This is a genomic window from Sedimentitalea sediminis, assembly GCF_042687825.1.
In the GTDB taxonomy this organism is placed as follows: domain Bacteria; phylum Pseudomonadota; class Alphaproteobacteria; order Rhodobacterales; family Rhodobacteraceae; genus Sedimentitalea.
Genome location: NZ_JBHUQE010000017.1, coordinates 1 through 56,270, shown reverse-complemented (window position 1 = coordinate 56,270; position 56,270 = coordinate 1). Strand labels below are relative to the sequence as shown.

53 protein-coding genes and 1 tRNA gene (1 of these 54 running past the window's edge) are annotated in these 56,270 nt (G+C 64.9%); 26 read left to right on the top strand and 28 right to left on the bottom strand.

The window, feature by feature from the left end; all coding sequences use genetic code 11:
* A protein-coding gene (locus ACFMPD_RS13620) for a DUF4142 domain-containing protein (RefSeq protein WP_380995335.1) crosses the window boundary here: on the bottom strand, window positions 1-269 show its 5' portion. It extends 256 nt beyond the left edge of the window; only the first 269 of its 525 coding nucleotides appear in the window; its start codon is at window positions 267-269; its stop codon lies off the left edge, out of view.
* A 206-nt stretch (window positions 270-475) separates the two neighbouring features.
* Between ACFMPD_RS13620 and ACFMPD_RS13615 the strand changes: the two genes are divergently transcribed.
* A complete protein-coding gene (locus tag ACFMPD_RS13615; protein WP_380995386.1) occupies window positions 476-1,393 on the top strand; it encodes an IS1595 family transposase in 918 nt (305 codons plus the stop codon).
* A gap of 59 nt (window positions 1,394-1,452) precedes the next feature.
* Here ACFMPD_RS13615 and ACFMPD_RS13610 read toward each other — a convergent pair.
* Window positions 1,453-1,554: transfer RNA gene (locus ACFMPD_RS13610), tRNA-Pro, on the bottom strand.
* 46 nt (window positions 1,555-1,600) lie between these two features.
* A complete protein-coding gene (locus tag ACFMPD_RS13605; RefSeq protein WP_380995333.1) occupies window positions 1,601-2,116 on the bottom strand; it encodes a hypothetical protein in 516 nt (171 codons plus the stop codon).
* Between the two features lie 90 nt (window positions 2,117-2,206).
* On the opposite strand from ACFMPD_RS13605, the gene ACFMPD_RS13600 reads away from it, so the two are divergent.
* Window positions 2,207-2,380, top strand: coding sequence for a hypothetical protein (locus ACFMPD_RS13600; protein ID WP_380995331.1), 174 nt, complete (start codon window positions 2,207-2,209; stop codon window positions 2,378-2,380).
* Here the strand turns inward: ACFMPD_RS13600 and ACFMPD_RS13595 are convergent.
* The gene (locus ACFMPD_RS13595) at window positions 2,352-3,059 is read right to left on the bottom strand and encodes a hypothetical protein (protein WP_380995328.1); all 708 of its coding nucleotides are present in this window, start codon (window positions 3,057-3,059) and stop codon (window positions 2,352-2,354) included. The genes ACFMPD_RS13600 and ACFMPD_RS13595 overlap by 29 nt on opposite strands.
* On the opposite strand from ACFMPD_RS13595, the gene ACFMPD_RS13590 reads away from it, so the two are divergent.
* The 5 genes from ACFMPD_RS13590 to ACFMPD_RS13570 all read left to right on the top strand — a co-directional run bounded on the left by ACFMPD_RS13590 (window position 3,058) and on the right by ACFMPD_RS13570 (window position 8,021).
* Complete coding sequence (locus ACFMPD_RS13590; protein ID WP_380995326.1) at window positions 3,058-3,294, top strand: hypothetical protein; 237 nt, start codon at window positions 3,058-3,060, stop codon at window positions 3,292-3,294. The two genes, ACFMPD_RS13595 and ACFMPD_RS13590, sit on opposite strands and share 2 nt — an antisense overlap.
* Before the next feature lie 16 nt (window positions 3,295-3,310).
* Window positions 3,311-4,264: an AraC family transcriptional regulator gene (locus tag ACFMPD_RS13585; protein WP_380995323.1), complete on the top strand. Its 954-nt coding sequence runs from the start codon at window positions 3,311-3,313 to the stop codon at window positions 4,262-4,264.
* A gap of 551 nt (window positions 4,265-4,815) precedes the next feature.
* Window positions 4,816-5,694 carry a LysR family transcriptional regulator gene (locus tag ACFMPD_RS13580; RefSeq protein WP_380995321.1) on the top strand — a complete coding sequence of 293 codons (879 nt, stop codon included), beginning with the start codon at window positions 4,816-4,818 and terminating at the stop codon, window positions 5,692-5,694.
* Entirely contained in the window at window positions 5,691-6,572 is an 882-nt protein-coding gene (locus ACFMPD_RS13575) for a DMT family transporter (protein WP_380995318.1), read from the top strand. Before ACFMPD_RS13580 ends, ACFMPD_RS13575 begins: the two co-directional genes overlap by 4 nt.
* 186 nt (window positions 6,573-6,758) lie before the next feature.
* The gene (locus ACFMPD_RS13570) at window positions 6,759-8,021 is read left to right on the top strand and encodes an adenylate/guanylate cyclase domain-containing protein (protein ID WP_380995316.1); all 1,263 of its coding nucleotides are present in this window, start codon (window positions 6,759-6,761) and stop codon (window positions 8,019-8,021) included.
* A gap of 123 nt (window positions 8,022-8,144) precedes the next feature.
* Here the strand turns inward: ACFMPD_RS13570 and ACFMPD_RS13565 are convergent, their stop codons facing one another.
* Window positions 8,145-8,486: an ArsR/SmtB family transcription factor gene (locus ACFMPD_RS13565; RefSeq protein ID WP_380995314.1), complete on the bottom strand. Its 342-nt coding sequence runs from the start codon at window positions 8,484-8,486 to the stop codon at window positions 8,145-8,147.
* 216 nt (window positions 8,487-8,702) lie between these two features.
* On the opposite strand from ACFMPD_RS13565, the gene ACFMPD_RS13560 reads away from it, so the two are divergent.
* From ACFMPD_RS13560 to ACFMPD_RS13540, 5 genes are all read left to right on the top strand, one after another.
* Window positions 8,703-9,047: an AtpZ/AtpI family protein gene (locus ACFMPD_RS13560; protein WP_380995311.1), complete on the top strand. Its 345-nt coding sequence runs from the start codon at window positions 8,703-8,705 to the stop codon at window positions 9,045-9,047.
* 66 nt (window positions 9,048-9,113) lie between these two features.
* Window positions 9,114-9,821 (top strand): F0F1 ATP synthase subunit A, encoded by a 708-nt coding sequence (locus ACFMPD_RS13555; protein ID WP_380995308.1) that lies wholly within the window; start codon window positions 9,114-9,116, stop codon window positions 9,819-9,821.
* A gap of 65 nt (window positions 9,822-9,886) precedes the next feature.
* The gene (locus tag ACFMPD_RS13550) at window positions 9,887-10,123 is read left to right on the top strand and encodes a F0F1 ATP synthase subunit C (RefSeq protein ID WP_380995305.1); all 237 of its coding nucleotides are present in this window, start codon (window positions 9,887-9,889) and stop codon (window positions 10,121-10,123) included.
* Between the two features lie 82 nt (window positions 10,124-10,205).
* Complete coding sequence (locus ACFMPD_RS13545; protein WP_380995302.1) at window positions 10,206-10,751, top strand: F0F1 ATP synthase subunit B'; 546 nt, start codon at window positions 10,206-10,208, stop codon at window positions 10,749-10,751.
* A gap of 5 nt (window positions 10,752-10,756) precedes the next feature.
* Entirely contained in the window at window positions 10,757-11,332 is a 576-nt protein-coding gene (locus ACFMPD_RS13540; protein ID WP_380995299.1) for a F0F1 ATP synthase subunit B, read from the top strand.
* Between the two features lie 148 nt (window positions 11,333-11,480).
* On the opposite strand, the gene ACFMPD_RS13535 is transcribed toward ACFMPD_RS13540, so the two are convergent.
* Together ACFMPD_RS13535 and ACFMPD_RS13530 are read right to left on the bottom strand one after the other, a co-directional pair.
* Window positions 11,481-11,609 carry a hypothetical protein gene (locus tag ACFMPD_RS13535; protein WP_380995296.1) on the bottom strand — a complete coding sequence of 43 codons (129 nt, stop codon included), beginning with the start codon at window positions 11,607-11,609 and terminating at the stop codon, window positions 11,481-11,483.
* A 470-nt stretch (window positions 11,610-12,079) separates the two neighbouring features.
* Window positions 12,080-12,847 (bottom strand): FCD domain-containing protein, encoded by a 768-nt coding sequence (locus ACFMPD_RS13530; RefSeq protein WP_380995383.1) that lies wholly within the window; start codon window positions 12,845-12,847, stop codon window positions 12,080-12,082.
* A 128-nt stretch (window positions 12,848-12,975) separates the two neighbouring features.
* Here ACFMPD_RS13530 and ACFMPD_RS13525 point away from each other — a divergent pair, with 128 nt between their 5' ends.
* The 3 genes from ACFMPD_RS13525 to ACFMPD_RS13515 all read left to right on the top strand — a co-directional run bounded on the left by ACFMPD_RS13525 (window position 12,976) and on the right by ACFMPD_RS13515 (window position 17,511).
* On the top strand, window positions 12,976-13,383 hold the full coding sequence (locus ACFMPD_RS13525; protein ID WP_380995293.1) for a hypothetical protein: 408 nt from the start codon (window positions 12,976-12,978) through the stop codon (window positions 13,381-13,383).
* A 175-nt stretch (window positions 13,384-13,558) separates the two neighbouring features.
* Window positions 13,559-17,014, top strand: a complete 3,456-nt coding sequence (gene smc / locus ACFMPD_RS13520; RefSeq protein WP_380995291.1) for a chromosome segregation protein SMC — start codon at window positions 13,559-13,561, stop codon at window positions 17,012-17,014.
* 122 nt (window positions 17,015-17,136) lie between these two features.
* On the top strand, window positions 17,137-17,511 hold the full coding sequence (locus ACFMPD_RS13515; protein WP_380995288.1) for a hypothetical protein: 375 nt from the start codon (window positions 17,137-17,139) through the stop codon (window positions 17,509-17,511).
* A 46-nt stretch (window positions 17,512-17,557) separates the two neighbouring features.
* Here the strand turns inward: ACFMPD_RS13515 and cbiB are convergent, their stop codons facing one another.
* Window positions 17,558-18,484: an adenosylcobinamide-phosphate synthase CbiB gene (cbiB, locus tag ACFMPD_RS13510; RefSeq protein WP_380995285.1), complete on the bottom strand. Its 927-nt coding sequence runs from the start codon at window positions 18,482-18,484 to the stop codon at window positions 17,558-17,560.
* Entirely contained in the window at window positions 18,481-19,443 is a 963-nt protein-coding gene (gene cobD / locus ACFMPD_RS13505) for a threonine-phosphate decarboxylase CobD (RefSeq protein ID WP_380995282.1), read from the bottom strand. Before cobD ends, cbiB begins: the two co-directional genes overlap by 4 nt.
* Window positions 19,444-19,628: 185 nt before the next feature.
* Between cobD and ACFMPD_RS13500 the strand changes: the two genes are divergently transcribed.
* Window positions 19,629-19,991 (top strand): response regulator transcription factor, encoded by a 363-nt coding sequence (locus ACFMPD_RS13500; RefSeq protein WP_380995279.1) that lies wholly within the window; start codon window positions 19,629-19,631, stop codon window positions 19,989-19,991.
* On the opposite strand, the gene ACFMPD_RS13495 is transcribed toward ACFMPD_RS13500, so the two are convergent.
* On the bottom strand, window positions 19,973-20,962 hold the full coding sequence (locus tag ACFMPD_RS13495; protein WP_380995276.1) for a glutathione S-transferase family protein: 990 nt from the start codon (window positions 20,960-20,962) through the stop codon (window positions 19,973-19,975). The genes ACFMPD_RS13500 and ACFMPD_RS13495 overlap by 19 nt on opposite strands.
* 223 nt (window positions 20,963-21,185) lie before the next feature.
* Here ACFMPD_RS13495 and ACFMPD_RS13490 point away from each other — a divergent pair, with 223 nt between their 5' ends.
* Window positions 21,186-21,536 (top strand): hypothetical protein, encoded by a 351-nt coding sequence (locus ACFMPD_RS13490; protein ID WP_380995273.1) that lies wholly within the window; start codon window positions 21,186-21,188, stop codon window positions 21,534-21,536.
* Between the two features lie 29 nt (window positions 21,537-21,565).
* Here ACFMPD_RS13490 and ACFMPD_RS13485 read toward each other — a convergent pair whose 3' ends face one another.
* On the bottom strand, window positions 21,566-22,738 hold the full coding sequence (locus tag ACFMPD_RS13485) for a MalY/PatB family protein (RefSeq protein WP_380995270.1): 1,173 nt from the start codon (window positions 22,736-22,738) through the stop codon (window positions 21,566-21,568).
* A gap of 95 nt (window positions 22,739-22,833) precedes the next feature.
* Here ACFMPD_RS13485 and def point away from each other — a divergent pair, with 95 nt between their 5' ends.
* Window positions 22,834-23,352 carry a peptide deformylase gene (def, locus tag ACFMPD_RS13480; protein WP_380995268.1) on the top strand — a complete coding sequence of 173 codons (519 nt, stop codon included), beginning with the start codon at window positions 22,834-22,836 and terminating at the stop codon, window positions 23,350-23,352.
* A 12-nt stretch (window positions 23,353-23,364) separates the two neighbouring features.
* On the opposite strand, the gene ACFMPD_RS13475 is transcribed toward def, so the two are convergent.
* From ACFMPD_RS13475 to ACFMPD_RS13450, 6 genes are all read right to left on the bottom strand, one after another.
* Window positions 23,365-24,816: an aldehyde dehydrogenase family protein gene (locus tag ACFMPD_RS13475; protein WP_380995265.1), complete on the bottom strand. Its 1,452-nt coding sequence runs from the start codon at window positions 24,814-24,816 to the stop codon at window positions 23,365-23,367.
* A complete protein-coding gene (locus ACFMPD_RS13470) occupies window positions 24,809-26,422 on the bottom strand; it encodes an ABC transporter ATP-binding protein (protein ID WP_380995262.1) in 1,614 nt (537 codons plus the stop codon). The genes ACFMPD_RS13475 and ACFMPD_RS13470 overlap by 8 nt, the downstream gene beginning before the upstream one ends.
* A complete protein-coding gene (locus ACFMPD_RS13465) occupies window positions 26,419-27,234 on the bottom strand; it encodes an ABC transporter permease (protein ID WP_380995260.1) in 816 nt (271 codons plus the stop codon). The genes ACFMPD_RS13470 and ACFMPD_RS13465 overlap by 4 nt, the downstream gene beginning before the upstream one ends.
* A complete protein-coding gene (locus ACFMPD_RS13460) occupies window positions 27,231-28,178 on the bottom strand; it encodes an ABC transporter permease (RefSeq protein WP_380995381.1) in 948 nt (315 codons plus the stop codon). Before ACFMPD_RS13460 ends, ACFMPD_RS13465 begins: the two co-directional genes overlap by 4 nt.
* 88 nt (window positions 28,179-28,266) lie before the next feature.
* Entirely contained in the window at window positions 28,267-29,697 is a 1,431-nt protein-coding gene (locus ACFMPD_RS13455) for a tannase/feruloyl esterase family alpha/beta hydrolase (protein WP_380995257.1), read from the bottom strand.
* A gap of 117 nt (window positions 29,698-29,814) precedes the next feature.
* Window positions 29,815-31,296, bottom strand: coding sequence for an ABC transporter substrate-binding protein (locus ACFMPD_RS13450; RefSeq protein WP_380995254.1), 1,482 nt, complete (start codon window positions 31,294-31,296; stop codon window positions 29,815-29,817).
* A gap of 177 nt (window positions 31,297-31,473) precedes the next feature.
* On the opposite strand from ACFMPD_RS13450, the gene glpK reads away from it, so the two are divergent.
* Entirely contained in the window at window positions 31,474-32,955 is a 1,482-nt protein-coding gene (glpK, locus tag ACFMPD_RS13445) for a glycerol kinase GlpK (RefSeq protein WP_380995252.1), read from the top strand.
* An 18-nt stretch (window positions 32,956-32,973) separates the two neighbouring features.
* Here the strand turns inward: glpK and ACFMPD_RS13440 are convergent, their stop codons facing one another.
* From ACFMPD_RS13440 to ACFMPD_RS13395, 10 genes are all read right to left on the bottom strand, one after another.
* Window positions 32,974-34,230, bottom strand: coding sequence for a flavin-dependent oxidoreductase (locus tag ACFMPD_RS13440; protein WP_380995249.1), 1,257 nt, complete (start codon window positions 34,228-34,230; stop codon window positions 32,974-32,976).
* 69 nt (window positions 34,231-34,299) lie between these two features.
* Window positions 34,300-34,833 (bottom strand): isopentenyl-diphosphate Delta-isomerase, encoded by a 534-nt coding sequence (gene idi, locus ACFMPD_RS13435; RefSeq protein ID WP_380995247.1) that lies wholly within the window; start codon window positions 34,831-34,833, stop codon window positions 34,300-34,302.
* Between the two features lie 53 nt (window positions 34,834-34,886).
* A complete protein-coding gene (locus tag ACFMPD_RS13430; protein WP_380995244.1) occupies window positions 34,887-35,900 on the bottom strand; it encodes a P1 family peptidase in 1,014 nt (337 codons plus the stop codon).
* Between the two features lie 97 nt (window positions 35,901-35,997).
* Window positions 35,998-36,744 (bottom strand): SDR family oxidoreductase, encoded by a 747-nt coding sequence (locus tag ACFMPD_RS13425; protein WP_380995242.1) that lies wholly within the window; start codon window positions 36,742-36,744, stop codon window positions 35,998-36,000.
* Window positions 36,745-36,823: 79 nt separating this feature from the next.
* Window positions 36,824-37,243, bottom strand: coding sequence for an alternative ribosome rescue aminoacyl-tRNA hydrolase ArfB (gene arfB / locus ACFMPD_RS13420; RefSeq protein ID WP_380995378.1), 420 nt, complete (start codon window positions 37,241-37,243; stop codon window positions 36,824-36,826).
* 274 nt (window positions 37,244-37,517) lie between these two features.
* Window positions 37,518-38,147 (bottom strand): queuosine precursor transporter, encoded by a 630-nt coding sequence (locus ACFMPD_RS13415; RefSeq protein WP_380995240.1) that lies wholly within the window; start codon window positions 38,145-38,147, stop codon window positions 37,518-37,520.
* Between the two features lie 64 nt (window positions 38,148-38,211).
* Complete coding sequence (locus ACFMPD_RS13410) at window positions 38,212-39,132, bottom strand: esterase-like activity of phytase family protein (protein WP_380995237.1); 921 nt, start codon at window positions 39,130-39,132, stop codon at window positions 38,212-38,214.
* Window positions 39,105-39,992 (bottom strand): penicillin-insensitive murein endopeptidase, encoded by an 888-nt coding sequence (gene mepA, locus ACFMPD_RS13405; protein WP_380995234.1) that lies wholly within the window; start codon window positions 39,990-39,992, stop codon window positions 39,105-39,107. Before mepA ends, ACFMPD_RS13410 begins: the two co-directional genes overlap by 28 nt.
* A complete protein-coding gene (locus ACFMPD_RS13400; RefSeq protein WP_380995231.1) occupies window positions 39,989-41,356 on the bottom strand; it encodes an MFS transporter in 1,368 nt (455 codons plus the stop codon). Before ACFMPD_RS13400 ends, mepA begins: the two co-directional genes overlap by 4 nt.
* Window positions 41,357-41,402: 46 nt before the next feature.
* On the bottom strand, window positions 41,403-41,951 hold the full coding sequence (locus ACFMPD_RS13395; protein ID WP_380995228.1) for an acyl-CoA thioesterase: 549 nt from the start codon (window positions 41,949-41,951) through the stop codon (window positions 41,403-41,405).
* Window positions 41,952-42,077: 126 nt separating this feature from the next.
* Here ACFMPD_RS13395 and ACFMPD_RS13390 point away from each other — a divergent pair, with 126 nt between their 5' ends.
* From ACFMPD_RS13390 to yaaA, 3 genes are all read left to right on the top strand, one after another.
* Window positions 42,078-42,365: a YggT family protein gene (locus tag ACFMPD_RS13390; RefSeq protein WP_380995375.1), complete on the top strand. Its 288-nt coding sequence runs from the start codon at window positions 42,078-42,080 to the stop codon at window positions 42,363-42,365.
* A 113-nt stretch (window positions 42,366-42,478) separates the two neighbouring features.
* Window positions 42,479-44,518: a DNA helicase RecQ gene (gene recQ / locus ACFMPD_RS13385; RefSeq protein ID WP_380995226.1), complete on the top strand. Its 2,040-nt coding sequence runs from the start codon at window positions 42,479-42,481 to the stop codon at window positions 44,516-44,518.
* A gap of 28 nt (window positions 44,519-44,546) precedes the next feature.
* Window positions 44,547-45,335, top strand: coding sequence for a peroxide stress protein YaaA (gene yaaA / locus ACFMPD_RS13380; protein ID WP_380995223.1), 789 nt, complete (start codon window positions 44,547-44,549; stop codon window positions 45,333-45,335).
* A 32-nt stretch (window positions 45,336-45,367) separates the two neighbouring features.
* Here yaaA and ACFMPD_RS13375 read toward each other — a convergent pair whose 3' ends face one another.
* The gene (locus tag ACFMPD_RS13375; protein WP_380995221.1) at window positions 45,368-47,812 is read right to left on the bottom strand and encodes a response regulator; all 2,445 of its coding nucleotides are present in this window, start codon (window positions 47,810-47,812) and stop codon (window positions 45,368-45,370) included.
* Between the two features lie 162 nt (window positions 47,813-47,974).
* Between ACFMPD_RS13375 and ACFMPD_RS13370 the strand changes: the two genes are divergently transcribed.
* The 4 genes from ACFMPD_RS13370 to ACFMPD_RS17620 form a co-directional block, all read left to right on the top strand.
* Window positions 47,975-53,404 (top strand): alpha-2-macroglobulin family protein, encoded by a 5,430-nt coding sequence (locus tag ACFMPD_RS13370; protein WP_380995372.1) that lies wholly within the window; start codon window positions 47,975-47,977, stop codon window positions 53,402-53,404.
* Entirely contained in the window at window positions 53,401-55,443 is a 2,043-nt protein-coding gene (pbpC, locus tag ACFMPD_RS13365; protein WP_380995219.1) for a penicillin-binding protein 1C, read from the top strand. Before ACFMPD_RS13370 ends, pbpC begins: the two co-directional genes overlap by 4 nt.
* A 96-nt stretch (window positions 55,444-55,539) precedes the next feature.
* Window positions 55,540-56,046, top strand: a complete 507-nt coding sequence (locus ACFMPD_RS13360) for a transposase (RefSeq protein ID WP_380995216.1) — start codon at window positions 55,540-55,542, stop codon at window positions 56,044-56,046.
* Window positions 56,047-56,068: 22 nt separating this feature from the next.
* Window positions 56,069-56,270: GFA family protein (locus ACFMPD_RS17620; protein ID WP_476463240.1), on the top strand; the 202-nt coding region annotated here is incomplete at its 3' end.

Below are 56,270 nucleotides of genomic sequence, written 5' to 3'. Positions count from 1 at the left end.
TCCTGAGCGGACGCGCCCAGTTTGTCGAGCAGACCCAATGCCGCTTGGTTCACGGCGGTATGGTCGCGGATCATCGTATTCGCAAATTCATGGACGTCGGGATTCGACGACAAAGCCAGCGCCAGGTGGGCATACCGAATGTCGATGTTGTCGGCCGTGTAGGCAATATGCGCATATTCGAGATCGTTCATCTCTGCGACTTCTTGCGCGGCGGCTTGAGCGCCGGTCATGGCGAGAGCCACAGCAAGTGCGGAAATCAGTTTTTTCATTTTGGAGACTCCATAGAGTGTTGCGATGACAACAGGGGTAATCCGAACCGGGAAGTGAGATACATGCGGGAGCGTCCGAATTTTTGTGCAGATCGTTCAAGCTGCTGTACAATGGGGCTAATAATTGCCATTAAAAAAGGCGCTATTATACTTGCCGTACCCACTTTGATTTGCTAGAAAGATAGTAAGCAAAGTGAGTGATGAAAATGTCTGTCCTGTCCCGCCCCGAGTTCCACAACGAAGAAGCCGCCTACGCCTATGTTGAAGCGCGTATCTGGCCGCATGGTGCAACTTGCCCAAAGTGTGGAGAGCGTGATCGCGTTTCCAAGATGGGCGGCAAGTCTACCCGCATCGGCGCTTACAAGTGCTACAAGTGTCGCAAGCCTTTTACCGTCAAGGTGGGCACCATATTCGAGTCCAGTCACGTTTCCATGTGCCTGTGGCTGCAAGCTATCTACCTGATGTGCGCCAGCAAAAAGGGTATCAGCAGCAACCAGCTTCATCGCACGCTTGGCGTTACGCTCAAAACCGCTTGGTTCATGTCTCACCGCATCCGCGAAGCAATGCGCACCGATGGCACCGTCGATTTCGGCAATGGCGGCGGTGTCGTCGAAGTTGACGAAACCTTCATCGGTCAAAAGCATAAGAAGAAAGAAGGCGCGCGAGGTTACGCCCATAAGAACGCGATGCTGTCGCTAGTGGATCGCACAACGGGCCGATCGAAGTCGTTCGTCGTAAAGGACGTGACAAAAGCGACCCTGGTTCCGATTCTGCACGCCAATATCGCCAAGGAAGCAACGGTCTACACTGACGAAGCCAAGCAGTACACCGGCATTGGCAAGCACTTTGCTGACCATGACTTCACAACTCACAGCAAGGGCGAATATGGTCGCGGTGTCGTCCACACAAACACGATTGAGGGTTATTTCAGCATCTTCAAGCGCGGTATGAAGGGCGTGTACCAGCACTGTGATAAGAAGCACCTGCATCGCTACGCTGCAGAGTTTGAGTTCCGCTACAACAATCGCATCGCAAATGGCCCCGATGATCGCGTTCGCGCTGATACGGCTCTAGTCGGCGTGATCGGCAAGCGTCTTACATATCAGCAGCCACCAAAATACTAAACCATTGGCAATCCTAAGTAGATAGGATTTGCCAATGGACTCAGGGTATTATATACTAATGGTGCGGACGGCCGGGATCGAACCGGCACGGGGCGAGTGCTTTCTAGGGCGGCCCCCGTAGCATCCAAAGCTACTGTGTCTACCATTTCCACCACGTCCGCAGTGGTCCGCCCCAACCCTGCTAACGCCGGGTGAAAGGCGGCTTGCCTAGTTTGTACCGGGCATTCTACGAGTTACGGAGGGGGCATCTTGTATCCTTTCGTGGCTAGAGTTCGAAGCGGAGGGTCGCTCTTGGAAAGTTTTGCCCTCCGCTTCATCGGAATCTGCTAAATGCCATACGCCATCAACCTCGACGTACCGTTCCTCTTCCTCACCTTTGCGAAGTTCGCTACGGACGGAAGAGACAGCGATCATCTTTTCAAATTCAGTTTCAGCAGATTCCACGATCTGCTGTGGCGTTACCCCGGAGGGGTGCGCACTCATCACCCTAACAGTGAGGGCGCGCGGCAACCCACGCGGTGCCCTTTTTCTCTTCGGCTTATTGATCTTAACCTCATCGGCAACAGTGGGCATCTCCTGCTGTTCCGTCACAACGGGCGGCTCTCCGGAAATAGCTGCCAGGACTTGACGCTTTGCCCGCTCTGCTCCGTCCTTGTAGCCGGTGTTGTAGGCGCGCAGGAGCGCTTCTTTAAATGCCTTAAGGTCGCTCTCGAAATCCCGCATGCGAATCACTCCCTCTTGTGCCGTGGGGCGGACCTCCTACAAGATAGCGTATGCGCGCTTTTGCCGCAAGCGCGTTAACGCGCAGCGCTAATGGTGGAACTTATGAAAAAGTATAAATCTGATCAGATCGAGCGCTTCAAAGAAGCCGCCAAAGACGTAGGCGCGGACACGTCCGACGACGCTCTTGATAAGATCATGGACAAGTTAGACTTAAACAAGAAGTCCGACGAAAAAGCTACGCCTGCCCCCAAAGAGCCTGAATGACACGACACGCTGCCTCAATGTCGTTCATCCTGCGTGTATTTGAATTTGGTGCGGTGAACACTTGCCCATGCCTGACATCAATCGACATGCACAGCCGATTTGCTGGCATTCTATCAGTGGGATTGTTTTGATCTAAGTGCATTCGCAGCAACGTCGCTACATAGACGCCCATCTCTCGTCTTCGAGCGATGGCTGTAGGAGTCTCCGCATCATCCTGTGTCATTCGCAGGATTGCACCGCCTACCTGTTCAACGCCCCTTCTTTCGCCGATGGCCCAAAGATCGGCCCTAACCGATATCTCAACACCTGAAATTTCAAGTTTGGGGTGACTGTTTGGTGCCTGTTGGAAGTTGAATCCCGACAGAAGGTTGTCCATATCGCGTAGCGCGTTGATGACCTCTATTGATTGGCGGGCATCATCTTTCCTGAGGTCGCTTTCTGAGGGATCATCCGCTCGTTGCTCAAACATCGACGCAGCTTCAATCAGGGGATTCCCGCAGCGGGCCATGTCTGATAAAAATGCCCTTATGGGGGCACGAACGTCTTTATATCGCGTCGTGACAAAGGTCTGCGGTTCCGCTGCTCGCCTGATAATGCCCATTCGGGCGGTGTCAGATGAAACCATATAGAGAGCTAAATCGTTTGCGGAAATGCGCGGGCGTGAGGGAGAACGGGCCATGAACGAAGGATACCTCGGATCAGCAAGAATTGACAACTATAGGTCGATTCATATCGCGGAACTATCGCAACAGTCCATTATTGATAGCGAGGCAGAGCATTTAGGCTTCGGTGGGTACTTTTTATTTGAAACTCAAGAAGGCCTTAGCCGCAGGGGGCTAAAAGTTCTCGCCCGCGTAGCATCCTTGGACGCGGCATTTGAGATGCTGGATTTGTGGCGGGTACGTCAAGTATAATAACGCCTTAAAAAACATGCTTGATCTGCTCAGCGATATCCTTACCAAGCTGTCCGTCCGCGGCGCGCTCTATTTTCGCACTTCGCTGACCACCCCTTGGGGAATAGAAGTCCCGAAATTCGAAAACGTCGCCCGGTTTCATTTTGCCCACAGGGGCAATTGCCTGATCGAAGTCGAAGGGCACGAAAAAGTGGTGGCGCTGGAACAGGGCGACCTGTTGATTGTGCCACATGGCGCGTCCCACAAACTTTACTGTGCGCCTGAAACAAGGGATGCGGTTCTGCCGCTGGATACGGTCCTGGAACGGTCGGGATACACAGGCACCGGGGTCCTGGTTTACGGTGGCGATGAAGACGACCGGGACACGCAACTCATTTGCGGCCATTTTTCCTTCGACCCTCATGCGAAACATGTCCTGCTGGAACGCCTGCCGCCGATCATACATGTCAGGAATTATGGAGAGACGGCCGGAAAATGGATGGAGGCAACCCTGCGCGTGATCGGAGACGAGGCCGGGGGCCATCGCCTGGGCGGCGATCTCATTGCCTTGAAGATGTCAGAAGCCATTCTTGCGCAGGCCATACGCACGTTCATAGAAAGTGATGAATCGTCGAAATGGGGTCTGAACGGATTTTCTGATCAGCATTTGGCCCGGGCTCTTGATGCGTTCCACAAGGACCCAAGCGCATCCTGGACCATAGAAGCGATGGCGCGTGTTGCGGGCATGTCACGCACAAACTTTGCGGTTCAGTTTCAAAAGAAGATGGCGATGTCGCCAATGCACTACGTGACCGCCTGGCGATTGGAGATCGCCAAACAATGTCTCGCTGACCCATCAAATTCCGTATCGGATGCCGCAGAACGCGCCGGATACGCGTCGGATTCCGCTTTTGCGCGGGTTTTCAAGAAAGAAATTGGTCTCTCTCCTGCCAGCTTCCGGCGACAAGTCACGTCATCATCTGCGCGTTAGACCGGACACTTGAGCGTATGGCTGCAGCATCGCGGCAATCTGACGGCTGAGACCGCTGACCGGTTCGGGGCGGCGATGTCTGCTGAGGACGGTGCTTGCCCACCGCCTCATTGGGGCAGAGGCCGGTCAGCGGCCTTGGGTTGCACAAGGGCAATTGCGGAACGCCGAGGCCTGGCATGAAACGGCAGGGACCCGTCACGAAGAACTGGTTGCTCAGTGTGGCCGCCTGTCGCAGCACTGTTCCAGATTGACGCTTGCACTGGGGTTGGAAGAATGCGCGCCAGCTCTACCGCGACACCGCCCGTGACGCGCGCCGCTCAGCTGACCGATTGTGCCGAGAGGTCGTTGCGGCCGCCGATTACAGCGATCTCGCCACTGAACGGCCAACACTGCTCGAAAAGTTGCGGAGCGGGGCACGTCAGGCGGCGCAGGCTCGACTCGCAATCCATTGTGTTCAGTTTGGTGTTGTCGACCACAGTTAAGCGTTGAACATGCGAACGCAGCACGCGAAAAACACGTGTAATGTGAAAAAATGCACATTGAGGGACGCAATGGAAAACTGGGACGAAGTGCGGACCGCCTATCAGGTGGCGCGGCTGGGCACCGTCAGCGGCGCGGCTCAGGTGCTGGGGGTGCATCACGCCACGGTGATCCGTCATATCGACGCGATCGAGGCGCGGCTGGGCGTCAAGCTGTTCCAGCGCCATGCCCGCGGCTATACCGCGACCGAGGCCGGGCACGACCTTCTGCGGGTGGCCCAGGCCACAGAGGACCAGTTCAACCAGTTGGTCGGGCGGCTGAGGGGGCAGGGCGACACGGTTACGGGGACGCTGGCGGTGACCTCGCTGGCCGCGCTGTCACCGCTGATCGTGCCGGTTCTTTGCGCCTATCAACGGACGCATCCGGATCTGGTCGTGCGCTATCTCACTTCGGACCGGCTGTTCCGGCTGGAATATGGCGAAGCGCATGTGGCGATCCGCGCCGGATCGCCGCCAGAGCAGCCGGACAATGTGGTTCAGCCCTTTGTCAAGCTGCGTGCCGGCCTTTACGCCAGCCGCGACTACGTTCAGGCGCGGGGTGCGCCCGACGGCATCGACGGGTTTGCCGGGCACCGCTTTGTCGTGCATGACGACGAGGCCAATCGCGCCCCGTTCAACGCCTGGCTGCGGCGGATCCTGCCGGACGCGGCGATGACCTTTCGCGCCACCAGCGGGCAGGCGCTGGAACAGGCGGTGCTGTCCGGCGCCGGCATCGGATTTCTGCCGCTGTGGATGGCCTTGCAGCGCGACGATCTGGTGCAGGTGATGGCACCGCAGCCGGAATGGACCTCCAGCCTGTGGTTGGTCACCCATGTGGATTTGCATCGCAGCACCAAGGTGCAGGATTTCACTCGTTTTCTGAAACAACGCGCCGCGGACTGGACCCTGTGAGCCCGCGCACCGAGGGGCACCTGTCGATGCTGCTGTTCTCGGCGCTGGTCGCCGGGTCGTTTTCGCTGGGGGCGCTGGTCGCCAACCAGATCGCACCGATGGCGCTGACCGCCTTGCGCTTTGCCATTGCCGGCGCGATCCTGGCGGGGCTGGCGCTGGCGACCTCGGGCCTGCCGCGGCGGGTCTTTGCGGCGCCCTGGCGCTATCTGGTGCTGGGCGGTCTCTATGTCGTCTATTTCGTGCTGATGTTCGAAGGGCTGAAGACCGCGGCGCCGGTCAGCGCGGCGGCGGTGTTCACCCTGACGCCGATCCTGGCGGGGGGCTTCGGCTGGCTTTTGCTGCGCCAGATGGTGACCGGGCGCATCGCCCTGGCGCTTGCGGTCGGGGCGGCCGGAGCGTTGTGGGTGATCTTTCGCGCCGATTGGGCCGCGCTGCGGGCTTTTGATATCGGACGCGGCGAGATGATCTTTCTGGCCGGTTGCGTGGCCCATGCCGCCTATCCGGCGGCGATGCGCCGGCTCAGCCGCGGCGAACCGGCGGTCGCGTTCACCTTTGCGGTGATCCTGGCCGGGTGCCTGGTTCTGTGCGTCGTCGGCTGGCCGGACATCCGCGCCACGGACTGGGGCAATCTGCCGGCCATCGTCTGGGCCACGCTGGTCTATGTCTCGGTCTTTGCCACCGCCGGCAGCTTTCTGCTGGTGCGCATTGCCGCGATGCGGCTGCCGGCATCAAAGGTGATGGCCTATACATACCTGACCCCCAGCTGGGTGATCCTGTGGGAGATCGCGCTGGGTCACGGCGCGCCCACCGGCCTGATCCTTGTGGGGATCGCGCTGACGATCGTGGCGCTGCTGCTGTTGCTGCAAAAGGATGGGTGAAGGTGTTTTGCCGCCCGACAGGGTCGGATAGGCGGGACCTTCCGGTCGTCCGGGGCCAAGGGCCGGGCGCTGTCCGGGCATCCGATCCGATTGGATCGAGATTGAAGGTCGTTGGCGGCACGGCTTGATTGAAACCGCGTATCCTGGCCGATGTGCTATAAGGTCCGGCGGCAAGGGGTGACTGGGTTGAACGATAGATTCGAACGCATTGCGGACTGGTTGCAAAGGGTGGCCCTGCTGGACGCCAGCCTGGAGGACCTGGTCCAGGGACTGGGCACGCGGCTGATCGATGCTGGCGTACCGGTGGCGCGGATTTCGCAAGGGCGGCTGCTGATGCATCCGGTCATCGGCATTGTGGATGTGACATGGGATGCCGGCACGGGGCGCGCGGACTGGTCCGTCTATCCCCGCTCTGCCTTGAATAACGCGCTTCTGGACAAGTCGCCATTCGGAGATCTGACCCGCGCGGCGCAGGCGGCGGCAAAGTCTTTTGATCACTTGCGCGGGCTGGCTTTGGCGGATGAAGTTTCGGATTTACCCTTCCTTCGTGATGATCTGACCGACCCCTCGACACGCGATAGATACCCGATCTATACCCGTCTGGCTGCTTCCGGCATGACCGGGTATGTCGCTTTTACCGCGCCGTTCGGATTTCACGCCGTCGCGATGGCGGAGGAAGTGAAATATTATCTCGGCGCGACCGTGTCCTATGCGACTCGGCGGCGATCGGGGTTCACCGATCAGGAAGTCGACGGGTTCCGCCGCATCAACATTCCGCTGATGGCTGCCATCCGCATCGTTTCGGAGCGGTTTTTCGTTTCCGAGTTGGTGGAAGCCTATCTGGGGCGCATGTCCGGTCGATCGGTCCTGAACGGACAAATTGCACGGGGTGACGTGCAGCGGATCAATTGCGCGCTGTTCTTCAGCGACATGCGCGGATCGACCGAGCTTGGCCGGCAATTGTCCCCCGAAGACTATGTTGCCGCCGTGAACCGGTATTTCGATTGTGTGGCCGGCGCGGTGATGGAGCATGGCGGCGAAGTGCTCAAGTTCATTGGCGATGGCCTTTTGGCCATTTTTCCCTTTGACGGCACGGAGCGCGCCCCGGAAGACATGTGTGCCGCTGCTCTCTCGGCCGCGCGAGAGGCCTTTCGGCGTCGCACTGCCCTGTCCGGGGCCGATGTGGTGGATTTCGGCATCGCGCTGCATGCAGGAGAGGTGGCGTTCGGAAACGTGGGAACTGAAAAGCGACTGGATTTCACCGCTATCGGAACATCCGTGGCCAAGGTGAGCCGGGTAGAGGACATGACTCGGGCGCTGGGCGCCCCGCTTTTGGCGACCGGGGCATTCGCGGCGCGGATTTCGGAACCCGCAACTGGCCTGGGCGCCCACGGCTTGCGTGGGTTTGAAGAAAAGACCGATATTGTTGCTTTTGATCCAGAGGGGTGAAGCCCGCCGCAAAGCGGGACGACAGCGGGAAATCCGGGTTGCCCCAGGGCCTGTGCCGTCCTTCGCTTTTGCCGCAGGTTCCCTGGCTGCGCGTATATGGGGGCCGTGCGCCCGGGGCCTCTTTCATCCGTCCTGGTGCGGATCCGCACGGAGTTCATGCGCCAGAAACCGCTCGAATGCCTCCAGATTGACCGGTTCGAACTGGCCGAACCCCTGCATCCAGACCGAGGCGCCGCGCAGGGCGTCGGGTTCCAGCTTGCACCATTTCACCCGGCCGCGTTTTTCCTGGCTGATCAGGCCGGCGCGGGTCAGGATCGCCAGATGCTTGCTGATCGCCGCCAGCGACATGTCAAAAGGCGCCGCCACATCGGTGACCGCCATGTCGTCTTCGAGCAACATCGACAGAATCGCCCGGCGGGTCGGGTCGGCGAGGGCGGCAAAAACGGTATCGAGCGCATCGGACATGTGCTGCCCCTAGCGCTAGCCGGACCCGACCGTCAACCGATTGGTTGAATATGCAAAACCCGCAAAATCCGCCCCGCACGGGCTGCGACCGATTAACCCGCTCATCTGTTGGATTGGAAAAGGTGCTTTAAAGCAAATACTTACGCCTTGTTTCCCCAGGGGTTCCGGGCAATTGACTCCGGCCGGTGCGCACCTTAGCACCATGGCTGAACATGCATGAGGGATGTCCCGGTGATCGACGAGGACCAAAAGCAGCGTCTGGCGCAGCTTGAGGCCAGGATCGAAGAGGCCAAAAAGGCCGAACCGAGAAAATCCCACAAGGATGAGCATTATTCCCAGGCGCATCTGGCCTGGCGGATGGTGATAGAACTGGTGGTCGGTCTGGGGATCGGCTTTGGGATGGGATACGGGCTGGACAGCCTGTTCGGGACGCTCCCGATCTTTCTCGTCCTGTTCACATTGCTGGGTCTCGCCGCTGGCATCAAGACGATGCTGCGCAGCGCACGCGAGATCCAAGAGACGAAATTGGCCGACGAGGCCACTAAAGACGAAAGGGACTGAACCTTGGCAAGCGAAGCAGCAGGTGCAGAACACGCCGCAGAAGAAGGCGGCCTGGTATTCCATCCGATGGATCAGTTCATCGTCAAGCCGCTGTTCGGCGACGGCGCGGTTTCCTGGTACACGCCGACCAACGTCACCCTGTGGATGGGGCTGGCGGTTCTGGCGATCATCGGTCTTCTGGTGCTCAGCACCTCGAAACGCGCCATCGTCCCCAGCCGCAGCCAGTCGATCGCCGAACTGGCCTATGGCTTTGTCTACAAGATGGTCGAGGATGTCACCGGCAAGGATGGCATCAAGTATTTCCCCTATATCATGACGCTGTTCATGTTCATCGTCTGCGCCAACTTTCTGGGTCTGATCCCCGGGTCGTTCACCACGACCAGCCATCTGGCCGTTACCGTGGTGATGGCGCTTGCGGTGTTCCTGACCGTCACCGTCCTGGGGTTCTACCTGCACGGCGCCAGTTTCCTCAAACTGTTCTGGATCGAGCAGGCGCCGCTGGCGCTGCGCCCGGTTCTGGCGCTGATCGAGGTGATCTCGTATTTCGTGCGCCCCGTCAGCCATTCCATTCGTCTGATGGGCAACATGATGGCCGGTCACGCGGTGATTAAGGTGTTTGCCGCCTTTGCCGGGCTCGCCGTCATCGCGCCGGTCTCGGTGCTGGCGATCAGCGCGATCTATGCGCTGGAAATCCTGGTGTCGTTCATCCAGGCCTATGTTTTTGCAATCCTGACTTGTGTCTACCTCAAGGACGCATTGCACCCGCATCACTAAAGAACACGGGTTCGCAGGTCGCGGACCCAACGAAACCAACTCATTCCATCGTAAGGAGAAATATCATGGAAGGTGACGTCGTACAAATGGGCGCATACATCGGCGCAGGTCTGGCTTGTACCGGTATGGGTGGCGCCGCTGTCGGTGTGGGCCACGTGGTCGGGAACTACCTGTCCGGCGCGCTGCGCAACCCGTCCGCCGCTGGCGGTCAGATGGCGACCATGTTCATCGGTATCGCGTTCTCGGAAGCCCTGGGGATCTTCTCGTTCCTCGTCGCGCTGCTGCTGATGTTCGCCGTCTAACTCTTAGGAAGCTCATCCTTACGGCCGGGCGGCGCGTTCCTGCGTGCTGCCCGGTGTAGGCTAAGTTCCCAAGGAGGACGATATGGCGACCGAAACCACAGGAACCGTCAGCACATGTGTTGACTCGCACGGCGGCGCAATCGGCATGCCGCAGCTGTGTTTCGATTGGTTCCCGAACCAGATGTTCTGGCTCGTGGTCACGCTTGTCGTGATCTTTCTCGTGCTGTCGCGGGTGGCGCTGCCGCGCATCGCCGCGATCCTGGCCGAGCGCCAGGGCACGATCACCAACGATCTTGCCGCTGCCGAAGACCTCAAGGCCAAGGCCGTCGAGGCCGAAGCTGCCTATAATCAGGCTCTGGCAGATGCCCGGACCGAGGCGCAGTCGATCGTCGCCAAGGCCAAGGCGGAAATCCAGGCCGACCTGGATGTCGCCATCCAGAAGGCTGATGCCGAGATTTCGGCCAAGTCGGCCGAGTCCGAAAAGGCCATTTCCGAAATTCGCGCCGGGGCACTGGACAGCATCAAGATCGTGGCCACCGATACCGCGGTCGAGCTGGTCACCGCTCTGGGTGGCAAGGCTGACGCCAAGGCGGTTCAGTCTGCCGTGGCAGACCGGGTAAAGGGATAAGGGACATGCGCAAGAACATCACACCTGTCCTGACTCTGGCTGCCCTGACCATGGGGTCGGCCAGTCCGGCGCTGGCTGCCGGCGGGCCGTTTTTCTCGCTGCACAACACCAACTTTGTTGTGACGCTGGCATTCCTGCTGTTCGTCGGGGTCCTGGTTTACCTCAAGGTGCCCACCCTTTTGGGCGGCATGCTGGACAAACGCGCCGAGGGCATCAAGTCGGAACTGGACGAAGCCCGTGCCCTGCGCGAAGAGGCCCAGACCATTCTGGCATCCTATGAGCGCAAGCAAAAGGAAGTGCAGGAACAGGCCGACCGCATCGTCGCGGCCGCCCAGAGCGACGCCAAGATCGCGGCCGACAAGGCCAAGGCCGATCTGAAAACCTCGATTGCGCGCCGTCTGGCCGCCGCCGAGGATCAGATTGCATCGGCCGAGGCCTCTGCCGTGAAAGAAGTGCGTGACCAGGCGATCTCGATTGCCGTGGCTGCCACCCGCGAAGTGATCGCCAAACAAATGACCGCCGCCGAAGGCAACAAGCTGATCGACGACGCCATCGCGCAGGTGGATACCAAACTGCACTGAACCGTGGCAACGTCCACAGTTTCGTTGTGAAAACGGAAAACCCGGTTCGAAGGAACCGGGTTTTTCATTCGATCCCGGGTCGGAATCGTCCGGGCGACTTTGGCAATTGTGATCCGTTACATGCTGTCGGTGCGATGCATTGCTGCTTTCAGGCGAATTCGATCCTGGCGCCGACGTCGTCGGGATGCCACGCGCCGGTCACGTTGCCGATCGCGGCCAGCGCTCTCAGGATGGCATTGTTTGGGTCGTGGATCGGAACGCCGAGATAGAACTGCACATTCTGCGGACTTCTGCCTTTTTGCCACAGACCAGCGGGCCATCCAGCGCATCTTGGGCAATCGAGGGCAGGTTCCGCTTTGTGCGGTGTTGGCAGAAAGAACGAGACAACGGGGTCCGACGTTGCTTTGCCCAACGGCCCGAAAAGCCAACCAGGCTCTTGAAATATTGGTGTACCCGGTCTTCTTCGACGATGGATACCCGTGCCACCGAAAGGCCGGCGTGCGCGAAACCGGACGCGTTCCCCAGACGAAAGGTTCGTCTGGTCATGCGCCGGCCACTCCCATGTTCTGCAGGACACGACCTGGCGTTTGCATGTCCCGAAATCGGATCGGGGTGGCGTTGAAAAACATCGCTTTTGGCTGACACATCCGGCTCTCATCACGTGTGGGAACCGGTCTGGTTCTTCATGCGGAGGACCCGGATCACATCGACTGACACAACGCTTGCCTTGGCGCACATGCGTAGCGATCAGCCTGAACGTGTCTGCTGCAGGCGTTGCCGGGCGACGGCCTCGTTGGCTTCGGCCTTTTTTTGATCGATCAGCGAACGCTCGACATAGTCTAGATGCGCCAGCACCGCGGCCCGTGCGGCAACCGGGTCGCGGGCCTGCAGGGCGTCGTTTATGGCGCGGTGCTGGTCCAGCAGAGCCGCGCGGGTGGTGCGCTGTTGAAACATGACCTGTCGGTTGTAGAACACCCCCTGGCGCATCAGGTCGAACATTGACCGCATCATGTGCAGCATCACAACATTGTGGCCGGCTTCAATGATGGCGCTGTGAAACTGCGCATCCAGTATTGCCTCGTCCTTGGGGGCGTGGCGGTCCTGTGCCTCGGCCATGCGCTGAAAGATCGTCTGGATGACAGCCAGATCGCTGTCCGTGCCCAGCCGGGCGGCGCGCTCGGCGGCCAGCGCCTCGATGTCGCGGCGAAATGACAAATAGTCGAACACTGCTTCGTCATGGTCCGCGAACAAACGGATCAACGCCGGCGAGAACGCCGACCCCAAAACATCGGCGACAAAGACCCCGGCACCGGGGCGGGCGGCCAGCAGCCCCTTGTCCTGCAGTTCGGCCACCGCGTCGCGCAGCGACGGGCGCGACACGCCCAGACGTTCGGATAGTTCGCGTTCGGCCGGCAGCCGCGCGCCGGGGCGCAGGATACCGCGCAGGATCAGTTGTTCGATCTGGCGGACCACCGCATGGGACAGCTTTTCCGACTGGATCTTTTGAAACGGCATGACGACACCCTGTGGATTGGTCAAATAATATGACCGCTGTGTGGGGGCGGCAACTGCTTTCTGCCGGCCGATATCCGCGGGGTTTGGCGGCAAGGAATTGTTAAGCCTTTGGCGGCCAAGCTGAGAACATGATCCGTTGGCTGTCCCTGTTTCTGCTGACCCTGTCGGCGTGCAACGCGCCCAGCCCCTATTTCAGCGGCGCGCCGGTGACGCGGATCGCCGTGGATGGCAGCGTCTTCGACGTCAGGGTGCGCGGCGATCTGGCCGAGGCAATGCGCGTCAATCCGCAATATGCCCCCCGGTTCGGTCCGATCCGGGCACGGGCCGGATTCGCCATGGCCCGGGCCAGCGGTTGCGAGGTGCTGCAGGTGCGCGGGGATCAGTCCGTCGCCACCGGGGTTCTGTCCTGCGGTGACCGTCCGCCCAACCGACCAATGCCGGCGCAGACCGGGTCCTTTAGCTGTCTGCAGGTCAGCCAATCGGTCGGCGACATACCGGGCGGACCCTATACGGACTTTGATTGCGATCCATATTAGACCCTCTGCCAGGGCGCGGATTCGGGCCGCATGCACAGCCAGGAAGACTTGTCAGCGTGTCAATATATTGTGGGTAAGTATGCTCAATTCCCCACATACTGATAATGTTCATTGACTCGGCCAAGCCGAAGGCGGCACATTCCAAGGTTAGACGGGAATCAAAACGAGCAGGCCCTTGCGTTTTTCAAAACTCAGACTCACCGGCTTTAAAAGCTTTGTCGATCCGACCGACCTGATCATCGCGGACGGTCTGACCGGCGTGGTCGGCCCGAACGGTTGCGGCAAATCCAACCTGCTCGAAGCCTTGCGCTGGGTCATGGGCGAGAACCGCCCAACGGCGATGCGCGGCGGCGGCATGGAGGACGTGATCTTTGCCGGCGCGGCGACCCGCCCGGCGCGCAATTTTGCCGAGGTCAGCCTGCAGATCGACAATTCCGACCGTCTTGCCCCGGCCGGGTTCAACGACTCGGACATGCTGGAGATCGTGCGGCGGATCACCCGCGATGTCGGCAGCGCCTACAAGGCCAACGCCAAGGATGTCCGCGCCCGAGATGTGCAGATGCTGTTTGCCGATGCCTCGACCGGAGCGCATTCGCCGGCGCTGGTGCGCCAGGGCCAGATCAGCGAGCTGATCAACGCCAAGCCCAAGGCGCGGCGTCGCATCCTCGAAGAAGCCGCCGGCATTTCCGGCCTGTATCAGCGCCGCCACGAGGCCGAATTGAAGCTGAAAGGCGCGGAGAGCAACCTGTTGCGGGTCGATGACGTGATCGAACAGTTGGCCGCGCAATTGGCGCAGCTGGCAAAACAGGCGCGGCAGGCGGCGCGGTATCGCCGGATCGGCGAACAGTTGCGCCAGGCCGAGGGGATGCTGCTGTATCGCCGCTGGAGCGAGGCCGACGCGGCCCGTGCCGCAGCCGAAGATGTGCTGCGCGCCCGCACCACGGCGGCCGCGCAGGCGGAACTGGCGGCGCGTCAGGCCAGCACGCAGCGCGGCGCCTGCGAAGAAGCGCTGCCGCCCCTGCGCGAGGAAGAGGCGATCGCCGCGGCCGTGTTGCAGCGCCTGCAGGTGCAGCGCGACACCCTGACCGATCAGGAAACGCGCGCGCGCCAGACCATCGAAACGCTGACCGGGCGTATCGAACAGCTGGGCCGGGACATTGCGCGCGAAACCGGTCTGAACCACGATGCCGAAGAGACCATCGAGCGGCTGGACTGGGAATTGCGCGAACTGGCCCGCGCCGGCGAGGGCCATGACGACCGGCTGGAAGAGGCCGCCGAGATGGCGCAGGATGCCGCCGGTGTCCTGCAGGCGCGCGAGTCCGATCTGGCACAGCTGACCGAGGACGTGGCGCGGCTGGCCGCCCGGCACCAATCGGCGCAGCGACTGCTCGATGACAGCCGCAAGACCCAGGGCAAGTCCGAGGCCGAGGCCGAGCGTGCTCGCGCTGCGGTGACGGCGGCGGGCGAGGCTCTGGATCGGGCCGCGCAAGAGCTTGAAACCGCGACCGCCTCCGAGGCGGCTGCGGTGCAGGCCGCGGCCGAAGCGGAAGAGGCCTTGACCGAGACCGAAGCCGAGCGTGCCGAGGCGCATGAGCGCGAGGCGGATGCGCGCGCCGAGCGGTCCGAGGCGACCGGCGAATTGAACGCTTTGCAGGCCGAGGTCACGGCGCTGAGCAAGCTGTTGCAGCGCGACACCGCCGAAGGCGGGCAGATCCTGGACCGGCTGCAGGTGCAACAGGGGTTCGAAAAGGCGCTGGGGGCGGCTCTGGCCGACGATCTGCGCGCACCCGAGGTCGAGATGGAAGGGCCGTCAGGCTGGGCCGCACTGCCCGGATATGACGTCACCCAGCCCCTGCCGGGCGGGGTGACGCCCTTGTCCAATCATGTTTCTGTGCCCGAAGTGCTGATGCGTCGGATGGGTCAGATCGGGCTGGTGGCGGCGGATGATGCGCCGCGCCTGCAGGCCGATCTGTTGCCGGGGCAGCGGCTGGTGTCGCTCGAGGGCGACCTGTGGCGCTGGGACGGATATCGTGCCTGGGCCGAGGACGCGCCCAGCGCGGCGGCGCTGCGGCTGCAGCAGCTGAACCGGCTCGAAGAGTTGAAACAGTCTCTGGTGCAGGCCACCTCCCAGGCCGAGGGTGCGGTGCAGGCGCACGAGATGCTGACGCAACGCCTGGCCGCCCTGGCCGAAGCCGACCGCCGCGCGCGCGAGAACCGCCGCCAGGCGGATCGGGCGGTGACCGAGGCGGGCCGCGCACTCAGCCGGGCCGAGGCCGACCGCAATCTGGCACAGGGGCGGCTGGAATCGCTGGGCCTGGCCGTGACACGCCATGACGAAGAGGCGATGGCCGCGCGCGCGCAGGTGCTGCAGGCCGAGCGGGCGTTGGCGGAACTGGGGGATCTCGAGGCCGCGCGGACCGCCGCTGAAACCATCAAGATGACCGTCGAGGCCAGCCGCATCGCCATGATGTCGCGCCGCTCGGCGCATGACGAACTGCGCCGCGAAGGCGAGGCCCGCACAAAGCGCAGCCAGGAGGTAACCAAGGAGTTGAGCGGCTGGCGGCACCGTCTGGAAACGGCGGAAAAGCGCATTTCGGAACTGGCCGAACGGCGCGCCGCCTCGGAACGCGAACTGGCCGATGCCAGCACCGCGCCCGACGAGATTGCCGCCAGTCGCGCGGAACTGGCCGACGCGATCGCCCAGGCCGAAGCTCGCCGGGCCGAGGCCATCGACGCGTTGACGCGTGGCGAGGCAGCTCAGCGCGACGCGGTGCAGGCCGAGCGCGAGGCCGAGCGCACCGCCTCCGAGGCCCGCGAGGGTCGCGCCGGCGCCGAGGCCCGCTGCGAAGCGGCGCGCGACACGGTGGTGCAGGCCGCCGAGCGCATCGCCGAAGACCGCCAACTGACTCCGAACCAGTTGCTGAACCAGCTGGAAACGCTGCCCGAGCAGATGCCCGATGCCGAGACGCTGGAAACCGAGGTGAACCGGCACAAGCGCCAGCGCGACGCCTTGGGCGCGGTCAACCTGCGCGCCGAAGAAGATGCTCGTGAAGTGCAAGAGGAACACGACACGCTGACCGGTGAAAAGGCCGATCTGGAAGCGGCGATCAAGACCCTGCGCAGCGGCATCGCCAGTCTGAACCGTGAGGGGCGTGAGCGACTGCTGACGGCCTTTGAACAGGTGAACAGCAACTTTGCGCTGCTGTTCAAGCATCTCTTTGGCGGCGGCGAGGCCAATCTGGTCATGGTCGAAAGCGACGATCCGCTGGAAGCCGGCCTGGAAATCATGTGTCAGCCCCCGGGCAAGAAGCTGAGTACCCTCAGCCTGTTGTCGGGCGGCGAACAGACGCTGACCGCGATGGCCCTGATCTTCGCCGTGTTCCTGGCCAATCCGGCGCCGATCTGCGTGTTGGACGAGGTCGACGCACCGCTGGACGATGCCAATGTCACCCGGTTCTGCGATCTGCTGGACGAGATGTGCCGGCAGACCGATACCCGGTTTCTGATCATCACCCACCATGCGGTGACCATGAGCCGGATGGACCGCTTGTTCGGCGTGACCATGGCGGAACAGGGCGTCAGCCAATTGGTCTCGGTTGACCTGAAACGTGCCGAACTGATGGTGGCCTGACCCCGTTCAAAATGGCCGCTGATCCGGTCTTGCCGGTGCTAACATGCGGAAATGCCAAAGTTTTGATCCCCGGACACGGGAAAATCCGCTATCATGGATCGGCCAATTCGAAAGGATGCGACATGCGGCCGGTCCTGATTGCGGTTCTACTCTGTCTTTCCGGCGCCACCACGGCGCAGGACTGGGCCTTGCGCGACAGCGATTCCCGCCTGTCGGCGCAGGAACTGGCCAGGATCGGCAATGGCGCCCGGTTCACCTATTACGATGACGGGGTCTCGCAGTTTTCGGCCGACGGGTCCTATTCCTATACCTATGCCGACAATGGGGGGACTGCCTTTGGAGTATTCCATATCCGCCCCGATGGTCAGGTCTGCATCGATTTCCGCAATGGGTTTGGCCGCTGCGATCTCTATGTGCGCAGCAACGGGGTGGTGGTGATGCTCAGCGAAAAAGGCCACCGGTTTCCGGTGCGCGTCTCGCTCGGTTTGACCGAATAGGCGCTTGGCAGCGGTGCCCACACGCCCCCCGGGGCGGTTTTACGCGTCAGTTCGACACGGCGACCGTCAGCGCGGCCAGCCCGCACAGCGTGGTCAGACCCAGCGCCCAGACCCGCCACAGTATACCGACTGCGGCGTCGATGTCGTCGGCACCAATCTGGCGGCGGGCATCGCCGTTGACCCAGGCCAGTTGTTGCATTGCGCCATCATAGCTGCGCGGGCCGGCCAGTGCCAGGTCCAGCGCCCGTGCGATAGCGGCCTCGGGCCAGCCGGCATTGGGCGAGCGATGCCGGCGCGCGTCGGCGGCGATGGCCGGCCAATCTGCGATCCGGCGGGCCACCCCGGCGATGGCCAGAGCTGTCAGGCGTGCCGGGATCAGGTTCAGCAGATCGTCACAGCGCGCCGCTGCCCATCCGAACCGGGCGTGCCGGGGGGTGCGATAGCCGATCATGCTGTCGGCCGTATTGACGATCTTGTAGACGCACAGCCCCGGCAGCCCGGCCAACAGGAACCAAAAGACCGGCGCGACCACGCCGTCGCTGAGATTCTCGGCCGCACTTTCGATGGCCGCACGCGCGATCTCTGGCCCGGACATGTCGCGGCAATCGCGACTGACGATCATCGCCACCGCCTGACGCGCGTCGCCCGCAGACAGGCGCAGCGCATCGGCGACAGCGCGGACATGCTGCACCAGCGATTTCTGCGCCAGCAGGATGGCGGCGCTGGCGATCTCGGCCAGCGGTCCGCCCAGCGACAGCAGCCAGCCCGTTGCCCAGGCTGCCGCCGCCAGGATCAACAGGGCGCACAGACCTTTCAGCCGGCGGGCGCCGCCGCGGTTCAGCCCGCGATCCAGCGTGTCCACCGCGCGCCCCATCAGCACCGCCGGGTGCGGCACGCGCGCCCACAGCCAGCGCGGCTCGCCAAAAACCGCGTCCAGCAGCAAGGCTGCAGCCAGGGGCAGGGCCGTGCTCACAAGGCGTCCAGCAGCCGCGCCCAGCCGTCGGCGGGGGGCAGGCCCAGCCGCAGATAGCGATCGGAATAGGGAAAGATGCGTGTCCAGATATGCCGGTGCGCCAGTCGGCTCTGCCAGGCGGTGGCATCGTCGACGCGATAGAGACGAAAGAGGTCGGTACCGCCGGCCAGCTCGGCGCCCCGCGCCAACACCGCGCGGTCCAGGCGGGCGGTGTCCTGACGCAGCCGGTCGCGGGTGGCCTCGGCCCAATTACGGTCGCGCAGGGCCGCGGCGCCCACACGCAGGGCCGGTCCCGAGACCGGCCAGGGGCCCAGCATTTCGGCCAGCCGGTCGATCTCTGCCGGCGCGGCGATGGCAAAGCCCAGCCGTGTCCCGGCCAGCCCCCAGAACTTGCCGAAACTCTTGAGCACGATACAGCCGGGCCGTGTTGCCAGACGGATCAGGCTGGAATCGGGCGTGACGTCGCAAAAGCTTTCGTCGATCACCGTCAGCGCGGCATCGGCGTCCTGGGCCTGCCACAGCCGCCCGTCGGGGTTGTTCGGATGTACCAGCACGCGGGCCTGTGCCGGACCCGTGCCGGCAACCTGCCAGCCCTGAGCGGCAAAGGCGGCGGCGTGTTCGTTATAGGTGGGCATGTCGATTCGCACGCGCCCGGCCGGGCGCAGCGCCGGCAGGCGGGCAATCAGCGCCGAAGCGCCGGGCGCGGGCAGGATCGCCGCTCCCTCGGGCACCGCCCAGAATGCCCGCGCGGCTGTACATATCGCCTGATGGGCGGCCCGGTCCGGCAGCGCGGTCCAGTCCTGCGCCGAAAACGGCGGCAAAGGATACGGCACCGGGTTGATTCCCGTCGACAGATCCAGCCAGTCCGCCCGCGCACCGCCATAGTCCGCGATCGCCGCGTCCAGCCCGCCGCCATGATCCCGCGTCAGAGGTCGCTTTTGTTCATCTGGTTCGGGCATTGGCGGATTTTTGTTCATCGCTGCGTAAATCTGCCTTCGTTCAAGCGGAATTCTGCCTGTTACACAAGGTTGTTATCCTGCCTCGGGCGCGCTTAGGCATTCGTTAAGGTTTTGTTAATAGTATGGGCAGATCAGAACAACGGGGAGAGGCACACACTAACGGCAATTCGTGCCCGGATATTATTATGAATGTGCTCATTGTTGAAAGCCGGCCCGAGCTTGGGCTGATTTGGCGGCGCCACCTGGAGCGACATGGCGCCAAGGTCACATTGGTCAACAGTCAAGAGGCCGCGATCACGGCACTTTATTCCGCCGAATTCGAGATCATCGTGCTGGACCTCATCCTGGATCAGGGCAGCGCCCTGGCGGTGGCGGATTTCGCCAGCTATCGCCGGCCCGATGCGCGGGTTATCTTTGTCACCAATACCAGTTTCTTTTCCGACGGATCGATCTTTGCCCATTCGCCCAACGCTTGTGCCTATGTGCAAAGTGAAACGCCGCCAGAGGATCTGGCGGCGATGGTCGAACATTACGCGGTGCCGCGCTGATCGCGGTCATGCGCGGCCAGAAAATCCAGCCGCGGGTTGATCGGGATGATCCGGTGCGGATTGATGGTGTGATGGCTATAGTGATAGTGGCGCACGATATGCGCCATGTTCACCGTGCCGGCGACGCCGGGATGCTGGTACAGATCGCGCGTATAGGCCCAGAGATTGGGATAGTCGATCAGCCGCGCCCGGTTGCATTTGAAATGCAGATGATAGACGGAATCAAACCGCACCAGCGTCGTGAACAGGCGCCAATCCGCCTCGGTCAGCCGCGCGCCCATCAGATAGCGGCGGTCTGACAAGCAGTCCTCGAGCCAGTCGAGACTGTCAAACAGAGCCGTTACGGCGGTGTCATAGGCGGCCTGGCTGGTGGCGAACCCGGATTTGTAGACACCGTTGTTGACGGTGTCATAGACGCGCGTGTTCACGGTTTCGATGGCGGCTCGCATGGGAGCGGGCCAATAATCGTCGGTATTGCCGGTCACCCCGTCAAAGGCCGAATTGAACATGCGGATGATCTCGGCACTTTCGTTCGACACGATGGTGTCCTGTTTCTTGTCCCACAGAACCGGGACCGTGACGCGCCCGGAATAGACGGGGTCAGCCCGGGTATAGATCTGGTGCAGATAGTCCAGTCCGTGCAGCGTGTCGCCCGTGGCGCCCTGCGCGTCGGTCTGAAAGGTCCAGCCCTTGTCCAGCATGTCGGGATGCACCACCGACAGGCTGATATGATCCTCTAGCCCCTTGAGGCGGCGAAAGATCAGCGTGCGATGCGCCCAGGGGCAGGCATAGCTGACATAGAGGTGATAGCGCCCGGATTCGGCGGCGAAACCGCCCTGACCCGACGGGCCGGGGCGACCGTCCGGAGTGACCCAGTTGCGGAACACCGAAGCGCTGCGTTCGAACTTGCCGCCGGTGGATTTGGTGTCATAGCCCTGATCGTGCCATACGCCGTCGATCAACAATCCCATGCCTTACCTCCGATTGGTTACGGATCAAAGGTTAGGCGGTTATGGCGCGGCTGCAATGGGTCGGGCGCGCGCAAAGACCCTGCATGGTTGCACATCTGACCGCAAGCGGGCGGCAAAGGCGGCGTGAAAGGCCGGGTCCTAACGTGGCGTCACAGAACTGTCGCTTGATTTCACGGTCTTTTTTGCGCCACCCTAGGGGCATGACTTGGGGGAGAAACGCGACATGTCGACCTTTATTTCGGACGATATCCGCACACAGCTGAACGCGGCCCGGCTGGCCGGATTGAAAAAGACCAGCCGCTTGCGGGTTCAGGTCGGGGATAGATTTTACACGGTGCTGCGCCTGTGGCAGGGCGGGTTTTCCGTCGAGGCGGAAACCGTGCCGGCTCTGCGTGGGCTGGTCGATCTGTATGATGGCGGGCGGCATCTATATCAATGCCTGATCATCGCCTCGGATTCCGACGCCGGCGAACAGCGCTATGAATTCAAACGCAACACCGCAGCCAGCGACAAGGCGCCGCTGGACCATTACCGTGCACCGGATGCCCCGGCCGGATTGTTGCCGCGCGACTGACCGCAGGGTGCAGGCGATGGGCGGCGGCGCTATTGCAGGTCGGCAAAGGCGGCCTGCATCCGGTTGCAGGCTTCTTGCACGCGCCAGCGCTGCGTCGCCAGGTTGAACCGCTGAAAGGTCTCGCCGCCAGCACCGAATCCGGGGCCGGGCGACACCGCGATCCGCGCATCGTCGCGGATGCGCGTGGCGACCTCGTCCGGACTCATGCCGGTGCCGGAAAAATCGACCCAGGCCAGATAGGTCGATTGCAAGGGCATCGACCACAGCCCCGGAATGGCGTTGATCGCGGCGTCAAACAGCCGCCGGTTGCCGTCGAGATGGGCGATCTGCGCATCGACCCAGCGCGCCCCCTCGGGACTGTAGGCGGCGGTGATCATGCTGATCCCCAGCGCGCTGGGGGAATAGTCCAGCGCCACCAGCCGCTGTTTCATCGCCGCGCGCAGGTCCGGGTCGGGAATGATCATGTTGCCGGTGCGCTGCCCGGCGATGTTGAATGTCTTGGACGGTGCGGTCAGATAGACCGCTTGGCCGCGGTGGTCCGGTGCCGCAATATCCATCGGCACGAAATGCTGGCCGGCATAGACCAGATCGTGATGCACTTCGTCCGAAACCAGGATCAGGTCGTTGCGGGCGGCAAAGGCGGCCACGTCGCGCAGTTCCTCGGTCGTCCAGATACGCCCCGACGGGTTCTGCGGCGAGCAGAACAACATGATTTTTTCCCGACCGGTCAGGCGGCTCTGGGCATCGGCCAGGTCCAGCTCATAGCTGTCGCCCCGGCGCCGCAGCGGCGATTCTATCAGGGTGCGCCCGGCATTTTTAATCTTCATCGCAAATTCGTGGTAGACCGGCGAAAAGATCAGCACGCCGTCGCCCGGGTCGCTATAGACATCCAGACACAGCGCGATGGCGTTTCCCAGGCCCTGCGACGTCAGAATCCATTTCCGGTCGACCTGCCAGCCATGCCGGTTCTGCATCCACCACTGGATGGCGGCGAAATATTCCGGGTATTGCCAGGAATAGCCGAACACGCCGTGATCGGCCGCCTCGCGCACCGCCCGGATCACGCAGGGCGCCGTGCGATAGTCGGAATCCGCGGTCCACATGGCCAGCCCGTCATCCGGCGAGATGCCGTAGAGCGCCTGCATCTTGTCCCATTTGCTGGACTGCGTGCCGCGGCGGTCGATCGGGTCGTCAAAGGTCATGGGACTCTCCTGTGCTGGACCGGCAAGCTAGTCGGAATCGACGGACGTGCAAGGGGGCGTTGCGGTGTGCCCGGTGATCGCCTACATGATCTTGCATGAAACGTCCGATCCTGATCCATCCCGACCCGCGCCTGAAAAAGGTCTGTGCCCCGGTGACCGATATTACCGGTGACCTGAGCCAGTTGGCCGAGGACATGCTGGAAACCATGTATGACGCGCCGGGCATCGGACTGGCCGCGCCCCAGGTCGGGGTGCTGGAACGGCTGATCGTGATGGATTGCGTCAAGGAAGAAGGCGCCGCGCCGCGCCCGACCGTGATGTTCAACCCGGAAATCGTGGCCGCCTCGGACGCGCTGAGCGTTTATGAAGAGGGCTGCCTGTCGATCCCCGAACAATATGCCGAGGTGACCCGCCCCGCCGAGGTCGAAGTCGCCTGGATCGACCAGCAGGGCAACCCGCAAAAGGCCGCGTTTGACGGGCTGTGGGCGACCTGCGTGCAGCACGAGATCGACCATTTGAACGGCAAGCTGTTCATCGACTATCTGAAACCGCTGAAGCGGCAGATGATCACCCGCAAGATGCAGAAACTAAAGCGCGAGCTGGCGCGCGCCTGATCGCCCTTGGGATCAGCCGTGCAACGCGGCGACGGTCTTGAGCTGCGAGAACCCGTACAGCGCCTCGAACCCCTTTTCCCGCCCGTGCCCGGACTTGCCGACGCCGCCAAAGGGCAGTTCGACGCCGCCGCCGGCGCCGTAATTGTTGATGAACACCTGTCCTGACCGCAACCCCCGCGCCAGGCGCATCTGCCGCGCGCCATCGCTGGTCCAGACGCCGGCGACCAGCCCATAGTCGGTGCTGTTGGCGATACGCAGGGCCGTTTCCTCGGTGTCAAACGGGATCAGCACCTGCACCGGGCCGAAAATCTCGTCCCGGGCCAACATGTGGTCCGGCGGCACGTCGGCAAACAGGGTCGGCGCGACATAGGCGCCGCGTGACGGGGCGTCGCCGACGATGCGGCCGCGCCCCGCCACCGCCAGACCTCCGCCGATGTCCAGATAGCCGGTGACGATGTCCTTTTGCCGATCCGAAATCAGCGGCCCCAACCGCAGGTCCTGCAGCGCCGGGCCGACGGTCAGTTCGTCATAGGCGGCGGCCATGTGCTCGCGCACCGCATCATAGACGCCGCGCTGCACCAGAATGCGCGAACTGGCGGAACAGGTCTGACCGGCGTTCTGGATGCCGGCATTGACCAGAAACGGCAGAGCCGCGTCGATATCGGCATCGTCAAAGACCAGCTGCGGCGATTTCCCGCCCAGTTCCAGCGTCACCGGCACCACGTTGCGTGCGGCGGCCATCTGGACCTTTGCGCCGGTGCCGACCGAGCCGGTAAAGCTGACATGCTGCACAGCCGCATGCCCCGCCAGCGCCGCCCCGGCCTCGGCTCCCAAGCCCGGCACCACGTTCAGCGCCCCGGCGGGCAGACCGGCCTCGCGTGCGATATCGGCAAAACCCAGCGCCGTCAGACAGGCCTCTTCGGCGGGTTTCAGCACCGCGGCATTGCCCATTGCCAGTGCCGCCCCGACCGAACGCCCGATGATCTGCATGGGATAGTTCCAGGGCACGATATGGCCCGTGACCCCATGCGGTTCGCGCAGGGTATAGACGGTATAACCGGGCAGATAGGGGATGGTCTCGCCCATCACCTTGTCCGCCGCGCCGCCATAGAATTCCATATAGCGGGCCAGAGCGACGGCGTCGGCGCGGGCCTGTGTCAGCGGCTTGCCCACATCTGTCGCCTCGATCCGCGCCAATGCGTCGACGCGGTCCAGCACCAATTGTCCGATCCGGGTCAGGATGCGACCGCGTTCGGTCGCGCTCATGCGGCCCCAGTCGCCCTCGCGTGCGCCTTGCGCGGCCTGCACAGCGGAGTCGATATCGGCATCGGTTCCACCGGCGATGCGGCAGATCGTGCTGCCGTCCGAGGGGTTGATCAGCGGCAGGGTCCGGCCCTCGCAGGCCGGGCGCCACTGGCCGCCGATCAGGCACAAAGAGGGATCGAACCAGAGAAGATCAGACATGCGGTTGGCTCCGTTGCAGGGCGTCAAGATCGGGCAGGCGCGGAGCGGCGGCGATCAGCGCCTGCGTATAGGGATGCTGCGGGTTGGTGAACACGTCCTCGGTGTCGCCGGCCTCGACGATCCGGCCCGCCTGCATCACCAGAACCCGGTCGGTCACGGTGCGCACGACGCTCAGATCGTGGCTGATGAACAGATAGGTCAGGTCATAGGTATCGCAAAGCTCGGCCAGCAGATCGAGGATCTGTGCCCGCACCGAGACGTCCAGCGCGCTGACCGCCTCGTCAAACAGGATCAGGTCCGGGCGCACGATCAGCGCCCGGGCAATGGCGATGCGCTGGCGCTGGCCGCCGGAAAACTCGTGGATGTATTTCAGCGCGTCTTGGGGGTGCAGGCCGACCGCGGCCAGCGCTTCGGCGATGGCGGCACGCCGCGCAGCGCCGGTGGGCGGATCCGTCAGCAGGTGGAACGGCTCGGTGATCAGACGGTCGACCCGGTGGCGCGGGTTGAAACTGCCGAACGGATCCTGAAACACCACCTGCATCCGGCGCCGCACCGCCAGGTTCGGCCTGTGCCCGGCATAGACTGGCGCGCCGTCCAGCAGGATCTGGCCCTGCTGCACCGGTTCCAGCCCCAGCAGCGCCCGGGTCAGCGTGGATTTTCCGCAGCCCGACTCGCCCACCAGCCCCAGCCGCTCGCCGCGGTTCAGGGTAAAGCTGACCCGGTCCACGGCGCGGAAATGGCCAGGATCGTGCAGCAGCCGGGTGCGGGGCAGGCGATAGTCGCGCACGACGTCGCGCACCTGCAGCAGCGGTGCGGGCGGGGGCGCCTCGGGCAGCGCCACCCGATGGGCAGAGGCCTGAAACAGCATGCGCGTATAGGGGTGACGCATCTGGGTCAGCAGGCTCTGCGTCGGGCCGGATTCGACCACGGCGCCGTGGCGCATGACGACGATGCGGTCGGCCATGTCGGCAACAACCGCCAGATCGTGGGTGATCATCAACAGGCCCATACCGAAATCCGCCACCAGCCCCTTCAGCAGGTCCAGAATCTGCGCCTGGGTGGTCACGTCCAGCGCCGTGGTCGGCTCGTCCGCGATCAGCAGTTTCGGGCGCAGGGCGATGGCCATGGCGATCACCACCCGCTGGCGCTGGCCGCCGGACAGCTCGTGTGGATAGCGGCCCAGCGGAAAGCGGTCGGCGGGCAGGCCGACGCGGTCCAGCATCTCGCGCGCCCGGGCGCGCGCGGCCCGGGCGGACATCGCGCCATGCACCAATATGGTCTCGGCCACCTGATCGCCGATCGATCGCACCGGGTTCAGCGCCGTCATCGGTTCCTGAAAGACCATGCCCACCGCGCGGCCGCGCAGGCCGCACATCTGCGATTCGCCGGCCTCCAGAATGTCGGTGCCGTCCAGGGTGATCCGGCCGGCGGCGTCGGCCTGGTCGGGCAACAGCCGCATCACCGCCAGCGCGGTCATCGATTTGCCGGATCCGCTTTCGCCGGTGACGGCGACGATCTCGCCGGGGGCCACGGTCAGTGACACCGATTTCAGGATGGGCGTGTCCCGGATCGACAGGGACAGGCCGCGGATCGCCAGCAGGCTCATGAGCGGCTGACCCGCAGCCGCGGGTCCAGATGGTCGCGCAGACCGTCGCCCATCAGGTTCAGGCCCAGCACCGTCAGGATGATCGCGAGGCCCGGAATCAGCGCCAGATGCGGTGCAAAGCTGACCATGGTCTGGGCATCGGCCAGCATCCGGCCCCAGCTGGGCACCGGCGGCTGCGCCCCCAGCCCGACATAGGACAGACCGGCCTCGGCGAGAATGCCCAGGCTGAACTGGATGGTGCTTTGCACGATCAGCAGGTTGGCGACATTGGGCAGGATATGCTCGACCGAGATGCGGGCGCCGGATTTGCCGGCGACCCGCGCGGCCAGGACGAAATCGCGCTGCCACAGGGACAGCGCCCCGCCGCGGGTGATACGGGCAAAGACCGGGATGTTGAAAATGCCGATGGCGATGATCGCGTTGACCGCGCCGGCGCCGAACACGGCGGTGATCAGGATGGCGATGACCAGGCTGGGAAAAGCAAAGATCAGATCGTTGCCGCGCATGATCAACTCGTCCAGCCAGGATCCTTTGCGCGCCGCGGCCGTCAGACCCAGCGGCACTCCCAGCGCCATGCCGATGCCCACGGCCACCAGCGCCACCGCGATCGAGGTGCGCGCACCGACCATGATCATGCTCAGGATGTCGCGGCCGAAATGGTCGGTGCCGAACCAATGCGCCCGGTCCGGCGGGCGCAGCTTGGCCGGGATGTCCAGGGCGGCATGGTCATAGGGGGTCCAGACAAAGGACAGCAGCGCCGCCACCACCACCAGCGAGGACAGCAGGCCACCGATCAGCAGGTTGCGGTTCATGTCCGGCTCCGAAGGCGGGGATCGACCAGCGCATAGGCCAGGTCGACCAGGAAATTCACCAGGATCACCGAGAAGACCAGCAGCATCACCACGCTTTCCACCACGATCAGATCGCGCGAACTGATCGACTGGAACACCAGCCGGCCCAGCCCCGGCAGATAGAACACCTGCTCGATAATGATCGACCCGGCCAGCAGGAACGAGAATTGCAGCCCGATAATGGTCAGCACCGGGATCAACGCATTGCGCACCCCGTGCCGCCACAATGCCTGGCGCCGGCTCAGCCCCTTGGCGCGGGCGGTGCGCATGTAGTCCTCGCCCAGCACATCCAGCAGCGACGAGCGCATGACCCGCGCCAGGATCGCCGCCTGCGGCAGCGCCAGGGCGATGGCCGGCAGGGTCAGCGAACGCATCCCGGCCCACAGCCCGTCCTGCCAGCCGGCAAAGCCGCCGGCGCTGAACCAGCGCAGATTGATGGCAAAGATCAGCACCAGGATCATCGCAAACCAGAAATTCGGGATGGCGATGCCCAGTTGCGTGGCGCCCATCACCGCGACGTCGCCGGGGCGGCCACGGCGCGCGGCGGCATAGATGCCGGCGGGAAAGGCCATGAGGGTCGACAGGGTCAGCGCATACAGCGCCAGCGGCAGCGACACCCACAATCGGTCGCCGATCATCTCGGCGACGGGGGTGCGATAGGTATAAGAGGTGCCGAAATCGCCGGTCAGCATGCCGCCAACCCAATCCCCGTAGCGCTGCCATTTCGGCACGTCCAGACCCAGTTCGGCGCGCAGGGCAGCGACGGTATCGGGTTGTGCATTGATGCCCAGCATGAAACTGGCGGGATCGCCGGGGGCCACCTCGATCACGACAAAGATGACCAGCGAGGCAACGGCCAGGCTGATCAGCAGCGAGAGCAGGCGTTTGAGCGAATAGCGCAGCATCCCCATCACGTTAGGGGCTGGGGCAGGGCGGGTCCAGCGTGCAAACCGGTAAAGGGGCGCCCTGTGGGCGGACGCCCCGGTCGTCGTGCTATTGCTCGGCGCGGATCGTCGCCGGGCGCGTGCCGTCGTTCAGCCAGGCTTCGAGCGGAGTCAGCGGATCCAGCGCCGCCTGCGAGATACCGCCCGGTCCGGGCAGGATGCCGCAATGGTCCAGCCCCGGGATCATGAACAGCGCGACATTCTCCTTCAGCGCCTCTTCGCCCCCGGCGATCTCGGCGGCCTGCTCATACCATTGTACGGTCTTGAAGGGTGTCACGATCGCGTCGGCCCAGCCATGCCAGACGATCATCTTGCCGCCGGCGGCGCGAAAGGCTGAAATGTCGGGATCGTCGCCGTTATAGGCCTGGGCCGCCCGCGCCATGCGCTGCGGATCGGCGTCAAAATCGAAATCGGCGGGCGACCAGGCGGTGCCGGGATCGTCCTCAAAGGCCATGTAACCGGTAAAGCCCGTGGTAAAGGCGTTGACCAGCCGGCCGGCGCCCTTTTCATTGCCGGTCAGCCACAGCCACCAGAACGGTTCGGACCCGGCGGGCACGCCGCCGGGATACAGCTGTTCGCCGGCGCTGTTGCGCGGCCCCTGCCGCCATTTCTCGATCACCTGCAATTCGGCCTCGGTCAGGCATTCGGCTCCCTCGGAGCCCTGTTCGCATTGCAGGGCCGACAGGTCGGCCTGGCACTGGCGCGGGTCGGCGATCAGCCCGTCCTCGCTGCCGTCGATGCCGTCACAGGCGGCCATGACCGCATCGCCGATCAGCTTGTCCTTGCCGGGTTTCAGGATCCAGGCGCCGGTCTCGTCGGTATTGGCCTGCATCAGCCAGCTCATCTTGGTCGCGACCAGACCGGGATAAGCCATCGCCGGGGCGCCGGAAATGATGCCGTTGAACATCTCGGGATAACGCAGGGCCGCCACATGCGCCATGCGCCCGCCGGTCGAACAGCCCTGAAAGATCGCCTGTTCAGAGCCGCCGCCGTAAAACGCCCCGATCATCGCCTGCGCCACGCGATGGGTCTCGCCGATCGAGCGCCAGCCCCAGTCGCGTTCGGCATGCGGGTTGTCCTCGGCCCAGGCGGCATCGACCACCGACAGGCCATGATGGCCACTGTCCGAGGTCGCGGTGGCATAGCCGCGCTGCAGGCCCGGGCGCATTGCGTTGATCCAGCCCGGCCCCGCATCGGCCCGGCCCAGAACGCCGCAGAACCCGCCGCAGCCGGATTGATAATACTTGCCGTTCCAGTCCTCCATCGGCAGGCGAACCTCGATGGAGATCGCCGGCAGGGCGGTGGCGCGGACCTGGCAATAGGCGGGCAGGGTGTCATCGGCCGGAACCACCTTGGCCGAGGTGACAAAGCCACCGTCCAGCGCTGTATTGTGCAGTGCCTCGCACTCGGCGGCCTCGCGCGCGCTGGCCGTGCCTGCCGCAATCAGCAGGGCGGCGGTGGATATCATTGTCTTTCTCACGTGTTTCTCCCTTTTTACGCAATGCTTTGAAACTCGATCGCGCCTTCAGGCTGGCGCAAAAGTATGTCGGTTTGAACACAACCGCCCGGCAGATCAGACCCCGCCGGGCGATGGCATTTATTCTGCCCAGCTGACCGCGGTCAGATCGGTCGCCTGGGTCGGGGCGTTGGTCCACAATCCCTGGATGCCGGCCTTGGCAACGATCGGATTGGCCAGTTGGAACAGGAAGCCGTTGACATAGTCCCGCGAAATCATGGTCTGCGCCTGATGCAGCAATTCGCGGCGTCTCTCCGGATCAGAGGTGCGGTTCAATTCCGCCATCAGGTCCTGAAACGCCGGGCTGTCATACTGAAAGTAGTATTCCGGGCGGGCATAGATGCCGATATCCATGGGTTCCGTGTGGCTGACGATGCTCAGGCCAAAGTCCTTGCCGCGAAACACGGTTTCCAGCCATTGTGCCCATTCGACATTGACGATTTCGGCCTTGATGCCGACGGCGGCCAACTGGGCTGCGATGATCTCGCCGCCGCGCCGCGCGTAGGACGGGGGCGGCAGGTGCAGCGTGGTGTCAAACCCCTCGGCCAGCCCGGCTTCGGCCAGCAGCGCCTTGGCCTTTTCCGGGTCATGCGCGGAGTCGCCGGTCAGATCGACATAGGCCGGATGGTGTGGCGCGAAATGGGTGCCGATCGGTGTGCCGTATCCGAACATCGCGCCATCGATGACAGACTGCCGGTCGATGGCGTGGGCGACGGCTTGACGGACGCGGACATCGTCAAAGGGCGGCCGCTTGTTGTTGATGGACAGGATGGTTTCGCCCTCGGTGCTGCCGACCAGCACCTGAAACCGCGGGTCGGCCTCGAATTGCGGCAGGTTCTCGGAAGCGGGAAATCTGAAGAAGACGTCCACGTCCTCGGCCATCACCGCGGCAAAGGCGGCGGTGGGATCGGAGATGTACTTGAACGTGGCCTTGTCCAGTTTGGCCGGCGTGCCCCAGTAGTCGGGGTTCCGTTCGATCTCGATCCTGTCGCCCTGCACCCAGTTCGCGAATTTGAACGCGCCAGTGCCGACGGGGGTGGTCTTTATCGAGTCGATGCTTTCGGGGGCGACGATAACGGCATCACCCCAGGCCATGTTGAACAGGAACAACCCGTTGGGTTCGCCAAGGGTGATCTTTACCGTCAGCGGGTCCACGACCGTGACATCGGTGATGCCGGCAAACAGCGCTTTTTGTGCGTTTACGCTGTCCTCGGCGCGGGCGCGCTCCAGGCTGAATTTCACATCCTCAGCATCCATCGTGGTGCCGTCGTGAAAGGTGACGCCGCTGCGAAGCTTGAAGGTATAGACCAGGCCGTCGTCGGAGATTTCCCAGCTTTCCGCCAGTCCCGGAACCACCGAGCCATCGCCCATGAACCGCGTCAGGCCCTCGAATATGTTGGAGTAGACGACCTCGTCGATGGCCGCGGCGGCGGCACTGGTCGGGTCCAGATGCGGTGGCTCAAGCTGCAGCGCGACCGTGATGTCCGTTTGCGCCCTGGCGGCGCCTAAACCGGCCGCAACGGCCATGGCACTGGCAAAAGCCAGCGTGGTGAAACGAGTCATTGGCAATCTCCCTGTCGGTCATCGTGCGCCGTTTTCCGGCACATTCGCGCGCCAGTCTTGGCCGAGAAGCTTGGATATACAAGCGTCTATTGCCCGATGCGGTGCGGTTCCGGACTGGCCTGCATCGGCCCGGGCGGTTTAGACAAGAAGCAGGTTCAGATCAGGGGAGGATCGCGCATGGTGCATGTTCTGGCTATAGATCAGGGAACGACCTCGACACGGGCGATCCTGTTTGACGGGGCGATGCAAAAGGTCGGGGTGGCGCAACAGGAGTTCCGCCAGCACTTTCCCAAGGCGGGTTGGGTCGAACACGACCCTGAAGAAATCTGGCAGAGCACGCTTGCCGTCTGCCGTCAGGTGCTGGGCGATTGCGACGTGGCAGCGGACGATCTGGCCGGTATCGGCATCACCAACCAGCGCGAAACGACGGTGGTCTGGGATCGCGCTACCGGCCAGCCGATCCACAACGCCATCGTCTGGCAGGACCGGCGCACCGCTGAAATCTGTACGCTGTTGAAAAGCCAGGGGCACGAGCCGGCGGTCAGTGCGGCGACCGGGTTGTTGCTGGACCCGTATTTCTCGGGCACCAAGCTGAAATGGCTGCTGGACCATGTCGAGGGCGCGCGCGAACGGGCGGCGCGCGGCGAGCTGCTGTTCGGCACCATCGACACATTCCTGATCTGGCGCCTGACCGGCGGGCGGGTGCATGCCACCGACGCCACCAACGCGGCGCGCACGCTGCTGTTTGACATTCACAAGGGGGGCTGGAGCGCGAATATCTGCGATCTGCTGGACATCCCCATGGCGATGCTGCCCGAGGTGCGCGACTGTGCGGCCGATTTCGGCCACGCCGACCTGGCGGGGGGGCAGGTGGCCATTCTGGGGGTTGCCGGCGACCAGCAGGCGGCGACGATCGGACAGGCCTGTTTTGCACCGGGGATGATGAAATCGACCTATGGCACCGGCTGTTTTGCCCTGCTCAACACCGGGGACAGCCCGGTCATGTCGGAAAACCGGATGCTGACCACGATTGCCTATCAACTGGACGGACAGCGCAGCTATGCGCTGGAGGGTTCGATCTTTATCGCCGGCGCGGTGGTGCAATGGCTGCGCGACGGGCTGGGCCTCATCGAACGGGCCGATCAGAGCGGGGCGCTGGCGCGGCAGGCCGACCCGGCGCAGGATCTGGTGATCGTTCCGGCCTTTACCGGGCTGGGGGCACCCTATTGGGCACCTGACTGCCGCGGCGCGGTCTTTGGGCTGACCCGCAATTCCGGCCCGGCCGAGTTCGCCCGCGCAGCGCTGGAAAGCGTCGCCTTTCAGACCCGCGATCTCTATCGGGCGATGCGCGCGGATTGGCAGACAGATGCCGACACCGTACTGCGAGTCGATGGCGGCATGAGCGCCAGCAACTGGACCATGCAGAGCCTGGCGGATCTGCTGGGTGCACCGGTGGACCGTCCGGTGATGCAGGAAACCACGGCGCTGGGGGTGGCCTGGCTGGCCGGGATGCGCGCCGGGGCCTATCCGGATCAGGCCGGGTTCGCCGCGACATGGGCATTGGACCGGCGGTTTGAACCGGCTTTGTCCGAGGCGACGCGCGACGCGCGTTACGCGCGCTGGCGGCAGGCGGTGGCGGCGGCGATGCAGGTCGTCTGACGCCGCCGCGCGGCGGTCTCAGCCGTTGTCCGGCCCCGGCGCGATGATCGGCGGGCTGGCATTCAGCGCGTCGATCGAAAACCCCGCCAGCGATTTGTATTTCTCCGCATGCGCGGCCAGCTCGGCATGCGGAATGATGTCGTCGATGTCCCGGAAATCACCGCCGCACAGATCCTCGACGCGCTGCAGGATGGCGTCCGGTCCGTTGCCCCGATTGGCCCGGCCGACGGCGGTGGTCACCGGGCGCACCCGGTCCTCATAGGCGTTCAGGGCGGCCGGAGTCAGGCCATGGCGCCGCAGTTCGGCGCCGATGATCCGGGCGTCGACAATCGCCTGGCTGGCCCCGTTCGAGCCGACCGGATAGGTCGGGTGTGCGGCGTCCCCCATCAGCGTGACCCGGCCCCGGGTCCATTGCGGCAGCGGATCGCGGTCGACCATCGGGTATTCGAACACTTCTGCGGCGCCGCGTATCAGGGCCGGCACGTCGATCCAGTCGAACCGCCAGTCCAGGAAATCCGGCAGGAAATCGTCGATATCGGCGGCCCGGTTCCAGTCTTCGCGCCGCCAGCCGATGTCCGGATCAAAGCGCTTTTCGGCGATCCAGTTGATCGTCGCCAGCCCGGTCTGCGGATCGGGGTCCGAGATCGGATAGGCCACCAGTCGCAGAGCGTCATGGCCGATCATCGCCATCGCGCCGCCGCCAAAGAATGCCGGTGCCTGCGTGGTGGCGCGCCACAGCACCCGACCGTTCCAGATCGGCGGGCCTTCGTCCGGTTCCATCTGGGCGCGCAGGGTCGAATGGATGCCATCGGCGGCGATCACCAGTTTGCCCTGTTCTGCCGCACCGCCCGGCAACCGCAGCGTTGCGCGCTCCGGCGCGGTTTCAAATCCGGTGGCGCGCTGGCCCGTGCGCAGGCAATCGGGGCCAGCCCGTGCGATCAGCGTTTCGTGCAACAGCACCTGCAGATGGCCGCGATGCACGGAGTATTGTGGCCAGTTGTAGCCGGCCCAGGTGCCGCGGGGTTCTTCCCAGATGCGCCGGCCGAGCTTCGAGTAGAACCCGTATTGCCGGGTCCGGACGCCGATCCGGTCCAGACCTTCGGCCAGCCCGAGATCGAACAATTCGCGCACCGCGTTGGGCTGCAGGTTGATTCCCACGCCCAGCGGGCGGATGTCGCGCGTGGCCTCAAAGATGCGAAACGGCACACCGATCTGGTGCAGCGTCAGCCCCAGCGTCAGCCCGGCTATGCCGCCGCCGGCAATCAATACGGTCATAAGTCGATCCCTGTTCTGCGCTGCCGCAAGAAAACCAACGGAACCGGGCGGGCACAAGTCCCCGCCCTGTCACGACTGCAGCATATCCGCTCCCAGGATGGTTTCGGCGTGCTCGCGCAGATAAATTTTCAGCCAGGGGGTGAACCGTTCGGGCGCGCCGGCCACCTCGGCCTGCAGATCCGCATAGTTGATCCAGCGGGTGTCCATCACCTCGTCTGGGTCGCAGTCCAAGTGCAGATCCGCCGGGGCATGGGCCAGAAACACCTCGACGACCTCATGTTCGGTCAGCCCGCCGCCGACATCGGCGCGGTACTCGATCTGCTGGCGGTATTCCGGAGTCAGCCCGGTGATGCCCAATTCCTGTTGCAGGCGGCGCCGGGCGCAGGTGTCGGCGGACTCTTGCCACAACGGATGGGTACAGCAGGTGTTCGCCCACAGCCCGGGGGTGTGGTATTTCCCGAGGGCGCGGCGCTGGATCAGGATGTCGGCGCCGCGCACCACAAAGACGGAAACCGCCTGGTGCCGCAACCCCTGCACATGCGCGGCCAGCTTGTCGACCGGCGTCAACACGCCGTCGACCCATGCGGGGATGAGATTGCTCATGAGGGCCTGCCGATCCGTTCGGGTTGGTTGAGTCGCGCGGCGTAGGTAGTCGCTCAGGGCGGTTCTGGCAAGTCCATGTCCGACCAGCAGGGCAACAGATCGCCCGGGGCCGGCCGCGCCAGATACACCGCGCGGGCCACCGCCCGGGCGATGCACAGGGCGCCGGCATGGCCGATCTCGCGCAGCGCCTGCTCGGGTATCTGCATCGGACGCGCGTTGGTCGACACCGCAAAGATCAGATCACCGTCATTTGGCAGGTGCGACGGCAGGATGGCGCGCGCCAGGCCGTCATGGGCCACGGTTGCGATGCGCTTGGCCTGGGCCTTGGTCAGGGCGGCATCGGTAGCCACGATGCCGATGGCGGTATTGGCCAATTGCGCCATGGCACCGGCCTTGCGGCTTTCGAAACTGCGGCCCAGACCGGCGCGCGGATCGGGCCCCAGACCGCCGAACTCGCCGTCGATCTCAAACGGTGCGGCCCAGAAATGCCGCCCTCCCGGCGTGGTGACGCTGCCGACCGGGTTGGCGGCGATCAGCGCGCCGACGGTGATGCCGCTGTCCAGAACCAGCGAGGCCGAGCCCAAGCCGCCCTTTTGCATGCCGGTCAGTGCGCCGGTGCCGGCGCCGACACTGCCGAGATCGAAATCGGCGCGGGCATTGTCCAGCGCGGCGCGGCCCAGGGCCGGATAGGGGTTGTCGCGCCAGTCCTTGTTACCGCCGTTCAGCAGGTCGAACAGGATCGCGGCGGGGACCAGCGGAATGCGCAGATGCATCAGGGGCACGCCGCGGCCCTGATCGCGCAGCCCGGCAACCACGCCCGAGGCCGCGTCCAGTCCGTAGGTCGAGCCGCCCGACAGCACCAGAGCGTCGATCCCCGTCACCGATTTGTCGGGTTCCAGCAGATCGGTCTCGCGGGTACCGGGGGCACCGCCCGTGACGCAGTAGGACCCGGTCAGGGATCGTTGCCCTGTCAGCACGGTGACGCCGGATTTCAGCGCAGCGTCCTGGGCATTGCCGACCCGCAGGCCGGGAACGTCGGTGATCAGGTTGCGGGGGCCGGGAATCATCGGTCTGTCCTGTTCAGCGGCGCGCGCGATGCGCGCATTCGATGATTATGCGCCCGCAGGCGGGCGCGCAGAGGCGCCGGGATCAAACGGCCGGTCATCAGATGCACCGCCCGCCATCGACTTCGAGCGCGACGCCGGTGATCATGCTGGCCTCGTCCGAGCAGAGAAAACAGGCGGCGTTGCCCATGTCCTGCGGCTGGGAAAACCGGCCCAGCGGGATCGTCGCCAGGAATTTGTCGCGCATTTCGGGTGTGTCCTCGCCCATGAAGGTCTTGAGCAGCGGCGTCTCGCCGGCCACCGGGTTGATGGCGTTGACGCGCACCCCAAAGGGCGCCAGTTCCACCGCCATGGTGCGCGTGGCGGTGATCATCCAGCCCTTGGACGCGTTGTACCAGTTCAGGTTCGGGCGGGGCGACACCCCGGCGGTCGAGGCGACGTTCAGGATTGCCCCCTGGCGGCGCTGTTTCATGTGCGGCACCAGCGCGCGGGCCGTCAGGTAAACCGATTTCATGTTGACCCGAAAGACCCGGTCGAAATCGCCCTCGCCAATCTCTTCGAGCGGCGCGGGCAGATGGGTGACGCCGGCATTGTTGATCAGGATATCGAGCGTGCCAAAGCCGGCCAGCGCGGTTTCGGCCATGGCCTGTACGGAGGCGGCCTGACTGACATCGACGGTCTGCGCCACCGTCTGCGCCCCCAGTTCCTCGGCCATGGCCGCGGCGGCATCGCCATTCACATCGGCAATCATCACCCGGGCGCCTTCGGCGACGAATTTGCGCACGATACCGGCGCCAAACCCCGAGGCGCCTCCTGTGACGATGGCCGTCTTGCCCGCTAGTCGCATGCCCGCCCCTTTTCCGTACCGATCTGTTCGCAAGCAGCGTAGAACACCCGCCACGGCGGGACAATCTCACGCGTCGGGATCATTCATCGGGCACCGGACCGCGCAGCGCCTTGACCGCGCCGCGGGCCTTTTTCGCCTGCAGGCGGCGGCGCACCGAGCCTTTGGTGGGTTTCGTCGCAATGCGCCGTTTCGGTGCCACCAGCGCCCGGCGGATCAGTTCCGCCAGCCGGTCCCGGGCAATATCGCGGTTGCGCGCTTGGCTGCGGGTCTCGTCGCATTGAATGACCAGCGCGCCGTCGCGGGTCCAGCGGCGCCCCGACAGCCGTTTCAGCCGCGTCTTGACCGGGCCGGGCAGCGACGGGGACCGGGCGGCTTCGAACCGCAGCTCGACGGCGGTTGCCACCTTGTTGACATTCTGCCCGCCGGGGCCCGAGGCGCGCACGAAATGCTCGGTCAGTTCCCAGTCCTGGATTTCGATATCATCGGTCACGCGCAGCATGCTGTCCTGCATACAGGGTCGCGGCCGACAGAAAAAGGGCCACCCGATCATGCGGACGGCCCTTTCGAAAGTTCTTCGGAGGCAGGGTCGGAAGTCGGACCTTTGCCAGATCGTCCCGGGCGGGTGAACCGCCAAGGGTTGCCTCAGCCGGCAGCCCCCCGGATCGTTCCGACACCTCTCTCCAATACCTTTCTCGACACTGGATCACCTCCTTTTCCGTTGTTGATGCTGACCCGAGCGTGCCACGGGTCGGGCGAATCGCAAAGCGAAATCGTCACAGCCTGATCGAGGTGGCATCGAAACGCTGCACGATCAGGCGGAACGGGATCAGCGCGATCAGCGCCAGCGTCAGCTTGACCATCCAGTCCGCCAGCGCCAGCGAGACCCACAGCGGGACGACCGGGCCAAGACCCAACAGCGGCAGCGCCTCGTTGGCCCAGGTCACGTCATTGCCCGGCTCGATCCAGGCCAGTTGGGCGGAAAAGGCGATGGAAAAGAACAATATCGTGTCCACCGAAGAGCCGATCAGCGTCGAGGCCAGCGGTGCCTGCCACCAGATTCGGCGGCGCAGGGCGGAAAAGATACCCACATCCAGCAATTGCGCGGTCAGAAAGGCCAGACCCGAACCGACGGCGATGCGAAAGGTGACCAGCGGACCGTATTCGCCGATGATCTGGGTGCCGACCAGCGAGCAGAACACGCCGACCAGAAAACCGATGAAGACCACCGTGCGGGCCGGCCCGGCGCCATAGATGCGGTTCATCAGGTCGGTGACCAGAAAGGCCAGGGGATAGGTAAAGGCGCCCCAGGTCAGCCATTGGCCAAACAGGAACTGGACGAGGATGTTCGAGGCCATGACGATGGCCGCCATGGCAAGAATGCCGGGAAGATGTGCGCGCGTCATTTCGGATGCCCGTTTTTTCAAGGTTGCGGCGACTTGGCCCGGCCAAGCGGCGGGCGCGTGCCTGCTAGCGGCTGACGGCGGAATGCGCAACCCCGTCCTGCCCATCCTGCAATACGTATTCCACCAGTTCGGTACGCTGCAGGAAAAAGAAATTGTCATCCGCGATCATCGTCAGGCGCAGCCGGCCCCCTGCGTCGCGCCAGATCGCCAGGCCTTCGAGATTGTCATGGGTGCCGGTTGCCGTCTGCAATTCGCAGCGTTCATCGCGGGCGCCGGTCTCGCTCAGGCGCCAACTGCGGACCCGGCTGCGAAAGCCGAACAGATTATAGCCGCGTTCGAGCACATAAAAACGCCCATCGGGGCCGAAATCGGCGCCGACCGGCAGAAAACGGTCATCGCCGATCAGGTCAAAGGGCTGGCTCCAGACACCGTTCTGCCAGCGATACAGCGGAATCCGCCCCTGGGCGTCCTGCCCGTCTTCGGGCAGGGCAAACAGCCGGCCGGCCGCGTCGATTGCCAGCGCCTCGAAACCGCCATTGCGCGGCATGTCGCGAAACCCGGCGGCCCTGTGCAGCCCGCGCGAGGCCGTGGTCGGGGTGGCGTAGTGGGACACCCGGTGCACGCGCTCGAACGAGATGAACAGACTGTCATCCGGGGCGATGGCCAGCCCCTCGGAATCGACGATATGACCGATCAGCAACGCGCCGTTCTGGCCGCGCAGCCGCGCCCAACGTCGCGGCACGACGCCGGTGATCCGGCCAGCCTGGCGCTGCAACGTGGCAAAGACGACGCGGGCGCGGTCGGTAATGGCAATCATCCGCTGCCCGTCGCCGGACAGTTCGAGGCCGGAAAACCCACCGAACCCGTCGCGCGGCAGGTCCCAGGTAAAGCTGCCAAGCAGTTCGGCCCGTTGACAGGCAGCCCGGGCCGGGGCGCTGGCCACGAGCAGCGCCGCGATCAGTCCGAGCGCAGGACCGAGGCGCATTGTCTGGGCAGATCGGCCAGCACGTATTCACGGCGCGGCTTGGCCTTGGGGGCTTTGGGGTCCCGGGGTTTCGGCGGCGGCGGGTTCAGGATGTTGTTGACCCATTGCTGAGCCTCGGCGCAGCCGTCGCCGCGTGGCGGCGGGTTCTGGTCGATGCAGCCGCGCATGCCGCGCGGGCAGGCCAGCCGCACGTGGAAATGATAGTGGTGACCCCACCAGGGGCGCACCTTGCGCAGCCATTTGCGGTTGCCCTTTTCATCCTTGCACATCTGCACCTTGGCGCCGGGAAAGACGAAGATCCGCGCCACCCGGCGATCCATCGCGGCCTCGCGGATGATGCGGTGATGCGCGCGGCTCCAATTGTCGTTGACATAGGCGCCCTTGGCACGGCGCAGCGACACTGACGAAATTTTTTCGCGGGTGCGTTTGGACAGGTTCAGGCGCGAGGTCGGCAGCATCCAGATATCGATATCCAGACCGATCTGATGACTGCGGTGGCCCGAGAGCATCGGCCCGCCGCGCGGTTGGCTGATATCGCCGATATACAAGCCCGTCCAGCCCGGTTGCTGGGCGGCGAACCGGCTGAGATCCTTGATGAAATCGATGGTTTCGGGCTGGCCCCAATTTCGGTTGCGCGACAGGCGCATGGCTTGCCAGGTGGGTCCGGACTCGGGCAGTTGTACCGCCCCGGCCATGCAGCCCTTGGCATAGCTGCCGAACGGGGCCGGCGATTGCCGGCTGGCCGTGGTCTCGGCGCCAAAGAGCTGCTTGGCCAGCGGCGCGGCGGACAGGGGCGGGGCAGAGGGAGGCAGGGCCAGCGCAAGGCCCAGGACAATGGCAGAAAGGCGCAAAAAGGTCATCGGGTCTGATCTCCTTCGGCTTTTACCCAGATTAGCAAAATGAGGCCGGTGATAAACAGGGCAATCACCGGTGAAATTCCCAGCCTTGCGCTGCCGGTCCAGGTGGTGACCAGGCCGATCAGCGCCGGCGCCATAAAGGCGGTCGCCCGGCCGGACAGGCCGTAAAGGCCAAAGCTCTCGGTCGGGGCGTCCGGGTGGGAATGGCGCACCATCAGGCTGCGGCTGGCGGATTGCAGGACACCGCCAAACCCGCCGATCAACACGCCGCAGACAAAAAAGACCGTGTCCGGCAGGGTCGATCCCGGTGCCAGCGCCACGCCGAAAATCTGGCTGCGCGACATGCTGATGATGGTCAGGCAGACCAGCATCAGAATGCAGATCGAAAAGACGATGACCGGTTTCGGCCCGAACCGTTTGTCCGCACCGCCGCCGATCCAGCAAAACAGCGCCGAGGACAACACCGCGACGATGCCGAAAATGCCGATGGCGGTGATTTCCCAGCCCAGCACCAGCCGCGCATAGACGCCGCCAAACCCGTACAGCCCGTTCAGTGCGTCGCGATAGAACATCGACGAGCCCAGATAGGCCGACAGGCTGATCCGGTGCCGCAGGCTGGCCAGCAGCCGCCCCAGCGTGGCAAAGGCCTCTGCCACGCTGCCCGGCGGACCGGTGCGCGGGGTATCGCGCACCCACAGGAAATACGGGATCATGAACAGTGCGTACCACAGTGCGGTAAACGGTCCGACGAACCGCGTACCCTGTTTCTGGCCGGCATCCAGGCCAAAGGCCGGGTCCAGCCCGATCAGGGTCTTGCCGTTGGCCTGTTCGACAAACAGCAGCAGCATGATCGCCAGCGCCATCAGCCCGCCGGCATAGCCAAAGGCAAACCCCGAGCCCGAAATCTTGCCGATCTCGTCGGCAGGACCCAGATCGGGCAGCTGCGAATTGATGAAGATCAGCGCGTATTCCGCTCCGACAAAGCCCAGGCCAAAGGCGAACAGACCCAGCCACAACCCGGCGCCGCCGGGCGTTGCCCACCAAAGCGCCGTCGCGCCCGCCACATACATCAGCGAAAACAGCGCGATCCAGGGAATGCGCCGCCCGGTGGTGTCGGCCAGCGCCCCCAGGATCGGCGCGCCGAACCCGATCAGCAAGCCGGTGACGGTCAGGCACAACGACCACAGGCACTGGGCGCGGGCGCCCGCCGCCTCGCTGTCCAGTCCCAGCGTGGCGAAATGCTCGGCCGCCATGCCGGCGAAATAGGGGCCAAAGACAAAGGTGACCAGCAGCGTGTGGTATGGTTGGCTGGCCCAGTCGAAAAAGAACCAGCCCCAGATGCGCTTGCGCGCGGAAATCGTCGCCATGCCTGCCTCGCCTTATGGTTGACGCATAAGACAGGGGTTTGCTGCGTCAATCAAGCGCGTCCTGCATCGGTGGCCAGGGACGGCCGGCATCGGCGTGGCACCAGCCGGCGATCCAGTCCGGCATCTCGGGCGACTGCGCCCCGGACCGGCCCATTGCCGCCAGTACCCGGTCGATCGGAACGATGCCGTTCCGATCGGTCACCGCGGCGCGGAACAATACGTGGCTGGCGCATTCGCCGCTGCGTTTCCACATCGTCTGTTCCAGATAGAGGAACCGGTCGTCCCAGCACACCGCGCGGCTGCGCATCTCGAACCGTTCAAAGCCCCGGATGCGCCGGCGGAACCGCACGCTGCTGCCGGCCATGGTCATGCCCCAGCGGTTTTGCGTCACCGCCCGGACCAACCCGACCCGCTGGGCGTTCATGCTGCGCCCCAGGTCGTACAGGGTCATCGCCCGGCCGTTGTTCAGCTCCATCCACAGATCCAGATCCCAGGGCCAGCAGATGTGCCGGGATACATGCGTGCCGGTCAGGGGCAGCGGCGGCTGGCGACGGGCGATCAGCATGTCCTTTATCAGGCGAAAGACAGGAAACATGGCACTCTCCTCTTGTCGTGCCTTCTGTGTCGCCACCCCGCCGGGCACGTCAACCGCAACCTTGCGGCAGGCTTGCCCTTTGGCCGGCAGGACCTTAGGTGAGAGCGACAACAAATGAGGATGCCCATGCAGTCGCTGTTTCAAATCCTGATGCTGATCCTGGACGTGGTCTGGTTCTTTATCATCGCTCACGTGATCATGAGCTGGTTGATCAATTTTCAGGTTCTGAACCTGCGCCAGCCGCTGGTGGCGCAGATCTGGAACGCGCTGCAACGTATTCTCGAACCGCTCTATGCCCCGGTGCGCCGCATCCTGCCGCCGATGCAGGGGCTGGACCTGGCGCCGCTGGTGGTCCTGCTGGGGGTCTTTGCCCTGCGCATCATCCTGGTCAACAACATGGGCGCATTCTACTGATCCGCACCCCACGCGTCGCCGACCGGAATCCAACGGGTCTTGTTCCGCAAATCCGGGTGTGAGACTGTGCCCGGCAAGAGCAGACAGACAAGAACTTGAATGAGGCCACCGGCATGCTGGACGCTGCCCCGCTTTTGCGCGACGTTTTCGGCTTTGATGCCTTTCGCCCGGGCCAAGCCGAGATCGTGCAGGCCGTCGCCGCCGGTGAAAACGTGCTGGCGATCATGCCCACCGGGGGCGGTAAATCCCTGTGTTTTCAATTGCCGGCGCTGCTGCGCGACGGGGTGACGGTGGTAATCTCGCCGCTGATCGCGCTGATGCGCGACCAGGTGCGCGCGCTGCAAGAGGCCGGGGTCTGTGCCGGCGCGCTGACCTCGGGCAACACGCCCGAGGAAACCGATGCGGTCTGGCAGGCGCTGGACCGGGGCGAGTTGAAACTGCTTTACATGGCGCCGGAACGTCTGGCGGCGGGGTCGGTCAGCGGCATGTTGCGGCGCGCCGGTGTTGGACTGATCGCCGTGGACGAGGCGCATTGCGTCAGCCAGTGGGGCCATGATTTCCGCCCGGATTACCTGCGCATCGGTTCATTGCGCAAGACGCTGAACGTACCGCTGGCCGCCTTTACCGCCACGGCCGATGCCGAAACCCGCGACGAGATCGTGCAAAAGCTGTTTGACGGCACGCCGCCGCGGCAATTCCTGCACGGGTTCGATCGTCCCAACATCCATCTGGCCTTTGCCGCAAAGAACGGCCCGCGCCGGCAGATTCTGGAATTTGCCGCTGCCCGGCGCGGCCAGTCCGGCATTGTCTATTGCGGCACAAGGGCAAAGACCGAGACCCTGGCCCGGGCGCTGGCCGAGGACGGCCACAGCACCTGCCACTATCATGGCGGCATGGAGGCCGAGGACCGGCGCATCGTCGAAACCCGCTTTGCCCGCGAGGACGGGCTGATCGTGGTGGCGACCGTGGCATTTGGCATGGGCATCGACAAGCCCGATATCCGCTGGGTCGCCCATGCCGACCTGCCCAAGAGCATCGAGGCCTATTACCAGGAGATCGGCCGGGCCGGGCGCGATGGCGCCCCGGCCGAAACCCTGACGCTGTTCGGCGCCGATGATATCCGCCTGCGCCGCGCCCAGATCGACGAGGGGCTGGCCCCGCCCGAACGCCGCGGCGCGGATCATGGCCGTCTGAACGCGCTGCTGGGTCTGGCCGAAGCGCTGAAATGCCGCCGGCAGACCCTGTTGGGCTATTTCGGCGAGACCGCAGACCCTTGTGGCAACTGCGATCTCTGTGACACGCCGCCTGACGTGTTTGACGCCACCATCGCCGTGCGCAAGGCGCTGTCGGCGATCCTGCGCACCGAGGAATGGTTCGGTGCCGGGCATCTGATCGACATCCTGACCGGCGCGGATACCGACAAGATCCGGGCGCGCTGCCACGACCAACTGCCCACCTATGGCTGCGGCACCGAGTTTGACAAACGCCAATGGCAGGCGGTGTTCCGGCAGATGATGGGGCATGATCTGGTGCGCCCCGATCCGGCGCGCCACGGTGCCCTGCGCATGACCGAAGCGGCACGCCCGATCCTGCGTGGCGAGGCTGAAATCAGCCTGCGCCGCGACACGATCCGCAAGGCGGCGCGGCGCCCGGCGGTAAAATCGCTGGTCTCGGACGAGGACGCGCCGCTGTTGTCGGCCCTCAAGGCCAAGCGCCGGGCGCTGGCCGAGGCCGCGCGCGTGCCGGCCTATGTCATCTTTCCCGACCGCACGCTGATCGAGATGGCGGAAACCCGCCCCGACACGCTGGATGCCATGGCCCGGATCGGCGGCGTCGGGGCAAAAAAGCTGGAACGCTATGGCGCGCTGTTTCTCGAGGTGATCACCGGGGCCGCCCAAGCGCTGCATCCGGCCCGGCGCAAGCTGGCCGGGCGCGCGGCCGGGTCGGTGTTTGACTCGCTGCTGGCGGTGCAGACCGATCTGGCGCGCGGCCCGGATGGCACCGAGAAGCCCCTCAGCTGCTCGGCGGCATTGCTGGCCAAGGTCGCACAGATGCACCCCCAGGACGAGACCGGGCTGCGCCGGCTGTTGGGCGAGCGCCGCGCCGACCGGTTCGCCGCCGCCTTTCTGGACGTGCTGCGCGCGGCAGGCTAGACCGGTCGCGGCAGAAAAGGGGACAATCATGCTGGTGGTGATCTCTCCGGCCAAGCGGCTGGACTGGGCAGAACGCAACGTGGCAATGACCGAGCCGGCTTTTCAGGCCGACGCGGTCCGGCTGGCAAGGACCATGCGCAACCTGACGCTGGGCGATTTGCGCCGGCTGATGGCGCTCAGCCCGGACCTGGCGCGGCTGAACCGCGACCGGTTCCGCGCCTTTGCCGATGCGCCCGCGCCCGAGGCGACCCGCCCGGCGGCCTTGGCCTTTGCCGGCGACACCTATCAGGGGCTCGAAGCCGTGTCTCTGGAACCCGATGAACTGGATTGGGCGCAGGATCATCTGCGCATCCTTTCGGGTCTATACGGCCTGTTGCGCCCGCTGGACGCGATCCAGCCCTACCGGCTGGAGATGGGCAGCCGGCTGCGCACCCGGCGCGGCGCGACGCTGTATGAATATTGGCGGGACCAGATCGCGGTGGCGCTGAACGCGCAGGCCGCCGAGATCGGTACCGATGTGCTGATCAATTGCGCCAGTCAGGAATATTTTCGCGCCGTCGCACCGGGGGTGCTGAAACCGCGGGTGATCACGCCGGTCTTTTACGAGGACAAACCGGGCGGACCCAAGATCGTCAGCTTTTTCGCAAAAAAGGCGCGTGGCGCGATGGCGCGGTTCATCATCCGCAACCGGCTGGTCGATCCGGCGTCCCTGTGCGCGTTCGACACGGGCGGCTATGCCTTTCAGCCGGAACTGTCCCGACCCGATGCGCCGGTGTTTCTGCGGCGCGACGCGACCGCCAGCGACCAGGTGGCCTGACGGACGGCGCTGTGCCGGGTTGCACCGCGTGTTCAGGCGCCGGAGGCGGGGGCAGAGGAGGGATCGGGCAGGGTCAAGGGCTGGGTCTCTGCGGGACGGCACTGGGCGATCCGGTCGTGAATCGCCACCTTGCGCAGCGGCTTGGTCATGAAATAGTCCAGACCTTCGGCCAGAATCTCGTCGGAATCGCCGTCCAGTGCATGCGCGGTCAGGGCCACGATAGGCACGTGACTCGCACCGTCCTTTTCCAGTTTTCGAATTTCCCGAGTCGCCTCTTTGCCGTCCATCTTGGGCATCGAAATGTCCATAAAGATCATGTCCGGCTGAAACGCGCCAAAGGCCTGGACCGCCTCGATACCGTTATTGGCGATCTCAAGCTCGATATTCAGATCCTTGAGCATCTTGCGCAACACCAGTTGGTTGGTCCGGTTGTCTTCGGCGGCCAGCACCCGCATGCGGCGCTGCGCGGGGGCGGCGGCAGGGCTGTCGGCCGGCGCGTCGGGCGTCTCGGCCGGGGCCGTTTCGGCCTCCGGGGCGGTATCCTGTCCGCTGTCAGCGACGATATGCAGCCGCGCGGCAGGCCGCCGAAAGCGCAAGGGCGGCGCGTCGTCACCCGCGGGCATGTCACGCGGTGCGACAGGGTCCGCCGATGCCGCCGGTTCCGTCGGCGCTACAGGCACGCCGGGCGCCGGGATGGCGGGGCTGGCGGCGGGTTGAGCGACCAAGTCGGCGGTGCCGCTGTCCGTGCCGGGGGGCATGATGTCGGCCAGGCGCGCAAGCAGCTCGAGACGCGGAAAGGGTTTTTGCAACAGTCCCTGAACATAGCGGAAGGACGGGTCGTTCTGGGCAAATCCGGCGCTGGAACTGATCAGGACGAACGGCACCTCTGACCAGTTGGCCCGGCGCAATTCCTCGACCAGTTCCAGCCCGTCCATGTCTGGCATGTTGTGATCGCTCAGGATCAGGTCGATATCGGCGCTCATCGATTGCAGCGCCTCGGCGCCCGACGCGCAGCTGGTTACCTTGACACCCAACTGCGTCATCTGCTTTTCCAATATTGCACGGTTGGTCGGATGATCGTCGACCACCATCACATGCCGCAAGCTTTCAGGCAGTTGCGGCGGTGCGGGCTGCTCGCCCCCGGCCAGGTTCAGCGGCATTCGGAAACCAAAGCACGAGCCCTTGCCTTCTTCGCTTTCGACCCAGATGTCGCCGCCCATCATGGTGATCAGCCGCTTGCTGATCGCCAGACCCAGTCCGGTGCCCTCGAACTGGCGGTTCTGCTCGTCTTCGACCTGGTTGAATTCGCCGAAGATGTGATTGACCTTGCTTTCCGGGATGCCGATGCCGGTATCCTCGATCGAGACATGGATCGCGCTGGCCTGACCGCCCTGATGCGGCACGCCTGTGATGCGGATCATTACATGGCCCTGCAAAGTGAATTTCAGCGCATTGCCCACCAGATTTGTCAGCACCTGCCGGATGCGCCCGGGATCACCGACAAAGCGTGTCGGCAGGAACAGGTCGTAGTCGATGAGCAGCGGCAGCCCCTTGTCGCGTGCGATCGGCTGCAGCAGCATCACCACCTCGTGCACACAGCGTTCCAGATCGAATTCCTCGGGATGCAGGACCAGCTTGTCGGCCTCGATCTTGGAATAGTCCAGGACGTCGTTGATGATCACCAGCAGCGCTTCGCCCGAGCTTTTGATGGTGTTGACATAGAGGCGCTGTTCTTCGTCCAGCGGCGTGTCGGTCAACAGGTCGGCCATGCCGACCACACCGTTCATCGGGGTGCGGATCTCGTGGCTCATGTTGGCCAGAAAGGCAGATTTTGCGCGGTTTGCGGATTCGGCCTTTTGCCGGGCCTTCTTCAACTGGGCTTCGTATCGCACGGTCGGAGTGATATTCAGGGCCAGGCTGACCACGTCACCGCCATTTCCGCGCTGGTCGATCAGCTTGATGTACTGATTGTTCCACATGCGGATGACGATGGGGTCGGGATTGGGATGCAGCCAGCGTTCGGTCATCATCGCGCGCCATTCATCCGGCGTCAGGTTCTGGGTATTGACCAGTCCCTCGTCGGTCATGATCTGCAGAATGCGCATGTAGTTGACGCCAGGCGCGACCTCTTCGAGCCCGTCAAAGGCGTTGAAATACGAGGTATTGGCCCCGATCAGCAGGCTGTCGGCGTCGAAAAAAGCGAACCCGTCCTGGATCGTCTGGATCGAATGCCACAGGCGGCGCTCTGCGATTTCTATCTTCTGATGGGCGACCGACAGGTCGGATTTTACCTTTTCGTTCTCGTCCCGGACCGTCGCCACCTCGGCCTGGGTCTCGTCAATCTGACGGGTCAGGGCCAGCGCGTGGCGCCCGAGTTTTCGGTTGGCGGCCGACAATTCGGCCTGTTTCAATTCCAGCAAACGCTCGGCGGCAAGGCGCGAGCGCCGTTCCTCGGCAAGCTTGTTGGCAAGGCTCATGCGTGCAGGCTCCGCAGTTAGCCCAGAGGGGCAGTTGGTAGCGGCAGCATCGGACGGTGGGGTGAACAAGTGCTTAAAGTCCCGCTGGTTATGCGAATCCTTGCATGCGATGCGCGGCGCATGGCACGGTTTTGGCAAAAGCAGGAGGCGGATATGCCGGCGATGGGTCTGAGGTTTGCGGTTTGCGTGTTTGTCTGGGCGGTCACCGCCATCGCGGTGTCGGCGGAACCGGCCGTACCCGATTACCGCTATGTCACGACCCGCGACACGGATTTTCACGGCCGCGATCTCGAGCCGCTGTTTGAGACCGATCTGACCCGCTGCGCGCGGGCCTGCACACTCAACCCGGATTGCACCGGCTTTACCTTCAATTCGCGCGCAAGTGCCTGTTTTCCAAAGCGCGCGGTCGAGCGCCAAAGCGCCTATCCGGGGGCGATCTCGGCGATCAAGACGGCGACGGATGGGACGGTTCTGCGATCGGCATCGGCGCGCCGGGACCAGTTGGCGTTTCTCGGGGATGCGATGCTGGATGCCGCCGCAATTCAGGCCCGCGACCTGGGGCTGCGTCATGCCGCGGGTGGCGCAGATGCCAAACTTGCACGCGACACCGCACAGGCCCGGCGCGCGGCCGGGCGACGTGAACAGGCGGCGGCATGGGCCGGGGTTGCAACGGTGCTGAGCGATGGCGCGGCGGATTGGGCCGACTATGCCGAGTCGTTGCTGGCGGTGCACAGCGACCGCTCCGACGCGGCGCGGCGCCTCGCCGAACGGGCCGCCGGGGCGGCGATCAATGCCTATCTGCGGGCACTGGACCCTGACAGCCAGGCCGACGCGCTGCGCCTGCTGGCGCCGGCGTTGCAGCGGCTGGGGCGGGGCCGCGACTCGATCCCGGCGCTGCGTCTGGCGCAGAGCACCGCGCCACGGGCCGACACCGCCGAGGCGCTGCGCCGGGCCGTGGGAAAGTACGGCTTTCGGGTGCAAAACAGCACGGTGGAAAGCGACAGTGCAGCGCCGCGCATCTGCGCGGAATTCTCGGAACCTTTGGTGCGGGCGGGCGTGGATTACGAACCTTTTGTACAAATGCCCGCCGCCGGGCTGGTGGTTCAGGCCGAGGGGTCGCAGCTGTGTATCGATGGGGTCGAACACGGCAAGCGCTATCGCGTCACGCTGCGCGCCGGCCTGCCCGCCGCCAGCGGCGAAGCCTTGGCCGAAGATGTCGAACTGACGCATTACGTGCGTGATCGCGGGCCGTTGGTGCGTTTTCCTGGTCGCGCCTATGTGCTGCCCAGATCGGCGGATGCGGCGCTGCCGATCGAAACCGTCAATCTTGACCGGGTCGAGCTGCGCCTGCGCCGGATCAGCGACCGCAACTTGTTGCGCGCGGTCCAGGACGGTTATTTCGGGCGGCCGCTGTCGCAATGGCAAGAGCAGACCTTTGCAGGTGAAATCGCCGAAGAGATCTGGACCGGCAGCGCGACGGTCGGCAACACGCTGAATCGCGCGGTGACAACGCGCTTGCCGATGTCTGCGGCCATCGCCGGCCGCCCGGCGGGCATCTATGCGCTGACCGCGCGGGTGCCCGGGGCCGATCCCTATGATGATCCGGGCGCAACGCAATGGTTCGTGCTGTCCGATTTGGGTATCAGCAGCCTGTCCGGCAGCGACGGGATGCATGTGACGGTGCGGGGGCTGGCGGATGCCCGGCCCCGCGCCGGGGTGGCGGTGACGCTGGTGTCGCGCGCCAACGCGGTATTGGGGCGCGCGGTCACCGACAATCAGGGCCAGGCGCATTTCCCGCCGGGCCTGTCGCGCGGCACCGGCGGCGCGGCGCCCGCCCTGTTGCTGGCCGAGCAGGCCGACGCGGATATCGGCTTTTTGTCGCTGACCGATCCGGCTTTTGATCTGTCCGACCGTGGCGTGGCCGGGCGTCCGGCGGCGGGGCCGGTGGATGTCTTCCTGACCACCGATCGCGGCGCCTATCGCGCGGGCGAGACGGTGCATGTCACCGCCCTGGCGCGCGATGGCGACGCGGTGGCCATCGAGGGTCTGCCGTTGATCGCGGTACTCAGCCGGCCGGATGGGGTGGAATATCTGCGCCGGGTGACGGATGGCGGTGTAGGCGGAGGCCATGTCTTTGCCCTGCCCATCGGCGCCGATGCCCCGCGCGGCACCTGGCGGTTGCAGATCAAGAGCGACCCCAAGGCGCCGGCCCTGGCCAGCCAGAGCCTGCTGGTCGAGGATTTTCTGCCGGAACGGATCGATTTCGATCTGGCGCTGCCCGACGCGGCGCTGCGTCCGACCGACCGCCCGGTTCTGCGGATCGCGGCGCGGTATCTCTTTGGCGCGCCGGGCGCCGATCTGGCCATCGAGGGCGAGGTCAGCCTGCGCCCGGCGGACACTCTGGCGGCATGGCCGGGGTACCGCTTTGGCCGCCACGACGCGCCGGGACGGACGGTCAGCCAGGGGTTTTCCGGTCAGCGCACCGATGCGCGCGGACAGGCCGGCGTGGCGCTGGACCTGCCGCAAGCCGAACCGGCTGGCCGGCCCATGCAATTGACGGTGACGGCGCGGCTGTCCGATGGCTCGGCCCGGCCTGTCGAGCGTCAGCTGACCGCACCGGTGCAGCCCGGCACGGCGGTGATCGGCGTCAAGCCGCTGTTTGACGGGATGGTGCCCGAGGGCGGCGAGGCCGGGTTCCAGGTGATCGGGCTGGCGCCGGATCTGGCGCCGCTGCCGCTGCGGGTGCGCTGGACGCTGAATCGCGTCGAAACCCGGTATCAGTGGTATCAGCTCTATGGCAACTGGAACTGGGAGCCGACGACCCGGCGCAGCCGCATCGCCACCGGAGAGGCGACGCTGAACGGCCCGCTGACGCTGAACCAGCCGGTTGAATGGGGCGAATACGAATTGCTGGTCGAACGGCTGGATGGCGACTATGCCGCGACGTCGGTGTCGTTCCATGCCGGCTGGTATGCCCCGGCGGATGCGTCCTCCACGCCTGACCGGCTGCAAATGTCGCTGGACCGCGACAGCTATCGCCCCGGCGACACGGCGCGGTTGCGCATCGTGGCCGGCACCGCCGGTATGGCGCAGGTGGCGGTGATGTCGCATCGTCTGATCCACCGCCAAGAGGTGGCGGTCGAGGCCGGGGAAACGGTGATTCCGCTGCCGGTCACCGCCGATTGGGGCACCGGCGCCTATGTCAGCGCTGCGGTGATCCGGCCGATGGACGCGGCCGCGGGGCAGAACCCGACCCGCGCGCTTGGTCTGGTCCATGCCCGGATCGAGCCGGTCGGAAAACGGCTGCAGGTGGCCATCGACGTGCCGGATGTGGCCGAACCGCGCCAGACCCAGCGCGCAAGGATCGCGGTCACCGGCGCCGCTGCGGGCGAAGAGGTCTGGCTGACCCTGGCCGCCGTCGATCTGGGCATTCTCAACCTGACCGGCTTTGCCAGCCCCGACCCCAGCGGCCACTATTTCGGCCAGCGCCGGCTGGGGATGGAGCTGCGCGACGTCTATGGCCGTCTCATCGATGGTATGAACGGCGCGCTGGGCGCGGTGCGTTCGGGGGGCGATGTCGGCGCGGCGATGCGGCTGCAGTCGCCGCCGCCCACTCAGGCGCTGATGGCGACATTCAGCGGGCCGGTGCAGGTCGGCCCGGAGGGCGAGACCTTTGTGAATATCGATCTGCCGGCCTTCAACGGCACGGTGCGGCTGATGGCCGTGGCCTGGTCGCGCTCGGCGGTCGGGCAGGCCGAGGCCGACATGGTGGTGCGCGATCCCGTGGTGGTGACCGCCAGCCTGCCGACTTTCCTGGCGCCCGGCGATAGCAGCCGCATTCGGCTGGACGTGCGCCATGCCGATGGTCCGGCGGGTGCGATGCGGCTGGCGCTGGCCGCGGATGACGCGGTTTTGCGCCTTGGGGCCGCGCCTGATGCGTTCGAACTGGCAGCAGGCGGCAAGGCGGTGTTCGAGGTGCCGATCACCGCCGTGACGGTCGGCGATTCTGCGGTCGAACTGGTCCTGACCACGCCCGACGGGCGGGCATTGCGCCAAAGCCTGACGGTACCGGTGCGCAGCAACGACCCGGTGGTGGCGCGGACCCGACGCTTTGCGCTGGACCCGGGCGGCACCTTTGCCTTTAGCGGCGATGTTCTGGCCGATCTGCGGCCGGGCACCGGCAAGGCGCTGCTGTCCGCCGGGCCGCTGGCGAAATTCGACGCACCAGGTCTGCTGGCGATGCTCGACCGCTATCCCTATGGCTGCACCGAACAGGTGACATCGCAGGCTTTGCCGCTGCTCTACCTGTCCTCTGTGGCGCAGGCGGCAGGGCTGGGCGACGGCCCCCGCGTCGCGGCGCGACTGGAGGCGGCGATCGCCCGGGTGCTGACGCGACAGGCCGCCAATGGCGCTTTTGGCCTGTGGCGGGCGGAGCCGGGCGATTTCTGGCTGGATGCCTATGTCACCGACTTTCTCAGCCGGGCCCGCGCGCAGGGGCATGCCGTGCCGGCCCGCGCCTTTGGACAGGCGCTGGACAACCTGCGCAACCGTATCAACTATGCGCCGGATTTCGACAGCGGTGGCGAGGATATCGCCTATGGGCTGATGGTGCTCGCCCGCGAGGGCCAGGCGGCGATGGGCGATCTGCGCTATTATGCCGACGTCAAGGCCCAGGCCTTTGCCACGCCGCTGGCGGCGGCACAGCTGGGGGCGGCGCTGGCGTTCTACGGCGATCCGGTGCGGGCCGATGCCATGTTTGCCCGCGCCGGGCGGATGATCGAGGCGCAAAAGGCCGAGCCGCACCGCTGGCGCAGCGATTACGGCACCGGGCTGCGCGATGCCGCCGGGGTGCTGGCGCTGGCCGCCGAGGCCGGCAGCCAGACCATCGATACCGACCGGCTGAGCGATCGGATCGGCCGCGCCGATGCGCCTCTGTCCACGCAGGAGGCGGCCTGGTCGCTGCTGGCCGCACAGGCGCTGGTGGCCGCACCGGGCGGGTCGGGCCTGCTGGTCGATGGACAGCCGGCCACCGGCCCGTTTGTCGAGGTGGTGCACAGGTCAAGCCCGCCGCGAAATCTGGCGATCCGCGCGGCGGACGGGCAGGCCACAGAGATCACGCTGACGACGCTTGGCGTGCCTCTGATCGCGCCCGAGGCGGGGGGTACAGGCTATGCGATCAGCCGCAGCTATTACACGCTGCAGGGCGCACCTGTGGACGGCAATGCTCTGGCGGTCGGTGACCGGGTGGTCACGGTTCTGCGCGTGACACCGGTCGAAAAATCCGCCGCCCGGCTGATCATCGACGATCCGCTGCCCGCCGGGGTCGAGATCGACAACCCCAATCTGCTGCGGGCCGGTGATGTGCGGGCGCTGGACTGGCTGACCCCATCGGTGGCGGAACATGCCGAGTTTCGCAGCGACCGCTTTGTTGCCGCCGTCGATCTGCGCGGGGCGGATAGCGTAACGCTGGCCTATATCGCCCGGGCGGTGACACCGGGCCGCTATCATCACCCGGCGGCGTCGGTCCAGGACATGTACCGTCCGCGCTATCGCGCCCGCACGGCGACCGGGCGCATGCTGGTCACCGAATGAGGCGCGGCGCGCTGATCGCGCTGAGCGGGCTGCTGTTCGCGGCGGCGCTGGTGCGCGATGCCGCCGATGCCTGGATCGACGCCACGGTTCTGCCGCCGATCGCGGCCGAAACCTCGACCGAGTCTCGCGACCGCGACGGTGTTCTGCTGCGGGCCTATACGGTGCAGGACGGGGTCTGGCGGCTGGCCCCGCAGCTATCGGCGGTCGATGCCGGTTACCTGCGGATGCTGCTGCGCTATGAGGACAAACGCTTCTGGCAGCACCGGGGTGTCGATCCGGTGGCGATGCTGCGGGCCGCGTGGCAGGCGCTGCGCACCGGACGCGCGGTCTCCGGCGGCTCGACCCTGACGATGCAGGTGGCGCGGCTGCTTGAGGATGGCAGCACCGGCAGATGGGCCGGCAAGCTGCGCCAGATCCGCCTGGCGCTGGCGCTGGAACGACGGCTGGACAAGCGCCGGATCCTGACGCTGTACCTGACGCACGCGCCCTTTGGCGGCAATCTCGAAGGCATCCGCGCCGCCAGCCTGGCCTGGTTCGGCAAAGAGCCGCGGCGCCTGACGGCGGCGCAATCGGCGCTGCTGGTGGCCTTGCCGCAATCGCCGGAAACCCGCCGGCCCGACCGCCACCCGGGCACGGCGCGTGCGGCGCGCGACCGGGTGCTGGCGCGACTGGCGGGCCATGGGGTATTGCCGCCGGGGCAGGCCGCCATCGCCGCGCGGGCGCCGCTGCCGCACCGCATGCGGGCCTTTCCGCAGCTGGCCGCGCATCTGAGCGACCGGATCCGGGCGGCGAACCCGGCGGTGCGGCGTCATGATCTGACGTTGCGGGCGCCGATACAGGCCGCATTGCGCAGACTGCTGGCCGAAGCCGCCGCCGAGGCCGGGCCGCGCCTGTCGGCAGCGCTGGTGGCGGTGGACCATCACACTGGCCAGATCGTCGCCTCGGTCGGCTCGCCCGCTTATGCCGCCAGCGGCGGGCGGCAGGGATATGTCGACATGACCCGGGCGATCCGTTCGCCGGGATCGACCCTGAAACCGTTGATCTACGGGCTGGCCTTTGATCAGGGGCTTGTGCATCCCGAAAGTCTGATCCGCGACGCGCCGGTCACTTTTGGCCGCTATGCGCCGGCCAATTTCGATGGCCGGTTTCGGGGTGATATCCGGGTGCGCGAAGCGCTGCAGCAGTCGCTGAACATCCCCGTGGTCAAGTTGACCCGTGACCTGGGACCGGCGCGGATCATGGCGGCGCTGCGCCGCTCCGGGGCCGCGCCGCGCCTGCCCGGGGGACGGCCGGGGCTGGCGATCTCGCTGGGCGGGGTGGGCGTCAGCCTGCACGATCTGGTCCAGCTCTATGCGGCTCTGGCACAGGGCGGGCAGGGGCCGATGCTGCGGGCGCGGCAGGCGGCGACATTGCAAACCGGGCAGCGGCTGATGTCGGAGGTGGCGGCCTGGCAGGTCGGCGACATCCTGTCCGGACTTGCGCCGCCGCCGGGCGCGCCGGCCGGGATGCTGGCCTATAAGACGGGTACCTCCTATGGCCACCGGGATGCCTGGGCCATCGGCTATGACGGGCAACATGTGATCGGGGTCTGGATGGGCCGTGCCGACGGTACGCCGGTGCCCGGCGCCTTTGGCGGCGAGCTGGCGGCGCCGGTGCTGTTTCAGGCCTTTGGCCGCCTGAAACCTCGGACCGCACCGCTGCCGCCGCCACCGCCCGCGACGCTGATTGCGGCTACCGCCGATCTGCCGCCGCCGCTGCGGCGGTTTCGCCCGCGCAACACACCCGAGACCGCTTCCCCGGATGCGCCACAGCTGTTGTTTCCGCCCGACGGCGCGGTGCTGGCTCTTGCGGGCGGGCCGGTGACGATCAAGCTGCGCGGCGGCGCACCGCCCTATCTGGTGCTTGCCGACGGGCGCCCCGTGGCCACCCTCCAGCGCCGGGCCGAGTTTGACATTCCCAGCCCCGGACGCGGATTTTCCACGCTGGTCGTGATCGATGGCGAGGGTCGGTCAGACCGGGCGACAGTGCGCCTGAAATAGCGGTCTTGCAAAGCCACGCCCTTGGCGGTTTTCGCCCTGCCTGAAGTCCGATGAGAAAAGGCGGCGGTCCTGCGTGGAGAGCTGTCGAGCGTTCATGTGCATGTGTTCGTCTCGGTGCCGCCCAAGGCGGTGGCCAGCGGCCTGGTGTGCAAGATGAAGGGCCGTTCGTCCTGCGGGATGCAACGAGAGTTTCCAGCCATCCGCAGGCGCGACAGGGGCTGCCGGTTTTGGGTCAGGGGTATTTTTCCCGACCGGCCATTGCGCCAATGTCGGAGACATCGTGCGTCAGGGCTTGCAACATCACATTGCCGGTCCTTCCGGTGCCAGCCGGCCGTCGTTCGGTCTGTAGGTAGAGCCACGGCGCCTCACGTTCCGTTATTGCAGCCATTGCATGTGATCCGGCCCCCTGTTCCGGTCCTGTTTCTTTCTTGTGAAAGAGTCACCGCCCGCAGTCGGGCCACAGCGGTTTTTCCCTGCGACGTGATCACCGCCGTGGAGAAAGGGCAAAGAACCAAACAGAGCTTTCCTGTTATCGGGGGCTGCAAAAGAGGCAGGTTGCGCGCGATTCGACTGAGAATGCGTGGGAATGGGGCCGTGTCGTGATCCCGCCATAGCACATTGAATAATGTTCCTGTGTGGCGGTTTTCGGGCAGGGACGGTCAACAGGATGATCCAGGCCAGAGGTTGTTGCAAGGCGGTGAAATTCGAACTGGCGGCAAAGCCGTCGATGCTGGGAACGTGCCGTTGCTCCCGGTGCCGCAAAGTGGGCGCCAGCGCCATCGTCTTTGTCAAACAAGAAGACCGGCTGCGCGTTATTTATCTGGTAT

Coding starts and splice junctions, on each gene's coding strand:
- ACFMPD_RS13550 (WP_380995305.1), top strand. CDS start 9,887: ATGGAAGGTGACGTCGTACAAATGGGCGCATACATCGGCGCAGGTCTG.
- ACFMPD_RS13495 (WP_380995276.1), bottom strand. CDS start 20,962: ATGGGATTGTTGATCGACGGCGTATGGCACGATCAGGGCTATGACACC.
- ACFMPD_RS13525 (WP_380995293.1), top strand. CDS start 12,976: ATGATCCGTTGGCTGTCCCTGTTTCTGCTGACCCTGTCGGCGTGCAAC.
- ACFMPD_RS13585 (WP_380995323.1), top strand. CDS start 3,311: ATGCTTGATCTGCTCAGCGATATCCTTACCAAGCTGTCCGTCCGCGGC.
- recQ (WP_380995226.1), top strand. CDS start 42,479: ATGCTGGACGCTGCCCCGCTTTTGCGCGACGTTTTCGGCTTTGATGCC.
- ACFMPD_RS13605 (WP_380995333.1), bottom strand. CDS start 2,116: ATGCGGGATTTCGAGAGCGACCTTAAGGCATTTAAAGAAGCGCTCCTG.
- ACFMPD_RS13410 (WP_380995237.1), bottom strand. CDS start 39,132: ATGCGCCTCGGTCCTGCGCTCGGACTGATCGCGGCGCTGCTCGTGGCC.
- ACFMPD_RS13470 (WP_380995262.1), bottom strand. CDS start 26,422: ATGAGCCTGCTGGCGATCCGCGGCCTGTCCCTGTCGATCCGGGACACG.
- ACFMPD_RS13375 (WP_380995221.1), bottom strand. CDS start 47,812: ATGAGCCTTGCCAACAAGCTTGCCGAGGAACGGCGCTCGCGCCTTGCC.
- ACFMPD_RS13485 (WP_380995270.1), bottom strand. CDS start 22,738: ATGACCTTTGACGACCCGATCGACCGCCGCGGCACGCAGTCCAGCAAA.
- ACFMPD_RS13370 (WP_380995372.1), top strand. CDS start 47,975: ATGGGTCTGAGGTTTGCGGTTTGCGTGTTTGTCTGGGCGGTCACCGCC.
- mepA (WP_380995234.1), bottom strand. CDS start 39,992: ATGACCTTTTTGCGCCTTTCTGCCATTGTCCTGGGCCTTGCGCTGGCC.
- ACFMPD_RS13600 (WP_380995331.1), top strand. CDS start 2,207: ATGGTGGAACTTATGAAAAAGTATAAATCTGATCAGATCGAGCGCTTC.
- ACFMPD_RS13580 (WP_380995321.1), top strand. CDS start 4,816: ATGGAAAACTGGGACGAAGTGCGGACCGCCTATCAGGTGGCGCGGCTG.
- cobD (WP_380995282.1), bottom strand. CDS start 19,443: ATGCCCGAACCAGATGAACAAAAGCGACCTCTGACGCGGGATCATGGC.
- ACFMPD_RS13390 (WP_380995375.1), top strand. CDS start 42,078: ATGCAGTCGCTGTTTCAAATCCTGATGCTGATCCTGGACGTGGTCTGG.
- ACFMPD_RS13590 (WP_380995326.1), top strand. CDS start 3,058: ATGAACGAAGGATACCTCGGATCAGCAAGAATTGACAACTATAGGTCG.
- ACFMPD_RS13490 (WP_380995273.1), top strand. CDS start 21,186: ATGTCGACCTTTATTTCGGACGATATCCGCACACAGCTGAACGCGGCC.
- yaaA (WP_380995223.1), top strand. CDS start 44,547: ATGCTGGTGGTGATCTCTCCGGCCAAGCGGCTGGACTGGGCAGAACGC.
- ACFMPD_RS13500 (WP_380995279.1), top strand. CDS start 19,629: ATGAATGTGCTCATTGTTGAAAGCCGGCCCGAGCTTGGGCTGATTTGG.
- ACFMPD_RS13450 (WP_380995254.1), bottom strand. CDS start 31,296: ATGACTCGTTTCACCACGCTGGCTTTTGCCAGTGCCATGGCCGTTGCG.
- ACFMPD_RS13465 (WP_380995260.1), bottom strand. CDS start 27,234: ATGAACCGCAACCTGCTGATCGGTGGCCTGCTGTCCTCGCTGGTGGTG.
- ACFMPD_RS13475 (WP_380995265.1), bottom strand. CDS start 24,816: ATGTCTGATCTTCTCTGGTTCGATCCCTCTTTGTGCCTGATCGGCGGC.
- ACFMPD_RS13595 (WP_380995328.1), bottom strand. CDS start 3,059: ATGGCCCGTTCTCCCTCACGCCCGCGCATTTCCGCAAACGATTTAGCT.
- pbpC (WP_380995219.1), top strand. CDS start 53,401: ATGAGGCGCGGCGCGCTGATCGCGCTGAGCGGGCTGCTGTTCGCGGCG.
- ACFMPD_RS13530 (WP_380995383.1), bottom strand. CDS start 12,847: ATGCCGTTTCAAAAGATCCAGTCGGAAAAGCTGTCCCATGCGGTGGTC.
- ACFMPD_RS13430 (WP_380995244.1), bottom strand. CDS start 35,900: ATGATTCCCGGCCCCCGCAACCTGATCACCGACGTTCCCGGCCTGCGG.
- ACFMPD_RS13515 (WP_380995288.1), top strand. CDS start 17,137: ATGCGGCCGGTCCTGATTGCGGTTCTACTCTGTCTTTCCGGCGCCACC.
- ACFMPD_RS13560 (WP_380995311.1), top strand. CDS start 8,703: ATGAGGGATGTCCCGGTGATCGACGAGGACCAAAAGCAGCGTCTGGCG.
- ACFMPD_RS13415 (WP_380995240.1), bottom strand. CDS start 38,147: ATGACGCGCGCACATCTTCCCGGCATTCTTGCCATGGCGGCCATCGTC.
- glpK (WP_380995252.1), top strand. CDS start 31,474: ATGGTGCATGTTCTGGCTATAGATCAGGGAACGACCTCGACACGGGCG.
- idi (WP_380995247.1), bottom strand. CDS start 34,833: ATGAGCAATCTCATCCCCGCATGGGTCGACGGCGTGTTGACGCCGGTC.
- ACFMPD_RS13540 (WP_380995299.1), top strand. CDS start 10,757: ATGCGCAAGAACATCACACCTGTCCTGACTCTGGCTGCCCTGACCATG.
- ACFMPD_RS13565 (WP_380995314.1), bottom strand. CDS start 8,486: ATGTCCGATGCGCTCGATACCGTTTTTGCCGCCCTCGCCGACCCGACC.
- ACFMPD_RS13395 (WP_380995228.1), bottom strand. CDS start 41,951: ATGTTTCCTGTCTTTCGCCTGATAAAGGACATGCTGATCGCCCGTCGC.
- ACFMPD_RS13425 (WP_380995242.1), bottom strand. CDS start 36,744: ATGCGACTAGCGGGCAAGACGGCCATCGTCACAGGAGGCGCCTCGGGG.
- ACFMPD_RS13440 (WP_380995249.1), bottom strand. CDS start 34,230: ATGACCGTATTGATTGCCGGCGGCGGCATAGCCGGGCTGACGCTGGGG.
- def (WP_380995268.1), top strand. CDS start 22,834: ATGAAACGTCCGATCCTGATCCATCCCGACCCGCGCCTGAAAAAGGTC.
- arfB (WP_380995378.1), bottom strand. CDS start 37,243: ATGCTGCGCGTGACCGATGATATCGAAATCCAGGACTGGGAACTGACC.
- ACFMPD_RS13545 (WP_380995302.1), top strand. CDS start 10,206: ATGGCGACCGAAACCACAGGAACCGTCAGCACATGTGTTGACTCGCAC.
- ACFMPD_RS13400 (WP_380995231.1), bottom strand. CDS start 41,356: ATGGCGACGATTTCCGCGCGCAAGCGCATCTGGGGCTGGTTCTTTTTC.
- ACFMPD_RS13460 (WP_380995381.1), bottom strand. CDS start 28,178: ATGCTGCGCTATTCGCTCAAACGCCTGCTCTCGCTGCTGATCAGCCTG.
- ACFMPD_RS13615 (WP_380995386.1), top strand. CDS start 476: ATGTCTGTCCTGTCCCGCCCCGAGTTCCACAACGAAGAAGCCGCCTAC.
- ACFMPD_RS13555 (WP_380995308.1), top strand. CDS start 9,114: ATGGATCAGTTCATCGTCAAGCCGCTGTTCGGCGACGGCGCGGTTTCC.